This is a genomic window from Exiguobacterium sp. ZWU0009 (assembly GCF_000798935.2).
In the GTDB taxonomy this organism is placed as follows: Bacteria; Bacillota; Bacilli; order Exiguobacteriales; family Exiguobacteriaceae; genus Exiguobacterium_A; species Exiguobacterium_A acetylicum.
In genome coordinates this window covers 1365099-1422550 of record NZ_CP018057.1, presented here as the reverse complement: position 1 = coordinate 1422550, position 57452 = coordinate 1365099, and the positions used below count along the sequence as shown (strand labels likewise).

General features: G+C 45.5%; 63 protein-coding genes, 1 pseudogene and 1 other annotated feature (2 of these 65 cut by a window edge). Of the genes and pseudogenes, 23 read left to right on the top strand and 41 right to left on the bottom strand.

Translation table 11 applies throughout. From position 1 onward, the window contains the following. The 12 genes from L985_RS07310 to L985_RS07260 form a co-directional block, all read right to left on the bottom strand. Nucleotides 1-178, bottom strand: the 5' portion of a protein-coding gene (locus tag L985_RS07310; RefSeq protein WP_235609877.1) for a hypothetical protein. It extends 599 nt beyond the left edge of the window; only the first 178 of its 777 coding nucleotides appear in the window; it begins with the start codon at nt 176-178; its stop codon lies off the left edge, out of view. Continuing rightward, nucleotides 168-335: a hypothetical protein gene (locus L985_RS17030; protein WP_201247405.1), complete on the bottom strand. Its 168-nt coding sequence runs from the start codon at nt 333-335 to the stop codon at nt 168-170. Before L985_RS17030 ends, L985_RS07310 begins: the two co-directional genes overlap by 11 nt. Nucleotides 336-349: 14 nt before the next feature. Continuing rightward, a complete protein-coding gene (locus L985_RS17125) occupies nt 350-1354 on the bottom strand; it encodes a DUF2716 domain-containing protein (protein ID WP_052169500.1) in 1005 nt (334 codons plus the stop codon). Nucleotides 1355-1373: 19 nt separating this feature from the next. After that, complete coding sequence (locus tag L985_RS07300) at nt 1374-1760, bottom strand: hypothetical protein (RefSeq protein ID WP_047395720.1); 387 nt, start codon at nt 1758-1760, stop codon at nt 1374-1376. Nucleotides 1761-1848: 88 nt separating this feature from the next. Further along, entirely contained in the window at nt 1849-2331 is a 483-nt protein-coding gene (locus L985_RS07295) for a DUF2691 family protein (protein WP_047395723.1), read from the bottom strand. Between the two features lie 22 nt (nt 2332-2353). Further along, a complete protein-coding gene (locus L985_RS07290) occupies nt 2354-2716 on the bottom strand; it encodes a hypothetical protein (protein WP_148662016.1) in 363 nt (120 codons plus the stop codon). Nucleotides 2717-2759: 43 nt separating this feature from the next. Continuing rightward, nucleotides 2760-2984 carry a hypothetical protein gene (locus L985_RS07285; RefSeq protein ID WP_047395729.1) on the bottom strand — a complete coding sequence of 75 codons (225 nt, stop codon included), beginning with the start codon at nt 2982-2984 and terminating at the stop codon, nt 2760-2762. A 15-nt stretch (nt 2985-2999) separates the two neighbouring features. Further along, nucleotides 3000-3479, bottom strand: coding sequence for a hypothetical protein (locus L985_RS07280; protein WP_047395732.1), 480 nt, complete (start codon nt 3477-3479; stop codon nt 3000-3002). Nucleotides 3480-3590: 111 nt separating this feature from the next. Continuing rightward, nucleotides 3591-4178 (bottom strand): hypothetical protein, encoded by a 588-nt coding sequence (locus L985_RS07275; RefSeq protein WP_052169501.1) that lies wholly within the window; start codon nt 4176-4178, stop codon nt 3591-3593. A 46-nt stretch (nt 4179-4224) separates the two neighbouring features. Beyond that, nucleotides 4225-4809 carry a hypothetical protein gene (locus L985_RS07270; protein WP_052169502.1) on the bottom strand — a complete coding sequence of 195 codons (585 nt, stop codon included), beginning with the start codon at nt 4807-4809 and terminating at the stop codon, nt 4225-4227. A 1-nt stretch (nt 4810) separates the two neighbouring features. Further along, complete coding sequence (locus tag L985_RS07265) at nt 4811-5533, bottom strand: DUF2750 domain-containing protein (RefSeq protein WP_071908763.1); 723 nt, start codon at nt 5531-5533, stop codon at nt 4811-4813. Nucleotides 5534-5564: 31 nt separating this feature from the next. Next, nucleotides 5565-6104 (bottom strand): hypothetical protein, encoded by a 540-nt coding sequence (locus L985_RS07260; protein ID WP_047395735.1) that lies wholly within the window; start codon nt 6102-6104, stop codon nt 5565-5567. 304 nt (nt 6105-6408) lie between these two features. On the opposite strand from L985_RS07260, the gene L985_RS07255 reads away from it, so the two are divergent. The 5 genes from L985_RS07255 to L985_RS07235 all read left to right on the top strand — a co-directional run bounded on the left by L985_RS07255 (nt 6409) and on the right by L985_RS07235 (nt 14605). Next, nucleotides 6409-6648, top strand: coding sequence for a hypothetical protein (locus L985_RS07255; RefSeq protein WP_047395737.1), 240 nt, complete (start codon nt 6409-6411; stop codon nt 6646-6648). A gap of 109 nt (nt 6649-6757) precedes the next feature. Continuing rightward, entirely contained in the window at nt 6758-7144 is a 387-nt protein-coding gene (locus L985_RS07250) for a hypothetical protein (RefSeq protein ID WP_052169503.1), read from the top strand. A gap of 166 nt (nt 7145-7310) precedes the next feature. Beyond that, complete coding sequence (locus L985_RS07245) at nt 7311-9203, top strand: glycosyltransferase family 2 protein (protein WP_047395741.1); 1893 nt, start codon at nt 7311-7313, stop codon at nt 9201-9203. Nucleotides 9204-9348: 145 nt separating this feature from the next. Then, nucleotides 9349-10920 carry a glycosyltransferase gene (locus L985_RS07240; protein WP_047395744.1) on the top strand — a complete coding sequence of 524 codons (1572 nt, stop codon included), beginning with the start codon at nt 9349-9351 and terminating at the stop codon, nt 10918-10920. A gap of 163 nt (nt 10921-11083) precedes the next feature. Then, entirely contained in the window at nt 11084-14605 is a 3522-nt protein-coding gene (locus L985_RS07235) for a CDP-glycerol glycerophosphotransferase family protein (RefSeq protein ID WP_047395756.1), read from the top strand. 244 nt (nt 14606-14849) lie between these two features. Here L985_RS07235 and L985_RS07230 read toward each other — a convergent pair whose 3' ends face one another. Both L985_RS07230 and L985_RS07225 read right to left on the bottom strand, forming a co-directional pair. Beyond that, on the bottom strand, nt 14850-15866 hold the full coding sequence (locus L985_RS07230; RefSeq protein ID WP_084642218.1) for an SMI1/KNR4 family protein: 1017 nt from the start codon (nt 15864-15866) through the stop codon (nt 14850-14852). Nucleotides 15867-15905: 39 nt separating this feature from the next. Continuing rightward, nucleotides 15906-17945, bottom strand: coding sequence for an acyltransferase family protein (locus tag L985_RS07225; RefSeq protein ID WP_052169504.1), 2040 nt, complete (start codon nt 17943-17945; stop codon nt 15906-15908). A gap of 308 nt (nt 17946-18253) precedes the next feature. Between L985_RS07225 and L985_RS07220 the strand changes: the two genes are divergently transcribed. Then, the gene (locus L985_RS07220; RefSeq protein ID WP_047395765.1) at nt 18254-18535 is read left to right on the top strand and encodes a hypothetical protein; all 282 of its coding nucleotides are present in this window, start codon (nt 18254-18256) and stop codon (nt 18533-18535) included. Nucleotides 18536-18679: 144 nt separating this feature from the next. Further along, nucleotides 18680-18901, top strand: a complete 222-nt coding sequence (locus L985_RS07215; RefSeq protein ID WP_047395768.1) for a hypothetical protein — start codon at nt 18680-18682, stop codon at nt 18899-18901. Nucleotides 18902-18946: 45 nt separating this feature from the next. On the opposite strand, the gene L985_RS07210 is transcribed toward L985_RS07215, so the two are convergent. Next, nucleotides 18947-19618 (bottom strand): 5'-methylthioadenosine/S-adenosylhomocysteine nucleosidase family protein, encoded by a 672-nt coding sequence (locus L985_RS07210; protein ID WP_047395775.1) that lies wholly within the window; start codon nt 19616-19618, stop codon nt 18947-18949. Nucleotides 19619-19794: 176 nt separating this feature from the next. Between L985_RS07210 and L985_RS07205 the strand changes: the two genes are divergently transcribed. After that, nucleotides 19795-20778 carry a ketoacyl-ACP synthase III gene (locus tag L985_RS07205; protein WP_047395777.1) on the top strand — a complete coding sequence of 328 codons (984 nt, stop codon included), beginning with the start codon at nt 19795-19797 and terminating at the stop codon, nt 20776-20778. 47 nt (nt 20779-20825) lie between these two features. On the opposite strand, the gene L985_RS07200 is transcribed toward L985_RS07205, so the two are convergent. Beyond that, complete coding sequence (locus L985_RS07200; RefSeq protein ID WP_047395786.1) at nt 20826-21359, bottom strand: GNAT family N-acetyltransferase; 534 nt, start codon at nt 21357-21359, stop codon at nt 20826-20828. A gap of 45 nt (nt 21360-21404) precedes the next feature. Next, entirely contained in the window at nt 21405-22202 is a 798-nt protein-coding gene (locus tag L985_RS07195) for an ankyrin repeat domain-containing protein (protein ID WP_047395790.1), read from the bottom strand. 338 nt (nt 22203-22540) lie between these two features. On the opposite strand from L985_RS07195, the gene L985_RS07190 reads away from it, so the two are divergent. After that, nucleotides 22541-23584: a Fic family protein gene (locus tag L985_RS07190; RefSeq protein WP_029341467.1), complete on the top strand. Its 1044-nt coding sequence runs from the start codon at nt 22541-22543 to the stop codon at nt 23582-23584. A 92-nt stretch (nt 23585-23676) separates the two neighbouring features. Here the strand turns inward: L985_RS07190 and L985_RS07185 are convergent, their stop codons facing one another. From L985_RS07185 to L985_RS07170, 4 genes are all read right to left on the bottom strand, one after another. Next, a complete protein-coding gene (locus L985_RS07185) occupies nt 23677-23874 on the bottom strand; it encodes a hypothetical protein (RefSeq protein WP_047395794.1) in 198 nt (65 codons plus the stop codon). A gap of 469 nt (nt 23875-24343) precedes the next feature. Beyond that, nucleotides 24344-24547, bottom strand: coding sequence for a hypothetical protein (locus L985_RS07180; protein ID WP_047395796.1), 204 nt, complete (start codon nt 24545-24547; stop codon nt 24344-24346). Between the two features lie 103 nt (nt 24548-24650). Beyond that, a complete protein-coding gene (gene galU / locus L985_RS07175) occupies nt 24651-25517 on the bottom strand; it encodes a UTP--glucose-1-phosphate uridylyltransferase GalU (protein WP_029341464.1) in 867 nt (288 codons plus the stop codon). 34 nt (nt 25518-25551) lie between these two features. Continuing rightward, nucleotides 25552-27048: a glycosyltransferase gene (locus L985_RS07170; protein WP_047395798.1), complete on the bottom strand. Its 1497-nt coding sequence runs from the start codon at nt 27046-27048 to the stop codon at nt 25552-25554. Nucleotides 27049-27429: 381 nt separating this feature from the next. Between L985_RS07170 and L985_RS07165 the strand changes: the two genes are divergently transcribed. Beyond that, nucleotides 27430-29373: a CDP-glycerol glycerophosphotransferase family protein gene (locus L985_RS07165; RefSeq protein WP_047395801.1), complete on the top strand. Its 1944-nt coding sequence runs from the start codon at nt 27430-27432 to the stop codon at nt 29371-29373. A 45-nt stretch (nt 29374-29418) separates the two neighbouring features. Here L985_RS07165 and L985_RS07160 read toward each other — a convergent pair whose 3' ends face one another. The 6 genes from L985_RS07160 to L985_RS07135 form a co-directional block, all read right to left on the bottom strand. Continuing rightward, nucleotides 29419-30051 (bottom strand): hypothetical protein, encoded by a 633-nt coding sequence (locus L985_RS07160; RefSeq protein ID WP_047395806.1) that lies wholly within the window; start codon nt 30049-30051, stop codon nt 29419-29421. Continuing rightward, a complete protein-coding gene (locus L985_RS07155; RefSeq protein WP_052169505.1) occupies nt 30048-30653 on the bottom strand; it encodes an AAA family ATPase in 606 nt (201 codons plus the stop codon). The genes L985_RS07160 and L985_RS07155 overlap by 4 nt, the downstream gene beginning before the upstream one ends. Before the next feature lie 29 nt (nt 30654-30682). Further along, complete coding sequence (locus L985_RS07150; protein ID WP_047395808.1) at nt 30683-31462, bottom strand: phosphotransferase family protein; 780 nt, start codon at nt 31460-31462, stop codon at nt 30683-30685. Nucleotides 31463-31650: 188 nt separating this feature from the next. After that, entirely contained in the window at nt 31651-32124 is a 474-nt protein-coding gene (locus L985_RS07145) for an NUDIX hydrolase (protein ID WP_047395812.1), read from the bottom strand. Between the two features lie 20 nt (nt 32125-32144). Further along, a complete protein-coding gene (locus L985_RS07140; RefSeq protein WP_047395817.1) occupies nt 32145-32555 on the bottom strand; it encodes a hypothetical protein in 411 nt (136 codons plus the stop codon). A 30-nt stretch (nt 32556-32585) separates the two neighbouring features. Then, nucleotides 32586-33272 (bottom strand): hypothetical protein, encoded by a 687-nt coding sequence (locus tag L985_RS07135; RefSeq protein ID WP_047395819.1) that lies wholly within the window; start codon nt 33270-33272, stop codon nt 32586-32588. A gap of 132 nt (nt 33273-33404) precedes the next feature. Here L985_RS07135 and L985_RS07130 point away from each other — a divergent pair, with 132 nt between their 5' ends. Next, nucleotides 33405-34061 (top strand): carbon-nitrogen hydrolase family protein, encoded by a 657-nt coding sequence (locus L985_RS07130; RefSeq protein WP_047395821.1) that lies wholly within the window; start codon nt 33405-33407, stop codon nt 34059-34061. 58 nt (nt 34062-34119) lie between these two features. Continuing rightward, a complete protein-coding gene (locus tag L985_RS07125; RefSeq protein WP_052169506.1) occupies nt 34120-34371 on the top strand; it encodes a hypothetical protein in 252 nt (83 codons plus the stop codon). Here L985_RS07125 and L985_RS07120 read toward each other — a convergent pair. The 3 genes from L985_RS07120 to ileS are packed head-to-tail and all read right to left on the bottom strand — an operon-like array spanning nt 34350 to nt 38422. After that, entirely contained in the window at nt 34350-34826 is a 477-nt protein-coding gene (locus L985_RS07120; protein WP_047395826.1) for a GNAT family N-acetyltransferase, read from the bottom strand. The genes L985_RS07125 and L985_RS07120 overlap by 22 nt on opposite strands. A 16-nt stretch (nt 34827-34842) precedes the next feature. Beyond that, on the bottom strand, nt 34843-35328 hold the full coding sequence (locus tag L985_RS07115) for an SMI1/KNR4 family protein (protein ID WP_047395830.1): 486 nt from the start codon (nt 35326-35328) through the stop codon (nt 34843-34845). Between the two features lie 10 nt (nt 35329-35338). Beyond that, nucleotides 35339-38422 carry an isoleucine--tRNA ligase gene (ileS, locus tag L985_RS07110; protein WP_052169507.1) on the bottom strand — a complete coding sequence of 1028 codons (3084 nt, stop codon included), beginning with the start codon at nt 38420-38422 and terminating at the stop codon, nt 35339-35341. Nucleotides 38423-38478: 56 nt separating this feature from the next. Next, nucleotides 38479-38724 (bottom strand) — a binding site (T-box leader). A gap of 84 nt (nt 38725-38808) precedes the next feature. On the opposite strand from ileS, the gene L985_RS07105 reads away from it, so the two are divergent. Further along, complete coding sequence (locus L985_RS07105) at nt 38809-39360, top strand: GNAT family N-acetyltransferase (RefSeq protein ID WP_047395833.1); 552 nt, start codon at nt 38809-38811, stop codon at nt 39358-39360. A 109-nt stretch (nt 39361-39469) separates the two neighbouring features. Beyond that, entirely contained in the window at nt 39470-40384 is a 915-nt protein-coding gene (locus tag L985_RS07100) for a hypothetical protein (RefSeq protein WP_029341448.1), read from the top strand. A gap of 298 nt (nt 40385-40682) precedes the next feature. On the opposite strand, the gene L985_RS07095 is transcribed toward L985_RS07100, so the two are convergent. The 3 genes from L985_RS07095 to L985_RS07085 form a co-directional block, all read right to left on the bottom strand. Next, nucleotides 40683-41066 (bottom strand): hypothetical protein, encoded by a 384-nt coding sequence (locus L985_RS07095; protein WP_029341447.1) that lies wholly within the window; start codon nt 41064-41066, stop codon nt 40683-40685. Then, nucleotides 41059-41268, bottom strand: coding sequence for a helix-turn-helix transcriptional regulator (locus L985_RS07090; protein WP_047395841.1), 210 nt, complete (start codon nt 41266-41268; stop codon nt 41059-41061). The genes L985_RS07095 and L985_RS07090 overlap by 8 nt, the downstream gene beginning before the upstream one ends. Before the next feature lie 137 nt (nt 41269-41405). Then, nucleotides 41406-41630: a DUF2188 domain-containing protein gene (locus tag L985_RS07085; protein ID WP_029341445.1), complete on the bottom strand. Its 225-nt coding sequence runs from the start codon at nt 41628-41630 to the stop codon at nt 41406-41408. A gap of 146 nt (nt 41631-41776) precedes the next feature. Here L985_RS07085 and L985_RS07080 point away from each other — a divergent pair, with 146 nt between their 5' ends. The 3 genes from L985_RS07080 to solA all read left to right on the top strand — a co-directional run bounded on the left by L985_RS07080 (nt 41777) and on the right by solA (nt 45680). Then, nucleotides 41777-42247 (top strand): DUF2975 domain-containing protein, encoded by a 471-nt coding sequence (locus tag L985_RS07080; protein WP_029341444.1) that lies wholly within the window; start codon nt 41777-41779, stop codon nt 42245-42247. A gap of 483 nt (nt 42248-42730) precedes the next feature. Then, on the top strand, nt 42731-44476 hold the full coding sequence (locus L985_RS07075; RefSeq protein ID WP_029341443.1) for a methyl-accepting chemotaxis protein: 1746 nt from the start codon (nt 42731-42733) through the stop codon (nt 44474-44476). Between the two features lie 52 nt (nt 44477-44528). Further along, complete coding sequence (solA, locus tag L985_RS07070; protein WP_071908761.1) at nt 44529-45680, top strand: N-methyl-L-tryptophan oxidase; 1152 nt, start codon at nt 44529-44531, stop codon at nt 45678-45680. Nucleotides 45681-45742: 62 nt separating this feature from the next. Here the strand turns inward: solA and L985_RS07065 are convergent, their stop codons facing one another. Then, the gene (locus tag L985_RS07065; protein WP_235513994.1) at nt 45743-45991 is read right to left on the bottom strand and encodes a hypothetical protein; all 249 of its coding nucleotides are present in this window, start codon (nt 45989-45991) and stop codon (nt 45743-45745) included. 149 nt (nt 45992-46140) lie between these two features. Here L985_RS07065 and L985_RS07060 point away from each other — a divergent pair, with 149 nt between their 5' ends. Both L985_RS07060 and L985_RS07055 read left to right on the top strand, forming a co-directional pair. Beyond that, a complete protein-coding gene (locus L985_RS07060) occupies nt 46141-46659 on the top strand; it encodes a helix-turn-helix domain-containing protein (RefSeq protein ID WP_029341440.1) in 519 nt (172 codons plus the stop codon). A 76-nt stretch (nt 46660-46735) separates the two neighbouring features. Next, nucleotides 46736-47821, top strand: coding sequence for a hypothetical protein (locus tag L985_RS07055; protein ID WP_047395847.1), 1086 nt, complete (start codon nt 46736-46738; stop codon nt 47819-47821). Nucleotides 47822-47873: 52 nt separating this feature from the next. Here L985_RS07055 and L985_RS07050 read toward each other — a convergent pair. Continuing rightward, nucleotides 47874-48225 (bottom strand): annotated as a pseudogene (locus tag L985_RS07050) (cupin). A gap of 197 nt (nt 48226-48422) precedes the next feature. Between L985_RS07050 and L985_RS07045 the strand changes: the two are divergent. The 3 genes from L985_RS07045 to L985_RS07035 are packed head-to-tail and all read left to right on the top strand — an operon-like array spanning nt 48423 to nt 50298. Further along, nucleotides 48423-48650 carry a PLDc N-terminal domain-containing protein gene (locus L985_RS07045; RefSeq protein WP_029341438.1) on the top strand — a complete coding sequence of 76 codons (228 nt, stop codon included), beginning with the start codon at nt 48423-48425 and terminating at the stop codon, nt 48648-48650. Then, the gene (locus tag L985_RS07040; protein WP_047395849.1) at nt 48647-49531 is read left to right on the top strand and encodes an ABC transporter ATP-binding protein; all 885 of its coding nucleotides are present in this window, start codon (nt 48647-48649) and stop codon (nt 49529-49531) included. The genes L985_RS07045 and L985_RS07040 overlap by 4 nt, the downstream gene beginning before the upstream one ends. Continuing rightward, nucleotides 49528-50298 carry an ABC transporter permease subunit gene (locus tag L985_RS07035; protein WP_047395851.1) on the top strand — a complete coding sequence of 257 codons (771 nt, stop codon included), beginning with the start codon at nt 49528-49530 and terminating at the stop codon, nt 50296-50298. Before L985_RS07040 ends, L985_RS07035 begins: the two co-directional genes overlap by 4 nt. Before the next feature lie 46 nt (nt 50299-50344). On the opposite strand, the gene L985_RS07030 is transcribed toward L985_RS07035, so the two are convergent. From L985_RS07030 to nikA, 5 genes are read right to left on the bottom strand one after another with little or no spacing between them, the layout of a single operon-like run. Continuing rightward, complete coding sequence (locus tag L985_RS07030; RefSeq protein ID WP_047395853.1) at nt 50345-51142, bottom strand: ATP-binding cassette domain-containing protein; 798 nt, start codon at nt 51140-51142, stop codon at nt 50345-50347. Continuing rightward, on the bottom strand, nt 51139-51945 hold the full coding sequence (locus tag L985_RS07025; protein WP_029341434.1) for an ABC transporter ATP-binding protein: 807 nt from the start codon (nt 51943-51945) through the stop codon (nt 51139-51141). The genes L985_RS07030 and L985_RS07025 overlap by 4 nt, the downstream gene beginning before the upstream one ends. Continuing rightward, nucleotides 51942-52787: a nickel ABC transporter permease subunit NikC gene (gene nikC, locus L985_RS07020; RefSeq protein ID WP_081834696.1), complete on the bottom strand. Its 846-nt coding sequence runs from the start codon at nt 52785-52787 to the stop codon at nt 51942-51944. The genes L985_RS07025 and nikC overlap by 4 nt, the downstream gene beginning before the upstream one ends. Further along, entirely contained in the window at nt 52784-53725 is a 942-nt protein-coding gene (nikB, locus tag L985_RS07015) for a nickel ABC transporter permease (RefSeq protein ID WP_047395856.1), read from the bottom strand. The genes nikC and nikB overlap by 4 nt, the downstream gene beginning before the upstream one ends. Nucleotides 53726-53737: 12 nt before the next feature. Beyond that, complete coding sequence (gene nikA, locus L985_RS07010; RefSeq protein WP_047395859.1) at nt 53738-55348, bottom strand: nickel ABC transporter substrate-binding protein; 1611 nt, start codon at nt 55346-55348, stop codon at nt 53738-53740. A 366-nt stretch (nt 55349-55714) separates the two neighbouring features. On the opposite strand from nikA, the gene L985_RS07005 reads away from it, so the two are divergent. After that, the gene (locus tag L985_RS07005) at nt 55715-56260 is read left to right on the top strand and encodes a hypothetical protein (RefSeq protein ID WP_047395862.1); all 546 of its coding nucleotides are present in this window, start codon (nt 55715-55717) and stop codon (nt 56258-56260) included. A gap of 709 nt (nt 56261-56969) precedes the next feature. On the opposite strand, the gene L985_RS06995 is transcribed toward L985_RS07005, so the two are convergent. Then, nucleotides 56970-57452, bottom strand: partial view of a PTS ascorbate transporter subunit IIC gene (locus tag L985_RS06995; protein WP_047395867.1) — the 3' portion only. Its footprint extends 780 nt past the window's final position; the window shows 483 of its 1263 coding nt (coding positions 781-1263); the start codon falls outside the window, past its right edge; the stop codon is at nt 56970-56972.

The following is a 57452-nucleotide window of genomic DNA, read 5'->3' as shown; positions in this document are numbered from 1 at the left end:
AATCGTCGATGTGTGGATGCTGCTTGAGTGGTCGTTCCAGAAACTTTACTTCAAATGGATACGAATGCTGACTCACTTGAAGACGGACGAGTTCTTTCCAATCGTCGTGTGGTAGCAGTTCCCGGAACAGATCGATCCAGTCGTTTCGTTCAAGTAGCATTCCATTCTTATTTTTCATCTTTCATCTGACCTTCTAGTTTGCTACAGAGATAACCAACGATATGTTCATGCGTTGTCCGTTCTTCGAGATCATCATTGTCGACTAATTCATTGATTGTCTCCGAGATGACTTGCCATAATGCGGTTCCGTGATACTCGTCGTATGGTGTTCTCACTTCCTGTCCTCCTTTTATCCTCTTCGGATTTCATTCGAAAAAATCTCCGTTCTTTGAAACGCAGAGATCAGATCTTCTCCAAACAACGTGATGCTACCCTCCCACGGATGACCGAGGTATCCCCAGCGAAAATCACGAGCGATGAAAAAGGAATAATCGCCATCTGGAACTGCTGGAATCATCCAGTATCCTTCTTCATTTCGAAGAAACGGACGTCTTGGGTCAATCCAGTATCCTTGATGATTCCAATCAAGTGCCATGACGCATTCCCCTTCAACAGTCAGCTCGGTCAGAATACGCTTTAACGTTTGCTCGATTTCTTCGCGTTTCTTATAATCCACTTCGTATGTAATGAACGGACTCGGGGCATGGTATGAGGGGAAAACTGTCGTACTGGGTGCGAATTGAAATTGTTGATCAATGACGTGCCATACCTTCTCATCCTCCGCTTGCGTCATCGGAATCCAGCTCCATGGTTTACCTTCACCAATCAAATCGAACGTCGCTCCTTGAGGATATAGAACGGTGTACGTTGCTCCTTCTTGTACTGCAATTTTTGGTTCGTCTTGTACATCGCGTGCTTTCATTTCTTCAAGAATTAGTGCAATGGCTGCGTCGACATCAAGGACATGGTAAAAGATATTCGTTGTGCCGCTGCCGATATCTCCGCCTTCGCAGTAGCCGTTCCCCGTATGAAGCAAACCATCATTGATTACTTCTTCCATCATATGACGGCGCTCGAGCGCTGTTTCTGCCTGACCATCATCATAAGGAAACTGGACAACCAGTTCCGTATAATCGGTCTCGTTCAGCTCGCGATAGCCTTGACGTTCTAACGACTCGACCAGCTGCAAAATCTGTACACCTAATCGTTTGAAGCGCGAGATGCGCATTTGCTTTACGTTTTCTGCTTTCACCCACGCTCCAACGATTCCTTGATATTGAACGATGAGGCGTCCCTCTGTATAGATTGTTTGGTAGAGCGTATCCGAGCCGTTTTGTTTTGTCAGTTGGATCATATGTGGTTTCGCTCCTCCATCACAATGCGTTCAAGTCACGATCTTCTATGTAGCCTAAAAACGTATCTTGCAATGCACCATCTGTCTCTACGGTATCGATCGGATCTCCTGCTTCGTCAACTCGGACAAGTGCCAGTTTCGCTTCAAGCGCAGATCCATTTAGTCCTGCACTCCCATCGATGATACTAAATACATGGGAAACCGTATCGATAATCGTCTGTTCAATCATCTGTCTCATTCGTTTTTGATCCGCTTCGCTCGACTGTTGGTAAAACGCGATGCAGGCCGTATAGTCATTGACGTTTGGATCGACTTCTTCTTCATAGATGTCCTTATAATCTGCCATACCGTCCTGAACGACCGTCCGATGGACCGCTTGAACAAACTCTTCCATCTCTTGATTCATGATTTTTCTCTCCTTTTATCAACAGTTCGTAGTTCATGTCTCTTATCTTGAACGTTTAGCTTTTACATCTGTTCGTCTAAACAGTGTCTTATTCTGCCCATACCGACAAACGAGTCCGAGGATCATTATCATCAGTCACCCACTTGATTCCGGTATATCCACGTTTCATCGCATTCTCATAAAATGCTTCAGATACGTGCTGCTCCTTGCAATAGATATCGACGTACATGCAGTCATATACCAAAATCGCGATTTGACAATTGCTTTCCTGAAACCACTCATAACTTGTTCCTACTTCTTCAGTCTGACCACGTTGAAATGCAAACAATTCAGCAAAGATCAGGTAATTGCTAGGTCCTCTTAGCCATTTCGCTAGTTCATGTCCTGTCGTTTTCTGATCGATTGAAAACTCTTCTAAACTGTCATACAAGTCCCCATCCATGGTATGGATCGGAAAATCAAAGTTACGAAGAAACCAGTCATACGCCTTCATCTCGATCACACTTAATATGTCGAGCAAGACACGTCCCGGTTCATTCGGAATTTCAAACGATACGCCACGCAGACTCATCGAATTCCTTCTTTCTACATTGTTATAAGAAGGCTGCCGTATACAAACATTGAAGTTCCTGTTCTTCACTCGAACTTCCCCACGTGCAGACGGCGTAACCTTGTGCGGTCAGTGTCGTGACCATCTCGACGACTGGCAAACCTCCACTTTCTGTTAAGCCGATGTCGAGCACCTGATCAAGTAACTCCTGACAGTGCGACGGTCGATCATGATTCGCACAAATAATGATATACATAGCTGGAGAATCACTAATCATCTCGATAGCTGTTGTGAGCTGTTCGATACCAAATTCAGCAATCCCAACGTAGTACGGTTCTTTCCCCACTTGAACCGGTACTTCCATTCGGGAGGTGAAGCCATCGAGCGTCTCTTCTCGTTCGAGCAAACACCACAGCTTGTAGTAATCAAAGATTCTTTTGGAATGGAACTTATTTCCGACACACTACTACATAAAAGCGATAGGTACTCAACGCATGCTTTTGCTTTAGCTCATCACGGAACATCTCACTACTGATTTGTTTGAATTGGACGATGTCTTCTGGAAACAAAAGCATCTCACCGACCACACATAGACAGCGAATTGATGAACTCGCATCCGCAAGCCATGGAAAGATGCGTGTCGCATCGCTATGCTCTTCAAAATACGTTTTCATGAAGTATCTCCTTTTTCATTCCCATTGACACGTTACGCTTTGATTGGTTTCAAATCGTAGATGTACGAGTTCATTTGTTTTGAGATTAGACAGTTTTAGCGAACTTTGAGCTTCATTCGTATAAGGCAATTCGAATCTGACACCTTCGATTTTCTTCAGTAAAAAATATGCCCAGTGCCGATTGTATTCATTCTCGGACAGGACATCCCATAACGCATCCTCACAATGATTCGCCTCGTAGACACATAATTTCATGACCGTGTTCTCTGCTATCACGTGTAACCCCGCGAATACGTAAGGGTTCGGAATTCGCGATTTTTGAATGACTAAGGTATAGCCCTCTTTCAGAAGATGGTTCAGTTGTTCGCGGCTATCCGGTAGCTCCTCTTCGATGACGGAAGCCGGAAGTTCTCTGATGCGGATTGGCAATCCCACCTCATATTCAAAGGGATCTTCGAGTGCGAGTAAGTCTTCACGAGAATAGATTATTTTCATAAGATTATCTTCTTTCTCACATTCTTTTGTGCATTGAAATTCTAATCAGGATAGTCCTTTAAATGTGTCTCTTATTTCTTTGTTTCGTTTATTATGTAGCTATCTCCATCATTAAACATTAAAGTTGTTCTCGAGTTTAAGTTTGTGCTTGCTTCGAAGATATAATAAAACCATCAATCCTGTTCCAATCGACAGAATTGGAAATAGATGCGGAATATACTGCTCTTGCCGAAAACTGATATGCATTAAGAAATAATCGACGAAACAGATGACACGTAGCCACATCGGAAACTGATCTTTACTAAGAAACGCTAAGAACATCAGAGTGATACCGATACCTAATACAACAAACGGTAATATAGTGAACGGTGTCACGAACTGGAACAGACCGAGACCCAGAAGAAGATAAGCGAGCCACGACGTCCGGCGGCGAAATTTCTCACGCTCTTTCCGTCCGGGTTGCATCCCGTAAATATCATCCTGCCTGTATCCTTCAGCCTGTTTCTCAGCAATCAATTCCTTCAGTCGTCGTTTAGCTTGACGCCGAAATGTATAGCGTTCTTCAATTGAATCACTGACATCCTGATCGAGTTTCCATTGTTCGGTGACACCGTGATACATCTGGATTGTTCGACCATCCCGGTACATGAGCCAGAAATAGATGATGCCATCCACTTGTTTACTGAGCGTGACAATCATTTAATTATCATCCTTATCAATTGAATTGGTCTTCTGTAGGAGTTTTTTAAATAGAAGCATGGTTCGGCTGTTCCGCCAGAAAATCCGTTTGATTGTATCTGTTTTGGACATAAAACAACAGGAGCGTACCTGTTCCAATCGCGAAACCAGCATATAGTCCCTCTCGGTATTCAACGTTCATGACACAGCAACTGATGAAACAAACCGTGCGTAGCCAGCCCGGTAAATAGTCTTTACTGAAAACGACCATTCCCATTTGAAGTAACGCAAGCACTGCGATGATACTTGGAGAGACGAGAAAAGGCATCACTACCAGAAACAAACCGACACTAATCAGCAGAGACGCGAGTCCGATCATTCGACGCTTGAACGTCTGTCTTTTCTTGCGGTTCGGTGTCAGTCCGAATACGTCCTCGAATATGTATCCTTCTGCCTGTTTTTCCGAAATCCACGTATCCATCCGACGTTTCGCTTGATATCGGAACAAGTAGCGCTCTTCCATCGCTTGTTTCATATCGTCCTGATGAATCTCGTCCATGACACCGTGATACGTATACAATTTTCGTCCATCGCGATAGATGAGCCAAACGGCTGTCATTCCATCGACTTGTTTACGAAGCGTCCGAATCATATTAACCCTCCAAATCTGCTAGGACATCTTCTGGATCTAGCTCAAGTCCGACGAGCTCCGGTCCCCAATCCAAGCCACAATACAGTCCGTCGTCAATCATGTTCGGCAACCAGCCATTCATGAACAAATCCAGGTCTAAGCGAATCAGATGATAGTTCGACCATTCCTTCGTCTGTAACGCCTTCGCCGCTGCTTCCGTCGAAAAGAATAACAGCACGTCTGTCTCGTCTTGATTCGACGGACAATAGACCCAGCCCGACTGTTCAAATTTTGATAGACCATAGACAGTTCCCGTTTCAAGAACCGTCTCTAAGAAAAGTTCTGCTTGTTCCGCACTCTGTTCCATTTGTTGTTCCTTTTCAACGAACGCATTCAACGTCGGTGCTACTGGAAACAACTCTTGTTCTTCGTGGTCCCATAAGACGATCGTCTCTGTGTCCGGTAACTGATATCCGAGTTCGTCACCTATTCCGTCCGCCGCAATCCGCAAGAACCCTTCTGGATACTCTTCTGCATCTGTCAAATTGATACGAACAAGGTCGTCCCATGTTCGCTTGATATACTGCTCGTCCTTGATTGGATGAAATCCCCATTCGCCGATGCTGAATTTATTTTCGTGCTTGTACCTATTTCGTAATTCTTTCGGAAGCTCGAAGCCCAGTTCTGCTTCTATCTCTTGTAATTTCTCTTCTGTGACACCTGGTAAACCGATTTTAACTGTCATCTATGTGACTCCTTCTTATACATTTTTTTCTTTAATTTTTTCGGTTAAAGTTCTTGCCTGTGGGATAAAGTCCGGTCAAACGTCTTCCGTAATGAACTTTTGCCTGCCCCATTCGGATTTTCTTCAAAATAAACTGTTCCTTAAAATAATCAATGACGGGTTCAACGATATAAGACGGCTCCAAGATATGAAGGACGAATTCGATCGCTTCTGGACCATACTCATCTTCAACAAAATACCCATTGCCGATTTCAAAAAGAAATTCATTGAGGTCTTCTTCAATGCTCGAGCGATGCTCAAAGATGACGTCATACTCTGTATCCTGACAAAAGATCTCAACGACAACTTCGTGGTAATCCGCTTCTTGAACGACGGAGTATCCGTCCTTTTCTTTCTCAGCTACGAGCTCCCGAATGTAGGCATCCAGATTAAAAAAGCGCGAGAACTTTTGCTCACTCATTGGTTCTTTCAACCTCTCTCCCATGATGCCGTGAAACGTGTAGAGTGTCCGTCCATCCTTTTCAAACAGCCAAAAATGATTCTGACTGTTAATCTGTTTGATGAGTTGCATATTGTCACACAATCCTTTTATGTAATAAGTCGATGAATTTCATAATTTCTCATCAATAGTTCTTTTCTTAAAAATCAATTTCTCTTCTTCATTATAAAAGCCATAACCATTTATGGGAATTTTTATTTGTTTGTGAATAAGTATCTTTTCTCTGTACATTCGCAAAAGCAAATCTTTCATAACTTAAAATCCAATTCAGTTGATATATTCCATTTTGATTACAATTCAAAATTAACACGTTTATATGTAAGCGTTATCATTATACTGTAAACGATACTAATTCTTTGTTTAGGAGTTGAATCGAATGGATACGGTCATCAGTCATTATTCGAAATTCAAATGCCCACGTTGTCGTGAGAAATTCAAGGATGAGATTCTCATTGAAGATTTACATAGTGTATCGCACGAGGAGCGGCGCTTAGGTGTTGAAATCCAGTATGACTTCTCTTCGGAAGTCGCTTGCCCGAACTGTCACCATCAATGGCTCATCGAAGGAAACGTCTGGGAGTATCCTGAAGGCGTCATCGATGCGATTGAACTATAATGTGCCCGCCCTAAGGCACTTCCCTATTTCTCAAGTACGTTACATATGAAGCGTTGCCTTGATGTACACTATCGGTAATACAAAACGTGTACTTCGGAGGTGTTCGCATTTGAAAGTGAAACTTTTATCTTTCCTCCTTTTTTCGATCGTCTTCCTAGCGGGATGTAGCGATTACGATCAAGACGGAAATACGACAAGCGAGAAAGCAAAACAGAAATACGATGCAGCTATCAATCAAGTCATTAAATCTGAAAATCAATACTTGAAGAAACAACAGGTTGATCGACAACTAAAGCGAAATTCTGGAGAAACGGGCGTCATCGTCTATGAGGATCAAGATTTAATCGAAATCTATTACGACCAATCATCTGGAGGAGAAAGAGCCATTTATCAGAAAGACGGATCCACTTACGCGCGGAAGACGTATACGAAACAAATCAGCCGTAAAATTGATGACTCTGAAAAAAAATATCTTGAGAACATTGGAATCAAGTAATTCCAATTTTTTATGACTGCGTTTAAATGGTCGATGACTCCCTTCTTTGATTGGGTCATCGTCCTTTTTTGTATTTTCTCACCTTTCTTACGCTTGAGAGCATCCATTTTGTGGTACAGTTCAAATGGTATTTTTTAAAATATTTTGTTTAAGGTGGGAATTACTGTTGGGTAAAATTGTTTCAATCATCATTCCTGTATACAATAAAGCGACGTATCTCTCGACGTGTATTGCGTCGATTCAGGCACTCACGCTTGACCATTCAACGATGGAAGCGATTTTCGTTGATGACGGTTCGACGGATGAGTCGTTATCGATTCTCCACACGGCTGCAGAAACGATGGATTTCATTCGTATCATCGAACTCCCTGAAAATACGGGAAGTCCTGCGCAACCGCGAAACGTCGGAATCGAAGAGGCGACAGGTACATACGTCACGTTCTTAGATGCTGATGACCGTCTCGATCCGGTCGGATTCCCTCAGCTCGTCGCACAAGCCGCTTCGAACGATGCCGATATCGCATTCGGTCAAACGATCAAGCATACCGACACGTCAATTCAAAAAGTCGGGCGGTTCGCATCGTTCACGACTGCCAATCAGCTTGTTCCATATGAAATCGACAAAGTGTTTCGGGCGGTTGGACCTCCGGGGAAAATCCTGAAGCGCTCCGTCTTGATCGAGCATAACATCCGGTTCAGCCCGATGCAGTTCGGTGAAGATAAACTTTTCTTCTTCGAAGCCATCTCCAAATGTCAAACGGCTTCGATGAATCCAGCACCGGTTTATCACGTCAACCGATTCGCGATGAATGATTCGTTAGTCGGACAGACGAGCATCTTCGAGAAGACGACCTTTAATTTACAGGTGCTTGAGAAAACGCTTGAACTGGATATTCCGACAGTCGCCAAGACTCATGCCTTGAGCCGTCTGATCGAGATGGATTTCCTCTCCCGTCTGTTCAACAACAAACGGTTCCTTGAGCATCCGCAACAGCAGACCTTCTTTGATTTGTTCGGTGAAATGATCACCATCTTTGAACGACATGGTGCAGATCCAGCCGATTTCATTTTCGATGACATCTTCCAAAAGCAGTACGCTTTGCTGCAGCAACAAGATTATGACAGCTTCGTCACCTTCATCACGCTCCTCGTCCAAAAACATAAAGCCCAGCGCTATGTATCGGAGAACCGTCTTTATTATAGGATGCCGGAATCACTATACCATCTCGGACCTGTCCTTGAGCCGTTCTTTGCCACGTATGCAGGCACGCGTCTCGTTGGTGGTGTCTTCTATGAAGTCGTACAATTACTCAAAGACGACACGGCTTCGGTCGATCAAGTTCTCTTAATCGCGCCTAACGATGAAGCAACGGAAACCGCCGTTCCGTTCCATATCGAAGGGACTGAATTATTCATTCCGACGGAGGCACTCGAACGACAGTCACATCCATTCCAATTGATGCTGATCCATGACGACTATCATCCGTTCGTCGTTCGGGTGACGTTACCGAGTAGCGTCAATGGGATGCATCTGCATTACCAGCCACTTAAAGTCGAATTTCGTCCAATGGAATCCACATCACCTGTACAGAAAATCGATGCGACGAAGTATCATGTCGATGCACCGACGCAAGTCGTTGTACTCGAGAAGGCTTTCTTGTATGACGATTTGGAATTCGAGCATAAGCAGGCCCCACTTGAAGTCGGGCAATTGCTGACGATTTCCGATCTTCAGTTGACACTGGCCGGCACACCACGACTCGTCACGGTTGACGGTGCTTATGTCACGGCAAACAAAAAATATGTCCATCTTCCGCCTATGGTTGATGACGAGACGTATCTGACTGATCGTCCGACAACAGTCCGGATTTTAAAGACTTGTAAACAGTATGCTGATCGTGACTTTAAAAACGAACTACCGACGAAAAATACACCGGGTACGGTTCTTTCGATTGATAAGATCGTTCTGTCATCCAAAGGCACCCCACGCTTGAAAACGGCTCAGGATACGTACATCACAGCCAATCGTTCATTCGTTCAACCCATTCATAAAGCTTAACGGTACACCTAGGGACATCTTCATTTCATCCCTAGGTTCCTTATTATTCCAACATTGTATGCTATAGTATGGGCAAGGTTCATCAAGGAGATTCACATTTCATGACGCTCATTAAAATTGTAAGCGCTATATAAGGAGATGCCCTATGAAACGAGATTTGTTTTTTACATTGAATACGTTAGCGACCCAGCGTGGCGGTTTATCAAAAGCCGTCATTAAACGAGCGAATGCGATCATCGCGGCTGATCCGGAGCGAAACGTGACGCTCGTGACGTTAGGGATTCAACCGAATCTTGAAACGATTCGTCAAGAGATGGTCGAGGCACAGTTGCTTGATCCTCGCATCCAAGTCGTCAACGTCATCAATTTTTTAGCACGTCGCCAGGCAGACAAACGGTCCGTCGTCTCTTCGAAAGCCGAATTGATTCCACGCTGGGAAAAGCGGTATACGTTATTCCTCGACGCAAGTCGCGCCGAAAAAGATTCGTATCGGTTGTTCGACAATGGTACATACGTCCAGTACGCCCGGTTTGATACTAACGGTCAGCTTAGCTTCATCGATTATTTTTCAGAGAATCGTCATCGCCTGCGCCGCGAAGAATATCTGGATAACGGGCAGTTGGTACAGACGATCCAGTATTCGTTTACGTCGAACAAGCCGGTCTCTCGTTCCTTCTTCCACAGTGATGGAACATGTTATTTGACGATTTGGCACAAAATCAACTCAGCGGACTGGAGTCATCTGTTTTATTTCGAAGCCGGTCAGGAAAGACAGTTCAATGATCCGGCAACCTTTAATACGTTCGTCTTGAACAAACTGTTAGGTCAGCATGAGGCGGTCCTGATCTCGTCCGAATACCGGGATCGTCTTGCCAACCTACCGAAAAAGAATTTAGACGCAGTCATCTTGGACATCAAGCATCCGAATATCAAAAAAATTGCCTTCGGACACAGCAATCACTTCGTCTCCCCCTTCAACGAGACGGCAACGGTCAGCGGTGTCTGGGATACGTTATTCGGTCGCATCGACGAGTGGGATCGAGTCATCACGGCAACCCCTCGGCAACAAGCACATATGACCGATCAGTTCGGTCATCCGGAGACGTTCCATGCGATTCCACACGGTGTCGGTGCGGTGCCGGAAGCGGATTATACGGTTCTTCCTGAACCTGATCCAAATCGGTTCATCGTCGTCTCGCGCATCCAAATCAAAAAGGATGTCGCTGCCAGTATCCGTGTCATGCGAAAGATCGTCGACCAGCATCCGAATGCTTTCCTTGATTTCTATGGCTTCGGTTACAACGATCAGCTCGAAAAGGATCTCCACGCGTTGATCAAGGAACTGTCACTGACGAAACAAATCCGGTTCAACGGATTCATCACGAACATTCAAGACGCCTATCATGGTGCCATCGCGACGATCTTCACGTCACAATCCGAAGGGTTCGGGATGGCGATCCTTGAGAGCATGGGGCACGGTGTTCCGGTCATCGCCTACGATATCTGTTATGGTCCGCGTGAAATCATCGCCCACGGGACGACCGGTTATATCGTTCCACCCGGTGACACGTCAGCTTTTGCAGCAGCAGCAATCCGCTTGATGGAGCAGCCGGCTCTACGCCGTCAAATGGGAGAAGCCGCCCTGCACTCGATCAATCGGTTTTCTGATGATAACTTTACGACAAACTGGCTAACGCTTTTAAGTGAGCTCGACTAATCGGTTATTGACCTTCTCCTCTGTGAGAAGGTTTTTTCGTCTATCCACCAAAGTCCGTATTGTTTTTCAAATTTTGGGATGTTTTAGCTATTGATTGTGATAGAATGCTAATGGAAGATAACGCTTTCATAAAATATCACCTAGTAGGAGGTCCCTTGATTCCATGCTGTTTAAATCTGTTCTCCGGGTGCTCCAATTCGGGCACACTGTACTTCCGAAGAAACCAAAGAAACTTAAACGATCGGCGTTAAAAGAGTCATTACAGATTCAGTCCTCGCCGACAGACTATACGCTATCCGGTCAATTGAACGATCCGTTGCTGACGATCACGTCCTTACTCATTCGCGATCGATTGCAAGAGACGGTCCTTGAAGTGCCGAATCAACAGCACGATCATCGCTTCTCTTTCCAACTGCCGCATACGCTCGCCTCTCAGCTGAGTCAACATGCTGCACAGATGCAGGATGCGGATGTTCCGACCGTCGAAGAGGACGGTCTCGCTGAGATCGAGTCTGTCGAAGCCGATCAAGAGACTGCCTATCCAGTCGGTCGTTTTTCACTCTGGCTGACGTTTACGAAAAAAGTCGAACACCTCACACCAGAACAATTACACAAATGGGAGTCTGACGGCTTACCGAGTCATGCTACGCTCGACGCGTCCGTCTTCACCCGCCAGATTCTGCTAGGACGTTTCGTTGACACGCAGATTCCTGCGCCGCTCGTGCCATTGATGGATGAGACGTTCAACGAATTCGTCCAGCTGTATACCGATCTAAAAGGCAACCTGCGACTGTTGTTGAATAAAGAACCGCAGACGAAGCCGAAGATTCAAATCGATGCGGTCCGTAATGAGACGAAAGCGACGACGGTCATCAGCGGAAAAGCCTTTACGCGTCACGCGTTCATCAAGACGGGACGGTTGCTCCTCGTGCACCGGGAAAGTGGCAATCAAGTCCCGGTCCCAATCGATTGGTTGTACCAAAATGAAACAAGTGCGAAAAAATTCGGATTGTATCGTTATCACTACACGGCGACAATCCACTGGTCACAACTCTATCAAGCAGCGCAATTACAAGAAGGGGTTTATGACGCCTTCGTCGCACTCGACTTCTATCACCGGTCGGAACCAAAATTACACCGTCTCGGTCGCGCCCGGTACATCACGCGTCAACTGACACCGGAAGCGTTAGGGAAAGATGATACGTCGACGATGCACATCATCCCGTACTACACGGTCGGTCACCGGAATCTATCGTTTGAGATGACCGAGTTTACGAATGAAAATTACGCCTATCTGAATCATCTGATGACGTTCGCCCCGCTCTACCGGCTGTTTGCCGAGAAGAACACGTGGCTCGTCGGAGAACGTCCCTATAAAGCGCAGGACAACGGATATCACTTCTTCAAGTATATGCGCGAGACCTATCCGGAGCGACCGGTCTATTACGTCATCGATCCGACGTCGAACGAATACGCGCAAGTCGCTCCGCTCGGAAACGTCTTGCCGATCAAATCGAAGGAACACATCTATCACTCGTTGATGGCGAAGAAGGTCATCGGGACACATCATGCGGAATACTTGTATCCGCTCCGGTCCGAACCGTTCAAGCGGAAGATGCGGGCGGATCGTGTCTTCATCCAACACGGGGTTCTCGGAACGAAGAACATGAATGACCAGTACGGCAAGTTTGCCGCTGCCTTCGATACGGATCTGTTCCTCGTCAGTTCCGAGCGTGAGAAACGACTCGTCACACAAGACATGGGCTACGCTGAGCGAGAGGTCAAAATCACCGGTTTGTCTCGTTTTGATGCCCTCTTGAACGACGACGTCCCAGTCAAACGTCAGATGCTCGTCATTCCGACGTGGCGCTCGTGGCTACAGACGCCACTCCAGTTCTTCGAATCGGAATATTATCAGCAGTACCAAGCGTTCCTATCGAGTGAGCGTCTGCATGCATACGCAAAACAACATCGTCTCGAGATCGTCCTTTGCCTGCACCCGAACATGCAGCAATACTCGAGTCACTTCGAGAACTTACCGATCACGGTCATCCATCAGGGCGAACGTGATGTCCAAGGGTTGTTAAAAGAGAGCCTCTTGCTCGTCACCGACTACTCGAGTGTCGCCTTTGACTTCAGTTTCTTGAAGCGACCGGTCCATTACCTGCATTTCGACCCGAAACGCTTCATCGGTCCGCTCGGTTCGTATCTCGATCTCGAGAACGAATTACCGGGTCGGATTTCAAAGACGATCGATGACTTGTTCGAGGATCTCGATGCGACAGCACGCCGTCATTTTGAGATGGATGACGAATTCAAACGCCGCGCTGACGTCTTCCTGACGAAAACAGATACGACCTATTCCGATCAGGTCTATCAAACGATCGCGAACTATACGAAACAGACGAGTCTTTTAGAGAAGATTCAGACGAACGAAGCGGCGAACATCCTCTTTAAGATCTATCGTCGTAGCCGGTTCTACTTCCCGACGATGAAGGCAGGATATCGACTCATGCAACGCGTCTTACCTGTCGACCCGAAGCTCGTCGTCTTCGAAAGCGGTCTCGGTAAACATTACGCGGACAGCCCGCGTTACATTTACGAAGAACTGAAGAACCAAGCACTCGGCTATAAAGTCGTCTGGATCTATAACAAAAAGCTCTATCTGAGTGATCCGAATGCAAAAGTCGTCAAACGCCTGTCTCCCGCCTACTTCTATTACATGGCAACGGCGAAGTTCTGGGTCAACAATCAGAACTTCCCGCACTACATGACGCGGCGGAAAGAGACGACGTACATCCAGACGTGGCACGGCACACCGCTGAAGAAGATGTTGTTTGACTTAGATGAGATCCATGGACGGGATGAAGGCTACGTCGAACGAGTGACGAATTCGATTTCGCAATGGAGCGTCCTCTTGTCTCCGAGTCCTTACGCGACGAACATCTTTAGAAGTGCGTTCCAGTACGATGGACCTGTCGTCGAATCTGGTTATCCGCGAAATGACCTCTTCTTTACGTCGAATGATGAAGCAACGATCGAGCGGATTCGGACGCAGTTGCAACTGCCGGAAGGCAAAAAAGTCATCTTGTATGCACCGACCTTCCGCGATCATCAATCGCTTGGCAAAGGAAAGTTCTACTTCGACTATCCGTTTGATTTCGACCGGGTCGCGGAAGCGTTAGGCGATGAGTATGTCTTCTTGATTCGGACGCACGTGCTCGTCACGAAAAAGCCGAAGATTCCGGCACAGCACCGGGAACAATTCATTGACGTGACGGCCTATCCGGATATTCAGGAACTGTATTTGATCACGGATCTGCTGATCACGGACTATTCCTCTGTCTTCTTCGACTTCGCGAACATGAATCGACTGATGATGTTCTATGCGTATGACCTTGACCTCTATCGGGACACGCTACGCGGATTCTATCTCGATTACTACAACGATCTTCCGGGACCCATCTTAGAGACGGAAGAGGCTTTGCTTCACGCCTTATCGGACATTCCGCGTCTGAAGAAAATGTATCAAGCGCAACTCGATACGTTCCGTGCGACGTACGGTCCGATGGAGGACGGCTTCGCCGCTTCCCGCGTCGTCGATGCGTACTTCGGGACGAATCCACAGGTTCGCACTGAAGCACTCGAATTACGTGAGCAACCGGACGGCAGTTATTCCGTTTAATTGTTTCAATCTGTTGAATAAACGCTCCCTCTCAAAACAGACGGTTTCATTCTTTCAACCGTTTATTTTGAAGGGAGTTTTTCTGTGTTTTCGTTCAGCCCTTCTGCATGGTTCACACGTTAAGTCATGCTAAGAATAGGAAAACGGCTTGAGTCCAGTAGAATTCAGGACTCAAGCCGTTTTAATTGTGTTGCTTATTCGTTTGACGTAAAAATCGAGCATTTACGTAGTCGATCGGATGTTATCAGCTGTTGACCTCAATGGTATCTTGAATAATGTAGTAGAGAAAATCGGAGAACGATTTGAATGCATCACGATCATCATAGTCTTCTTCCGGTACGTTCACTTCTCGATACACTACTTTAGGCTCACCATTCACTACATTTTTGAAATCAAGACACGCATAAAATTCCTCAAGGTCGTCAAAATAGACAGCTACTAGATGTTTTGAAAGAGCATGCTCAAATTCTGTTGGATGATACAATTCGAGATTCGTTTTTACTAATTCATCATTGAACATCGTAAAAAACTGGTTGTCTCCAAAGATACCCCCTCCGAATTCTTTCATGAATGTCATGTAACTTTCAGGTAAGGTGACGTTTAACTCTTTTTCAATCACCTCGACTTCAGCATCCGAAATCCCTTCTCCGAACTCAGATAACTCTGGATGTGCATGGATCAACGCTTTTGCTTCGGAATACACATCCTTATGCTCCGTCTTGATCGCACTCACTTTTTCAATCGTAGTAGAAGATTCGTCCTCTGTATCCTCTAAATACGTTGACACGGCACTATCACACACTTCAAATAATCTTTCTGTGAAGGAGTCTGCATAATATGGTTCATCACTTGGGTAAAAACATACTTTTGCCTCTTGATCATTGTAGGTCAAGGCTTGTAAGTCCAGACAAATGAGCGACGAACTAAAGTCTTCCATTTGTATTCCGATTAAATGTGAAGGAACTTCACTTTGAGATTTGCTACGGAGTTCCTCGTTATATTTTTCAAGTCTAAATACAAGATCTAACTGGTTGTTTGATGGACTGATTCCCCAGATCTCTTCATCATGCGTAGCCAAATAACTGAACTGTTTTAGAAATTCTTTGTACATTGGCGGAAACGTGACCTGAAGACGATGTTCGACTTCAAGAATCTCATTTTTCGTTGACCCATTCCCCACTCTGAAAGCTTGTGGGTATTTTTCGATTAGTTTTAAGCACCGATTAAACTTTGCCTTAATATTTGCCATGGTTTCTTTCATTGCCTCCTCGTTAAGCTTCACGACACGCTTTATTTTTTATTAGTTCGTGTTAGCTGTTGTACTCGCTAATTTGTCCGCGAGCACTTCGTCGAGCTTTTTCTTGAACATCGGAGCAAAGCTTTCCGCATACGTATTCGTCATATGGCTATTGTCACGATAGATGACGACATTGCCGATGACAGGACGGTACTCACCTTTGACATGGAAGTAACGAGTCAAATCCAGCTTATGAAGCGACTGGTTCGTTTTTTCGAACTGTTTCCAGTATGCTTCATCCGTCTGATTTGGTTGTGTATTCATCTGTTTTGTCGTGTCCGCGATGCTTGTCGTCTCGAGCGCCTCGAGCACGTTGAAATCATACCGTGGATTATCCCGGAGTGCTAGACCATCGATTCCATACTCGTCCTTGACGAACTGCATCTGGTCGACCATTTGTTGATGGATGCTGTCTTTTGAAGCATCCGCTGCAGTCACGTGTGAGATGATCAAATCAACATCGGCATCCTTCAAGTAGTTCAAGACGTTCTGGTTCCAGATCCCTTTTAAGGAGTCCGGTTCATAGCCGGTCGAAAACCGTGTTCCTGACCGCGTCAGATTGAGTAAACGGATGTCCGTTCCTTTGATTGCTTCATGTAATGCACCGAACCATTGCTCCGAGTGCGAGCTCCCGACGAGCGCGATCGTTGCTTTATAATCCTTCGTCTTCCCGTATTCACCGACTTTTGCTTCCGTCTTCTGCAGCCCTTGGTTGCTTCCATCCGTATGGACGAGCGGTAAGTCATTGAAGACGTTCGCATAAGACGGGAACGGATCTTGCTTTGGTACAGTCAGTGCCTGTTCGATCGCTAAGGCACCCGGATATTTGTTTTTGCTAACAGCTTGTTTTAGCTCTTGTTCCTCCATATAAGCGAGTCCGAGTAAGGATCCAATCAACAAAACGTTGACCGTCAACAGTGCACCTAGCTTCTTGAACGCCGTCCGATTGACAGTCGAAGTCCGAATCGGTTTTTCAACCCATTCCGTCATCAAGTAGGATAGACCGATCGATGCGACGATGATCAGTGTCCCGACGAGCAGACCGGGCGTTTGTTGCACGTTGTAGCGATAAAACTCAAGTAACACCCAGTGCCAAAGGTAAATCCCAAACGCGATCCCGCCGAGTTTGACCATCGGCTTTGATCCGAGGAATCGTTTTAATCCAAATCGTGTCTCTTGCGTTCCTGATAACACGATCATCAAGGCGCACGTCATCGGCCAGAGTGCGATATAGCCAGGGAACATTTGCGAGACGTTAAACAGAACACCAGTCGTCAGCAAGCCAATCAGACCGACCCAGCCGATGATCGTCGCTATCCACTTCGGAACACGAATCGCCGATAAGTTCACACATAACAGACTACCTAAGGCAAATTCCCATACCCGCGTCGGCGTAATGAAATACGCCCACGGCTGATTGACTTTTGTCAGGTAGATCGAGTACGCGAGTGACGTGACGAATAGGAATCCCAGCAACCCATTTAAAACGGTTTTAATCGATCGAATCTGATACGTGTTCATCATCCATAAGATGAACGAGAACAAGACGAACCAAATCATATAGAACTGCCACTGGATCGATAGCGCCCAAAAATGTTCAACGGGTGACTTCATCTGGGTCGCGTCCAAGTAATCCGTACTCGAGACGGCGAGTTGCCAGTTTTGATAAAAGAACATCGAGGCGACGACTTCACGAATTGTTTTCCCGAGAATTGATGCCGGTAATAAAAATGTGCTTAGTACTAACACGACGCCTAAGATGAACAAAACGGATGGCAAGAGGCGTTTCAGCAACTTTGTCACGTACGGCAGGAATTTGAACTCCCCTGTCCGGTTGATCGTCGAGATGATCGATGTCGTGATCAAAAAACCTGAGATGACGAAGAAGACATCGACACCTCCAGAGACGCGATTGAACCAAATATGATAGATTGCGACGAGTAAGGCGGCTACCGTGCGTAGCCCTTCGATTTCTGGACGAAACCGGCTTTCGATATCAATCCGTTTCTGACCCGGTTGACCAGATGCTTTCCATTCCTGCATGCTTCTATGTCCCTCCATCTACTTCTACACTTACGAATCCTGACGATTGCAGCGCATTTCTTGTACAGTTCGGTATGTACTCACCATTTTAAGAAAACGTTTCCATTCACTATGATAGAACATATTTCAAAAAATACAATGCTACTGAACTATATTGCCACAAGAAACTTGGAAAATATGTAAAAGAAGTACACCGATGAATGATTACGTTAGAAACTGGTATAAGTAGTCGGCAAAAATCCATTGCATGACTTTTAATTGGTGTATTATAAAGTTAATTCAAAAAATGAGTTTTTGGAGTGATAATAATGGAAGATAAGGAAGAAAAAGTACCTTATTATTTAAGAAGAATCCCCTTCTTTATTATTTCTTATTTATTTGCACCTTTAGCGTACATCTTACTTTTCATCAAATGGCGTACATTAGATTCTTCCGTACGAGATGCACGACTAATTGTCGCATCACTATTTTTACTACTCTTCATCGTTGATTTTTTTCCAACTGGTATTTATCAAAACATCGTACTTGCTACCGCCATCACAGTAGGTTTATTTATTACTTTTGTTGGATTAGGTGGCGGAACAAAATAGCTCGTTAACCGTACACCCGGATTTACGAACATCGCTTTGTTCCGAATCCCATCAATCCATTTCATCTTCTATTTTATATCTCCATTTTACGTGTTCATTATTTGAAGTACTTAAATAAACTATTTACGAGAAAGGATCTTGAGGATGTGGAAGGCACTTTTATTTTCATCCGTCTGGATCGGCATCACGATTCCCCTTGTGTTAGCTATCATCTTTACGGTTTTCGAGTCATTACTTGCTTTTGATACGAGTGGTATCCTTATGTTGATCATGATGGCGATTGGTTCAATCCTTGATCTCTATGTGGCAATTCGCATTTGGACGTGGATTGAACATAAGCTGTACAAACGAAAGCATTATATGTGAAAACGCAGATTGTTCGTTCGATGATGAACGAGATATCTGCGTTTTTTATATGAATCGAACCAAATAATCAGAGAAAATTTTCGTCATGACTTTTGGTGTGTTCTCGATATAAATCCGCATCTGCTCGACGTTTGCCTCGACAGCATCTTCTTCCTTCTCTTCGGTCGGAAAATCGGAGATACCTTTGATGATGATACATTCAACTGCGTTTTTCTGACAGATGTACGCGATAGCTCCCGCTTCCGTATCGGCAATCGTCAACCCGTTATCCCGCAGTTCGATATAGTCGCGCCACATGACGACAGCGCGGTCTGCTGTTCCGATTGTTCCGAGATGAAAGTCATTGCCATACTTCGACACGTCGAGGTCGACGATGAACGAAGGTTTGATGAGGGGTTCGATCTCTTTGACCGTACAATCATATTGAACGGCACGATCTGGCACGATGATGTCGAGTACGTCGTACCTCGGATTAATCCCGGCACACGTTCCAGCAACGATGACCTTCGTCAATGAGAAGCGGAGGATCATATATTGATTCGCTCCGATGCCATTTACTTTTCGAACGCCCGTGCTGTAAAACAGAAGTGTCTTCCCATTCATCTCACGCGTGAAGTATTCACCAAATGGATAAGTGATTCTTTCTTCAGGCGAGACATCAAAATACGCGAGTGTCGCGTCAAACTCCCATGTGGTGGCGATGCTGATTCCGATCATGTCGTATTCATCCTTTCGCTAGAAACTGCTCTATTTTTTAAACTATTTGATTTAATAAAGAATCCTATCGGTTACATTGCTTGTATTTAATCGAAATCACATTTATATTAGTATCTAGTACTAATATCTAATAATAAAAATTTAAGGAAACATTTTTTTACAGGGAGGAATAATTCATGATTACATCTCGTGCCCGTATCACAGCAATAGGCTCATATGTTCCAAATCGCATCATGACAAACCACGACCTGGAGAAATTAGTAGAAACAAATGATGAATGGATACTTCAACGAACAGGGATCAAGGAACGAAGAATTGCAGACCAAAATGAATCGACAAGTGATCTTGCATATCAAGCGGCCATGAATTTGAAACAGCGCTACAATAAGGATTTTCAAGATGTCGATATGATTATTCTCTGTACGATGACGCCGGACTTTACTACACCAAGTACCGCATCTTTGGTTCAAGCAAAACTCGGTATAAAAAATGCCGGTGCAATTGACCTGAACGCCGCTTGTGCAGGATTTACATACGGATTACACTTGGCGAACGGATTAATTTCATCTGGTCTTCATAAAAAAATTCTAGTTATCGGTGCAGAAACACTTTCTAAAATTACTGACTACGCGGATCGAAACACATGCATTTTATTTGGAGACGGTAGTGGAGCTGTTCTTGTGGAACGTGATGAAGTCCAGTCTGACTTTATTTCCTTCTACGTGAACTCGGAAGGAGAAAAAGGATCGAGTCTATACTGCTCAAACCTGTCAAATCAATTGTTCGAAAATCTTATTATTCATAATAATAAAATCGTCCAAAATGGACGAGAGGTATACAAGTGGGCGGTCAGTACGGTTCCTCAAGGAATGAAATATGTAATGAATCAAGCATCTATGACTTTAGATCAAATCGATTGGTTCATTCCGCATAGCGCAAACCTTCGCATGATTCAATCAATCTGTGAAAAAAGTGGTGTTCCCTTTGATAAGACGCTATACAGTCTAGTCAATTACGGCAACACTTCCTCAGCGACCATCCCCTTATCTTTAGATAAAGGTATATCTGAGGGAAAAATCAAAGCGGGAGATATGCTTCTGTTATATGGATTCGGTGGCGGTTTGACACAAGCTGGATTACTGTTGCAATGGCATCTATGAGAAATGAAAGGAGGAAGTACAGGTGCATCGTACTTCCTCCTTTCTCATTAATTCTGAAGACGACGAACAAGAGTAGCAATATCCAGCCATTCATAGGCCTCGTCTTCCACCGTGACATTCCCGAAACGACTCAAACGGAAATCTGAATAACTGCCTCCTAGACGTTTATAAAATGCTCGTCCCGACCGATTCATTTTCATTACCCAAACCATCATTGAAAAGATATCTTCTTTTAAAAAATGCTTGGAAACAGTCAATATCAATTTTTTTCCGATACCTAAACTTTGCGCTTCTGGTAATACATAAAGAGCATATAATTCTCCTTTATGTACTTCATCAATAGTACGAATCTGACCCGCTGCAAAACCAACTATTTTTTCCTTTTCATTTAACACCACATACAGGAATGTACGTTGGGAGGAATCAGCTAAAAACTGTGTCCATTTCCGTTCAGCTTCTTGAACAGAAAGTTGTGCCAAATATGCTTCCGGAACTAACCCAATGTAAGTCGTCTTCCAAGTATCGACGTAAATCATCGATACCGCCTTCATATCATTAGATGTTGCTAAACGAATATTCAAGACCTTCACTCCTACTTGACGTACTACTTTAGCCGTTCATACAATTTACTCGCTTGCATCAATCTCTTTTTGTCGTAAAATCTCCGCAATCTGAAGATGTTCATTATCAAGTGCCGCATCACGTGCCGTTCGCCCATCTTCATTTCTGTGAAGTGGATCGGCTCCATATGAGAGCAGTAAACGGACGACGCGTTCATAGCCGTAGGCGCTCGCTAATGCAAGGACTGCCGTATCCCCATCCGCGACGTTTTCCGCTTCGATGTCAGCTCCTGCCTTTAGAAGCACTTTGACCGCTTTCGGATGATTATTCCCGACTGCGAGGTACAGCGGTGTGAATCCGTCCAGTCCGACGGCATCGACTTCTGCTCCTGCCTCCAGTAACAGTTGGACTTTTTTCGACTTGCCTTCTTGCGCTGCATAATGCAGCGGTGTCACACCTTCCCCGTCATCGGTCCGTTGATGTAACAACTCGACGTTCTGCGCTAGTTTGCGTAAGACTTTTTTATTACCGGACCGCCCCGCTACTAAATGAAGCGCTGAGAAGCCATATTCATTTAAATCAAGATGAGCGCCTCGCTTGATCAAAAGTAACGCAATGTCCGTCTTTTGATCATATAGCGCTATATGCAACGGTGACATCCCGTCTTGATTCGGCAGGTTAACATCCGCACCGTGATCGAGTAACAATTCGACGATCCGTTGGTATCCTTCCTGAATTGCCCAATGAAGTGCCGCAAACCCTTCTTCATCCAGTTCGTTCAGATCGTCACCACGTTCGATGCAGCGCATTACTTGTTTTCGTTTGCCCAAAAAAGCAGCATCTTGGATCGATCGCTTCGTCATGTCTATTCGCCCCTTACCTGTTCCGTCGTTATCTATCTTATTTTACAACAAGGGCATTGAGAAATGCGCAAAAACGACTTTGAGTATACGATGTCTTTTGTACTCAGTTCGGTTCGTCATTCATTACATTTATTTATTTTAAGGAAATCGTTAGAATTAAAAGAAAAATAATCATGATCAGAACACGTATAAACATAGTCAAATTATAATGATTTGACTATGTTTATCTATGCTTGAATGCTTTTAAATACGTTATAATAGCGATAAACATAGTCAAAAAGTGTAAAAATGAATATGTTTAATATAAAATGATCTATTTCGTGAAAGGAGTTCAACGAATGCGCGACTATACATATACCTATCTCAAAAGTCTCGCCCTGCCGATGGAGACCGTCCGTTTGATTGGACGGATCAATGAGTACAAAGGAAAGCAGGATCTCTATAAACAGCAAGCGCCTCAAATCCTCAACACCTTACGCGATGTCGCCGTCATCCAGTCGACGAAAGCCTCGAATGCGATTGAAGGAATCATCGTCACGGAGAGTCGTCTTCAAACTATCATGTCAAAGTCAGCTGATCCCGCAGATCGTTCCGAGGCAGAGATTGCTGGTTACCGGGACGTCCTCAACCTGATCCATGCCTCAGCCGAGGACATCCCGGTCAATGCGAACATTCTGTTGCAACTACACAAGGAACTCTATAAGTTTGTCCCCGTCGAAGGTGGGCGGTGGAAGAACGTCGATAACGAGATCAGCGAGACATACCCGGATGGCACGCGCCGGACGCGCTTCATTCCCGTTCCAGCATTCGAAACTCCGGCAGCGATGCAGACGTTATGTGACAGCCTACGTGAGCGTCGGCAACACGAGGACGTCGATCCGCTCATCCTGACGAGTCTGTTCGTTCTCGATTTCCTATCCATTCATCCTTTTAACGACGGGAATGGTCGGATGGCACGATTGTTGACACTCTTGCTTCTCTATCAGTATGGCTTCGAGGTCGGACGCTATATCAGTCTTGAGAAAATCGTCGAATCACGGAAGGAAGATTACTATGAGTCACTCCGTCTCTCTTCTGTTCGTTGGCACCAAAACCAACAAGATCCGTTCCCTTGGATCAATTACTTGTTGAGTACGATTCTTGCTGCCTACAAAGAACTCGAAGATCGCGTTGGATTGGTCACGACGGGTAGTCAAAACAAGAACAGTCGGATTCGTCGTTTCGTCGAAGGACGAATCACACCATTCACGAAGGCAGACGTACGGAAAGCGTGCCCCGACATCAGTGAGGCAACAATCAATCGCGTGTTGCGTGACTTACGTGACGAAGGGATCATTGCCCCATCAGGTCTTGGTCGGAGTGCAAAATGGATGAAGAAATAACCTCGAGTTGGATTGCGATATTGAAGAAAGCCCACACTATGACGCACATGTGGGCTTTCTTCTATCGTGTACTCAGCAATAGAATGAGTACTTTATTGATTTGATGTGTTTTTTTTAAGAGACTTTTTAGAAAAAATACCTTCCGTTATTAGGAAAATGACAGCAATTGCCACAGACTTTATTCCGTATTCGACCCATGTATCAGTCGACTTCGGTATTCCTTCAAAAAACATTAGAAAAATAAGAAAAAAAATTGCTGCGAAAACACTTTCTAAAATTTGATTTTTCATCTTTCTGTTTCCCCTCTCAATTCCTCATACTTTATTTTACTTTTATAGAAGCAAACTACTTCTCTTTTACTATATTTATATAATTACATTTATTTTTTACCAATTCAACTTAAAAAGGTTTATCCTATTTTTAATGAGAAGACAATTACTTTCTACGCAAGAAAAATTATGAAAAGAAATCGTTGATATCTCGTTCGATTTGGATGAATTGAGAAAAGGTATCACAAAAGCATTTTTTCGCTCAAAATCGCCTTCTAGAGAAATACAAGCAGAAGCAACAGTGCAAAGCTTACGCCTGGAAAATGATTCGAAACGAACGAAAAAGCGCAACCCTTCTCCATTAGAGAAAAATCGCACTTTGTCTTCAGTCTGAATCGACCAACTTCAGGTGATCTTTCGTGTACCTATTACTTTTCACTCGACTTATCCTGCAGGAAGCGCTCTGCCAAAAGCACGAAAACGACTGCTGTTAGGACGCCAAGCACGCCTGGTAACACCAAACGATCGGATCGCTGAAAAAGGCAGTTGGGATAAGTGCTGTCATTCCCCACTTCACACCCTTCAAAATCGCAAGCGATAGGAGTAAGATCAGGAAGATCGTTTTCTTTTCGACACCTGCGAAAAATTGTCGCTCTGCTTTTTTATCAATCTTCACACCGAGCCACGTTAACATATGTAGCACCTCTCTTCTCGTTTCTTCTACGTTTCGACTAGACAGGTTGGTTTCAGAAATCACAAAAAAACCACTCTGCATCTTGTCAGAGTGGTCCATCATGTTAAATGTCTAGTGTCTTGATGAAAGCTTTCAGTTCGTCACGCATCTCTGCATCTTTCAACGCGTATTCAATCGTCGTCTTGACGAAGCCGAGTTTCTCTCCGACATCATAGCGGTTGCCTTCGAAATCATACGCAAAGACTTGGCTATCCGCATTCAAGCGTTCAATCGCATCCGTCAATTGAATCTCACCGCCCGCCCCTTCTCCTTGATTCGCTAGATAATCAAAGATATCCGGTGTCAGTACGTAACGCCCCATGATTGCGAGGTTTGATGGTGCTGTGCCCAGAGCCGGTTTTTCGACGAATTTTTTCACGTCATACAGTCGTCCGTTTTGCGAAACAGGATCGATGATGCCGTAACGATGCGTATCTTCCGGACGGACTTCTTGTACACCGATGACCGATTTCTCCGTCTGTTCGTAGACGTCCATCAATTGTTTGATTGCCGGATCGTCCGACTCAACGATATCGTCCCCGAGTAAGACTGCGAACGGTTCGTTCCCGATGAACTGTTTCGCCGTCAAAATGGCATGACCGAGACCTTTTTGTTCTTTTTGGCGGACATAGAAGATGTTCGCGAGGTTCGTCGAGAATTGAACCTTTTCGAGTAATTCCGTCTTCCCGGAGTTCTCGAGCGTGATCTCGAGTTCTTTTTGGTTATCGAAATGATCTTCGATAGCCCGTTTGTGTTTACCCGTGACGATGATGATATCTTCGATACCGGCTTTTGCCGCTTCTTCGACGATATACTGGATCGTCGGTTTATCGAGAATTGGTAACATCTCTTTTGGCATGGCTTTTGTCGCAGGTAAGAAACGTGTTCCGAGTCCTGCTGCTGGAATAATGGCTTTCGTGATTTTCTTCATAACGTTCATCCTCTTCATCGTTCAAGTAGTAGGTTTAGTTGCTTAACTCTTCTAGTAATCGTCCATAATTCTTTACAGCCGTCTCAAGGTACAGCGATGGTTTCGTCTCGACACGTTCGAGTGGTCGTTCGACGAGTTGCACCATCGCGGCAGCAAAAGCTTCCATGTCATTGGCTGGAACAAGGTAGCCGTTCTCGCCGTGGGCGATGATTTCGCGCGGTCCGTATTTGACGTCATAAGAAATGACCGGACAGCCGACATTAATACTTTCCATGACCGTCAGTCCAAATCCTTCAAATTCACTCGTCAACAGTGATGCTCTTGATTCCCGGAACACTTCTGCCGGATTCGACGTGAAGCCGTGGATTTCGATATCGTCCTGTAAGCCAAGCTCTTCGATCAAACTCTCCATCATCGCCAGTTGCCCTTGTTCGTCCATGCCGTAGAGCACAAGCTTCGTCGCGTGACCTGACTGTTTGAAAATCGCATAACTCTTAATTAAATGATCCATCTGTTTTTGCAGACCGAATCGACCGATGAAACAGAATTGATCCTTGACCTGTTCCCGACGTTGCACCTGTTCTGGGACGATAAAGTGCGGAATGATTGAAATTTTCTCTTGCGGGATGTTATACCGCTCCAAAATGTCTTCTTTTTGATGATTCGTCAGACTGATGAAACGTGTCACTTTATCGGATTCCGAGAACATTGTCGCGTACGATCCTTTGACGGTCGAACCATCCAAGTGTGAGTTATGGATGACCATGACTCGTTTGACATCTGCTTTAATGTTGAGAATCGAACGGTCGAGTAAACGCGCATCGACGAACAAGACATCACCGTCTTTGAACAATCGATTGAAGTAATACTCAAATAAGTCCTTCTCTTTTTTAAACGCTTTGTACATTCTGCCATTTCGGTACAATTGAATCAAGATGAGCTTCGGGCGCGCCATTTCATTGTAGAACTTCTTACAATAGACATTGCCTTCCGAATCATACAGCTCTTCCATCATCTTTCCATGATGGACCGGCGAATAGATCGTCTTCCGGTGCAATTGACCGTAGACGTTGTATTCCCAGCGTTCGACTTTTTTACGGGAAGCGTTCGTCATGAAATCCTCGAATTCGACGACTTGCGTTTCAGGGTAAAATTTACGGTAGAGGACATACTCATCTTCCTCATCATAATAACGAACGGCGTCACTGCCTTTTTTCTCGACGCTTTTCAATCCTTCGATTTCACGCGCTGTTTCTTTGATGATCGGTTTGTTGCGAAAACGAGTCGTTGGAATACTTAACAGTTTGTAGTCAGACAGCCAATCGTAGATATTTTCAAATTGTACTTTCGGACCGACCTTCTCTTCCGTTCGGAACAATTCGTAGACTTCCATGTAGTTGGCATTGTAGTTCGTCGTAACGATTGTTGAACCGGCGCCAAGTTCTTGTTCCATGAGTGCGATTCGACTCAATAACGACTTCGTTCTACCACCGTGTTTTGGTGGTAATGTCGATGTTACCGTATACAGCATCTGTCATTACTCCCCTTCACCCTTCAAGATTGATCCCTGTTTTTTTTCTGTGAGTTCAACCTCTATATATAGCCGACTTTGCTTTTTCATAAACCTCTTGCGATACTAGTCGCATTTACCAATACAGTTTCTATTTATCTCCTTTTTTACGAACAAAGTCAATCGGTTTTGCATAATATCCAATCATTGTCATGATTCTGCAACCAATGTTCTGTCGAAGATACGGTAACGTCTGTCTTTTCCCAATATCATTCAGCCAGTAGACTATACTGCAGTGGTTTCCAATCAATCTACATCTTTGCAGAAATCGGAAGATATTGTATGGTAAGTGATGTAGTTTAAGAACGACTGAATCAGAGTATGAAAGGAAGCCATGCACCAATGAAAATCATCTGTCGTGATCATACGTTTTTGATCGAGAATCTTCCGCATCAAAGTCTACAGTTAGCGATCAATGAACAACTGATCCCGCTCCAAAAAATAGAGACAGCCTTTGTGCTATCGATCGATACATTGCTCGATATCTTCAAAAAAAAGAATCATCCTGTTAAATTCGTCGATGAATCCGGAACACCAATCTCGTTCAAACATCTTTCGGAGCCACTAGTCATCGCACCAAATAGCTACATTAAACAAGGGAAACATTCCTATTTCATTTTCATCGACCAAGACGATGAGCTCAGTCTGATCTATAACAAAAAACCGTCCATCATGAATTTTTATGATCAAGACGTCCTATTTGAGGGTATCACTCGTCAAGACGACGTGCTTTTATTGAAGTTTTCGTTTCACTCGAAGTATTTCGAAGTGAAACAGCCACGTTGCTTCATTAAAATCAGACATCAGGAACAAAAAATCGCCCTTCCGATCGAACGCTTTAGCGTCACACCGGTCGATGCACGACGTTTCAAAACAGAGGTCGAAGCCGTGATCGAACCAGAACTCGTTGAGCAGTTGCTCGGTGACCGGTACAACTACGACGCGTTCAATGCGAACATCTATGACCTCATGTTCGGATTTACGATTCGTGAGATGCCGATCTCCGGATTCACACCCCGGATTCGTCACTTCAAAAACCATCCGGAACTCTTGAACGATGAGCACTGGTTATCGTTAAATGAGCAACATGACGTGTTGGTCCGCCCCTATTCAACCGTGTCGGAACGCCTTGCGATGCGTCTGATCCCAGTGCCGGTCGAGACCGTCGAGTATTACGCGAACCCTCAACCGTTACTTGGACTGGATCCAAAAAAGAAGACAATCATCTGTTTTGAATATCCGGATAAAGCACAAGATAACGGGATGATTTTCTTCAAATATCTCGTCGACCAGCATCAGAAGCGCTTCAATATCTTCTACATCATCAGTCGATCGAGTCCGGATCTCAAAAATCTTGTCGGATATGAGAACCATATCGTGTTCTACAAATCACCAGAGAACATCGAGGTCGTCCAAGCAGCAGACATCCTCTGCCATACGCATTCTTCAAGTTATGCCTTACCGTTCGCTACCTATCACACGGAGGCATTGATCCAAACGAAACAAAAGCTGTTCTTGCAACACGGTGTCATCGGATCAAAAGATGTCAGTCATATTTATGGGAAAAAGATGCCGCATCCATTTACCGATTTATTCGTCGTCTCCTCGGAGCGGGAAAAACAACTCATCGCCCGCGATTACGGTTTTCATCCTGACGAAATCATCGTAACGGGTCTCGCCCGATTCGACCACTTGATCACGGAACGATCACGTTGGCTCAAGCGATACAAGAATCGGAAGAAGCTGTTGATCATGCCGACGTGGCGACCGAAACTCGATACGTATTCAGACGAACAGTTCATGGAAAGCGACTACTATCAGGAATTTCAAGCGTTGATCACGGACGAACGGTTGAAAAGCTTAGTAGTGGACAACAAAGTTGAAGTATCGTTCTACCTTCATCGAAACTTTCAAAAATTCAGCCACTTGTTCCTCTCGGACTTCGTCGATGTCATCAGTCAGGATGCGTTCACAGTCAAGGAGCTACTTGAAAATCATCATATGTTGATCACCGATTATTCAAGTGTCGGTCTCGATTTTTCCTTGATGCATAAAAAGGTCATCTACTACCGTCCATCTGTCTTAGTTGGCGAAGATAACGCCGGCGAATCGACGGATTTGTTACCAGGAGACGTCATCGAAACAAGAGACGCCTTGATGGAATCACTGCGCGAATCGAAGATGCCTAAAAAGTTCAAACGTCATCTCAGCCATATCTATGCGTTTGACGATACAAAAGCAAGTAAACGGATTTTCGAAGCGATGCAACATCATTTTCAGCTATAACAAATAAGGAGCAACGAGACGGCAGACCGTTTCATTGCTCCTTTTTCACCGACGAAATTCCAATAAGACCCCGTCGGCAATCTGTGAGGACTGTTTTAACAACTCCCGCTTGACTGGATCAATCCAGTAATACTGAATCCGCTCACCAAACGTAACTTGAACGCAAAGCGTCTCTACGTGTTCGCCTGACTCAGTCGTCAATAGTTCGTTCCGCAGAGGATGCACCTGAATCGCCACCTCACGTCCGGAAACGGCACTAAAGCCGCTAAACGAGAGCGTCGAATCGACAGCTAGTGGTAATGCTCGCAACAACAATTCGATTGAAAATAAATCAACACGTTCGGTATGAATCGACAGGACAGACTGCTCATTGCCTCGCGTAATCACGACTTCATCCGCTCGATACAACGCATGCACAGTTTGAACACCAGCTTGGTACTCGACGAATTCGAGTGGCGCATAACTTTCTGCATCTATCGTCAGGCAGATCATTCGATTACCGATTTTTTCTGATACCAATTCTTGCTCCCGTACCAAGATGGATCGATGTGCTGTTTTTTCTAACCGAATCGTTTCGTAGGTCTGTCCAATCTGAACCGATTCTCCTTGTTCTATCCAGTAGACCTGTTTTTCGTCTTGTCCCTCAATGAGGGGATACGTCATCCGTTTTACATTCATATCTCATTCTCCCTTTCTATGATTCCGGTGACAGCCAACCGATGAATCGCTGCTTGTTGGACTTGCTCTAGCGTTTTCGCTGTCGTATCAATCGGATGTACCGGAAACTGTTCATACCAGTTTTGTTCGAGTTTCCAGAGCGGTACATGTTGTGCGAAAGATTGGCGTGTTCTCGTCTGATCGGCGTCGCGCCGCTCACGTAAGAGATGATCTGGTGCTTGTAAATAAAGAATCAGGTCGGACCGGCATCTTCTTAATGCCTCTAGTTCTGTCTTTAAACGGAATTCCATATCCCAGTCATGCCCATGTACCTGTGGATAATGAAGCGTATAAAATTCAAGATCTTCTGGACCACGATCTAATATGATGTGTCCGTCAGGAAAATGGTGAAACCGTTCGAGTTCCGCTTGAATGAACAAGCGCTGATTCTCAACAAATCCGTCTTCGGTACGGATGTCTAATCCGAGCTCCTTTCGTTTTTGAACGATCGGATATGGATTTTCATAATAGACATATAACTCCGGGTAAGCGTCTTCAAGGGCATGCGCAAGCGTCGTCTTCCCGGAAGCCATTGCCCCTTGAATCGAGATGATGGTTCTCATGAATGGCGTTCCTCCTACTTGTATATACTTTAAGTATTAAAAAAATAAGAGCTGAGGTCTGGATGACTGATCAATTCTTTTAACCGACTTTGTTCAGCATCCGGTACTTGCTCAAGCGTCCTAAGAATGGCCATAAGTCGTAACCAGTCTACAAGGTTCGCTAGCTGAATTGACGAAACAGCTTGATAGCAGTCGAGGTATTCGCGACAGACGTATCGTCGTACCTCGTCCGGCACTGCTGTTTCACCTGCTATTCGTAACAAGAGCAACGTCCGCGCGACATCCGCGATCGGTGGACCTGTCGTCGCATCATGCCAATCAATGACGACGAACGTTTCATCTACTGTCACGAGGATGTTCTGAAAATGGAAGTCCCCGTGGAGCAACGCCTGCTGTTGAGGAATGTGAAGCTTCTCTAAACATCGTTCCGCCTTCAAGCGTAACTGGGGTGATAGATGACGTATTTTTTGTTTGGCGACATCGTGCCATTTAGGCGCTACACGCGAGTGATGCTGATGAATACGTTGATGTATTGTGGCGAAGGCGTTAAGAAAATCCGTTATTCGCTCAGGTTCAAACAGGTCTAATAATTCGTTGCCGTCGATCCGCTGCATCTCAATGAACGGCGAATCTTCTAATTCAACGGCATATACGTTTGGCGTCGGGATAGTCGTCCGCTCAAGTTCTTCAAGCATACGAAATTCCTGTACGATTCGCTGTGTTTCAATCGATTCGCGGAAGTATTTGCGTACTCGTTCGTCAGAGATTGTCATCACGGTTGCGGTAGAACCTTTATTTACGTTAGTCATCGCCATATTTCTCCCATCACTTATTTCGTTATGTCGTTTCTCAAATCATCCAGCCAATCCTTCTAATAAACGCATCACTTTTCCATCTTTTATCGTCTTCTTGATGCTTCAGGCTGAAACGCGTCCCAGTGCAACAAAAAATCTTGAATGAAAAGTTCATTCAAGATTCTTGTTTTTTAACTGTTGCTTCAAATGGAGACGTGATGCGCTGTCCGGTATTTTTGAACATACTCCATCAAGATCGGTCGTTCCGGTGGATTGAGGTTTTCTGGTAGCTGATCCATAGCGAAAAAACGTAATTCTGCGACTTCTGACGGATCCCGAACGATTTCTCCCGTATAGACCGTACACAGAAATGCCGAGATGACATTGTAGACCTCATCCCCATGCGGATACTTATAGTAAAACGCATCACCCGAATAGACGTTCAATAATTCGAGATGCTCCGCTTCAAGACCGGTCTCTTCCCTTAATTCTCGTTTTGCTGTCTCTACGAGCGTCTCCCCGATCTCAAGAGCTCCACCAGCGAGTCCCCAGCAATCGTTATCTTGCCGAAGTTGTAATAAGACTTCTTGTTTATCGTTGATGACGATGACACACGCCCCTGCCATGACGAGTGGTCGTGTCCCGACGAGTTTACGTAATTCTGTGATGTATCCCATGTCATTCAGTCCTTTTCCATTTAAATCACTCTCGTTCGGACACGCATCCGTTTGAGTCCCGTCAATAGAAGACACAACAAGATGATGCCCGAAACAAAGAGTACGTACGTATGAATCGTAAAGAGGGAACGGAAATCGATTACGGCAACATTCTGTTGCACCTCAATCCAACTACTTAGTATGATTCCACTGATTGCAAGTAAGATGAGTACTCCGACCTGTCGGCGTGTCAACGCGACATACGTCAAGACGCGCATGCCTTCACGGATCACGAATGGTAGGAGAACGAGGAGTGCTGCGACCGGTAAGATGACCGGGTCACCGCCTTGCTGAATCGGCATTGAGCGGGTCAAATAGCCAAACAGAAAAAAGAAACCACATACGAACAATAATAATCCGAACGCGATACTCGCATTCACCGCTTTGTTCATCTTACTTCCCTCACTTTTTAGAATAATGAATTATGAAGAAACGGTACTTTGATTCCATACGCCCGCTGCGTCAAGCCGGACTCGATGTCTGTCGTCGAGTTCCATCTCGATCGGACTGACCTTCGCCGTCTTCGGTGAGAACAACCATGTCCGACCTTCTGGGACGAGCAAGATATGCGTTCCATCCGCGACCGGTCCCAGGAAGTTGAGTGACGCACCGTTGAGCGGACGTTCCCGTCGCTCGAGAACGCCGATCTCTGCTAACTGCTCACCCACTTCAAGCACATCTTTCACCGTCAGACTCATCTCACCAATCCCGAGGATGTCGGATACATCAAACGCCAGTTCATCTTTAGATGGATTGATTTGATGCCGCGCGATCAGTTCCAAGACATTTTCATCTGGATCATAAAAATAGCAGGAATGTGAGTCCGTGAAGTCAAAATAAATCTCGTCCTGTCCGTCTTCGATCAAGAGTGGTATCCGTTCTACAAGCCACGCTTTTCCTTCTTGGAAGACGTTTTCCGGAATGTTGAACGCCATATGGTATTGCGTATCAACATCGTCCGTCTGTCGATATGTCAGCAGATCGGTACCGATCTGCATCGTAAACGACTCGTTCGTTTCTGAGACGAGCGGGAATCCGATCTGGTTTATGTAAAAAGCCTTCATCGCCTGTAGATCGCGTGTCACAAGAATGGTTTTTGAAATGTTCAAGCTGATGACCTTCCTTCATTTGCAGTAAAATTTATCAAAAAGCGATATGCTTTATTTTACCACTAATGGTAAAATCATGACGGATGGAAAGTCTGATTTTTCAGATATTTTTATGCCTGAGAGGATGTTTTGATGAAACTATTAATTGCTCAACCGAAACGCGAGACTGGGCTCGCACAATTCGAACACGAGATTGCCGCTTATCCTGAAGTCGATCTGATTGTCTACCCGGAAGGCTATTGTACGGTCACGGAACTCGAACGCGTGCAACATCTTGCCAAACAGTTCGAAACAGCCGTCGTCACGGGTTACAAGGATGAAGCGAATCTCGACCGTGCCGTCATCATCGATGCGACCGGGAAGATTCTCCTTGATCGCGCAAAAACACCAGAAGCCGGACCGCTTTATACACCTTCAACAGCAAACGACGGGTCGTTCCGCTATGGATACGTCCTCTGCCGCGAAATCTTCTTAGGAAACGATGGGCTACGCGAAGAATCCGGACTTGATCTCATCTTCAATCCGATCGGTGTCGGCATGTTTAGTGAAGAACAGTATGCCGAGTGGTCTGGTGAAGCGCGTATCATCAGTCAGGCGCAACAAGCACTCATGATCGGGACGAGTCATGCTGATGGTTCGTACCGTAACTGTGGTTTTTCAATTCCGATTGCGTTCGTCTATGACGAGACTGGTGAGCCGTTACTGTTGTCTCATAACGATACGCGGACACGTCTGTTTGATACGGTCACGCGTCACGTCGAAGTCGTCGGTACACCGTCTTTATCGTAAACAAACACACGCTTCTTCCGGTCAGAAGAAGCGTGCCATTCCTTCAGGAGGTGCTCATATGTCTCAAACAGGTCGTGCGTCGTTCTTTTGGAAACGGTACTTCTATGTTTTCTTTCCTTTGTTCATCATCGGGGTCAGTCACGAATCGTACTTGGTTGATAATCCGTTAGCTAACCTTGAGGACATCGGTGAGTTCGTCTTCTTCTTTTGTCTTTATCTGTTTAACTTTGCCGTCCTTGCCGCTCTATTGACGAATCTGTGGTGGTTCTTCCTTCCGACAAAACCCGCTCATTCCGAAACCGATTTTTGATAAGAAACGAGTGTCGACCGTTCATTGAGTGGTTGACTGACACCAGTCAATCGGTAACCCATCTTCTCATAAAAGTAACAGTTACGTGTCTCTTCGCGAATCGTCCGCAGTTCCCATATCGTTGCAGTCGGATACGCTGCTTCAACGAGCTGTAATGCGCGTTGGGCGATCCCTTTACCTTGACGGGCTGGATCTAAAAACATCGGACTGATCGCGTAGCGACTCGGTGCTTTCGCAACGACACAAATCCCGCCGACGACGACATCGTCGACGATGATTTGATGAAACGTACTACTCGGATGCGTGATCCGGTGAATGACACGATCAATCGATTCGTTCGCCGGATTCGTCGCAAAATCTTGATACCGCTCGAGCGTCTCTGAAAATGCCTCGAGTTGAAGCGTGTGAAGCTTCGGAGCGTCTGTAAGAGACGCTACCTTTAATTGAATGTCCAATGATACTCTTCCTCTCTTAACGGAACCACTCCCAAAATGGTGTGCCTTGCGCGACGATCAAGTAGTCGAGCCATCGCTCAAAGCCGAACGGCATCGTGTCTTCTTCCCATTCCTCGAAATTAAGAAATTCCCCACTCCAGATCCGATTTCCTGCCGGGCGATTCATCTCGTAGACGATCCACTCCCCGTCTGGTCCTGCGCCGATCGCTAAGAAGTTTTCAGGACATTCCCAAATCTCGCTATACGTCAGGCAATCCTCGATCGAAAAGAGTTCGAATCCATCGTTATACGATAACGTTTCGTGCTGAAACAGCTTCGCCCCGTTATGTTGACGTAAGAACGTCTGATAGTCGTCTGCCGTCCACTCAGGTAACAGCGCGAGCTGTTCGTCCGTCGCTCCTCGGTTAAAGATGAAACGTTCTCGCGCGACGTAACCTTCTTCTTTTTGAACCTCTAACAAACCGTCGACGAGTCGACCTTTTAATGCTTCTAATGCAATCATGATCTTCTCCTTAACAATATTCTTTCGTTGGTGCGAACGAGACACCGACATCGTGTCCGCCTAGCTGGACATCCCCTGCTCCTTGTAGCGGTTCAGTTCGAACGGAGGATAAGGCAAGGTGTTTAAATAACAAAGGCTCAAACGTCTCGACAATCGGTTGGAACGTCGCATCGACCGACAAGACGAGATCGATTCGTGCGTCCCGCGATAATGCTTGTGCCTTTCGTTCCGACTGGATATAGCGAACGAGCTCTCGCATCCAGCGTTCCTGCTCCAGTGCTTCCGTGATCCGCGTATCGAGCGTCACGGTGAGTCCACCACTCGTCGCAGCAGCAAAGCCCGTCTTGACGATTGGTTCAACGATGACGTCTGCTTGACGCACTTCGACTTCATCGCCTGATGCGGTCTGGTAGATCAATCTTCCTGTATCGAGCAAGTCGGAAGTCTCCTGTGCAGACAATTGTTGTAGCCATTGATGGATCGCATTCGCTTGCTGTGCGAATTTTGCTCCGGCTGCGCGGAAGTTCAGTTTTAGACGAAATCGTGTCGTCGCTTGCGTCGTCGGGACGATTTGGACGTCTTTTACATTCAGTTCCTCTTGGATGATTGCCGTATAGTCCGCCCACGAAAAGGTTTCGCTCGATTGGACGCTTAGGCTAGCAAGCGGTTGTTTGACTTTTAAGGCATGCGTATTACGAACTTGTCGTCCTAACTCGACGACAGACACGATTTGTGTCATCTCATATTCCAGATCAGGTCGGAGCATCTTTGGATCGACAACCGGATAATCCGCTACATGCACGCTCATTCCTGTTAATCGCTGATAGACATCATCAGCAAGGTACGGCGTGAACGGAGCGAGTAGTCGTGCCGTCGTCGAAAGTGCGAAGTGGAGCGTCGTGTACGCGGCTTGTTTCTCTTCCGACCAGTCAGCTTGCCAGAAACGTTCCCGAGAACGGCGGATGTACCAGTTACTGATCTCATCGACGAGTTGCGCGAGACTCCGTGCTGCTTGAGTCAATTGATAATCGTCCATCGCATCCGTCATGTCTTGCGTCGTTTGATGGACACGCGAGAGCAACCATTCGTCGAGACGCGTCCGTTTTTGCGGACGTGAGCCATCAAATCCGTCCAGTTCTGCATACGTCAGATAGAACTGGACAGCATGATCAAGCGTATCGACTAGTTTTGATTTTGCTTCTTGGACAATCCGCTCGGCAAACCGTTTCGCACTCCACGGACTGCTGTCGACGAGTAGCGCCCAGCGCAGGCTATCAGCACCATATGCTTCGATCAATGCCACCGGGTCGAGGGCATTCCCACGACTCTTCGACATCTTCTGCCCGTTCTCATCAAGGACGTGACCGAGTGCGAGGACACGCTTATAGGCAGGCTGTCCCGTGAAGAGTGTTGAGATCGCTTGCAAGCTGTAGAACCAGCCCCGCGTCTGATCGATGCCTTCGATGACGACATCGGCTGGATAGCGGTTAAGCGTCTGCGTCCGTGACGGATAATGCTGTTGCGCGAACGGCATCGCTCCGCTATCAAACCAGACATCGATTACTTCTGGTGTCCGGTGCATCACTCCCTGACACGTCGGACACAAGACCGATAACGCATCGACGTATGGTTTATGCAACTCGACGGATTCCGTCGCTGTCGTCGTCCGGTGCAACAAGTCAGCCTTGTTTTTTGGAACGAACGTCGTGTCACACGCTTCACACTCCCAGACGTTCAGTGGTGTGCCCCAGGAGCGATTACGACTGATGTTCCAGTCGACGAGTTGCTCAAGAAACTTCCCGAACCGCCCTTCCTTGACGTGGTCGGGATACCACGTCACAGACGCATTGTTCGCAAGGAGTTGTTCCTTGACGGCCGTCGTCTCGATGAACCAGTTGTCTTGTGCGTAATAGAGCAGTGGCGAGTCACATCGCCAACAATGCGGATAACTGTGCGTATAGCGTTTTTTCGCAAACAAGCGTCCCCGTTCAGCGAGCAGCTGGATGATCGCGACGTCTGACTCTTTGACGAATCGACCAACGAGTGGTGGAACGGCATCCGTGTAACACCCAGCAGCATCGACGACGTTAACGAATGACAGTCCGTTTTCCCGGACGACCCGGTAATCCTCTTCCCCATACGCTGGGGCAAGATGGACAAGTCCGGTTCCACTCGTCGCTTGGACAAAGGAAGCCCCGACGACCGTGTGACCATTCTCCGGCGTCACGAAATCAAACGGTGGTTCATAACGCAAGCCGACGAGTTCCGCACCAAGCTGTTCGGATACGACCTCGACGGATTCCGAGAACAGTTCAGCGACTAACGCTTTTGCGACAATGAATAGCTCTCCTTCAAACGATACTGTGACGTACGTCAATTCCGGATGAACCGCCACCGCGACGTTTGCCGGTAACGTCCATGGTGTCGTCGTCCACGCAAGTAGAAACGTCTGCTCCATGCCGACGATTGGGAGTTTAACCGTCGCCGATAAGTCCGTCACGTCCTGATAGCCTTGCGCGACTTCATGGGAACTGAGTGACGTCTGACAGCTCGGACAATACGGTGATACACGATGTCCCTTCGTCAACCAGCCTTTGTCATGGATCGTCCCGAGGATATGCCAGACGCTTTCGATATAATCGTCCTCCATCGTCACGTAAGGGTCATCCATGTCGACCCAGTAGCCGAGTTTTTCCGTGAAGGAACGCCACTGTGCCTCGTAGGAGAAGACACTTTCCTTACAGCGTGCGATGAATGCTTCAACACCGTAGTCTTCGATTGCTTGTTTGCCAGAGATCCCGAGTTGTTTCTCGACACCGAGTTCGACCGGTAGTCCATGCGTATCCCAGCCGGCTTTTCGCTCGACCCGAAACCCTTTCATCGTCTTATAGCGGGCGACGGTATCCTTGACGGTTCGTCCGAGCGCATGACCGACGTGGGGTAATCCGTTCGCAGTCGGAGGTCCTTCGTAGAATACGAATTCCGCTTCCGTGCGTTGCTTAATCGATCGTGCGAAGACTTGGTCTTGTTTCCACCTGTTTCGGACACGCGCTTCGCGTTGTTGTTCGGTTTCTGCTTGGTTTTGTGACGTCATCTCTTGTTCGCTCCTTTGTCGATAACTAAGAGAATACAAAAAAGTCCGCCCCCTTTGACAGGGACGGACTTCACCGCGATACCACCCATATTCCGCCGAGAATACTTGTTCTCGACAGCACTTAGTTGCACACTATCATGTGCATTCCATGTAACGGTGGACACCCGGTCACGCTTACTGAATGGTTCAGCGTGACTTCTCAGAGAGGATCTTCATGATTGATCTGGCTACCGGTTCTCAGCAATCCCGGTTTTCTGTAAGGCAGAGGGACAATCATTACTCTTTCTCGTCAACGAAATGATATGCTCTTGTTGTGGAGAATCTTACCATATGCCTTAAACACTGCACAATAACTTTTTACATTTTCTTGCAAAGGAGTTTTTTGAATGTTACATACTTTCCCAACGCTTAAAACGGATCGTCTCGTCTTACGCGAAGTGTTACCCGAAGATGCTACGAGTGTCCTAGCCTATTTATCAGACGAACACGTCGTCAAACAGATGGGACTCGCCGCCTTTCAATCAGAAGCAGACGCGCTTGAAGAGATTGACTGGTATGCCTCAATTCGTCGAGATGGAACGGGTATCCGGTTCGGGATCGCATTACAAGAAGACGATGTCATCATCGGCAGTTGCGGTTTCTTGAATCAAGCGGAACGCCATCAGCGGGCAGAACTTGGGTTTGAGTTGAGCCCTGCCTATCAGGGACAAGGCATCGCGAAGGAAGCATCGCTTGCGGTCATCGAATATGGCTTTACAGAACTTTCGCTCAACCGGATCGAAGCACTTGTCCTACCAGCAAACACCGCTTCGCAACGATTGCTTGAACGGCTCGGATTCCAGCGTGAAGGGTTGCTTCGTCAATATGAGAAAACGCGTGGACAATTCGATGATTTGTATATGTACTCGATATTGCGAGGTGATTGGTTTCAAATTTAATCTATAAAAACATTCCCTTCATTTCAAAATGATTGAAATCTAAAAAGGTGATATTGGAATATACTGTTAGGTGTAAGAAATCATTTTTGTCATTTAAGGGGGAACCATCTTGAAGAAATGGATCGCAGCAGGTCTTGTATCATCATTAGCATTCGGTGTCATGCAGACATCAATCGTTGAAGCAAGTTCAAGTTCAAAAGAAGTGGCTAAACTGAAAAAGGAAAAAGCAGCACTCCAAAAACAACTAGCCGACGAAAAGAAAAAAACAAAGAAGTCGGAAAACGCTTATAAGACGTTACAAGGACAGCACACGAGCCTCTCAAAGTCTTATAAATCACTTGATACTAAGTACAAGAATCTTCAAATCGAGAACGAAGGGAACAAAAAGAAGATCAAAGAGCTTTCGACTGGGTATCGCCTTCTCGCATCTTCAAAATCACTTGTCACAGACGGAGCAGTCGTAACTGGTAAGTACAAAAATACAGAAAGTTTGTTGATGCTTGGTAAAACGCCATACGTACCATTACAATTGTTAGCAGACCTTTCAGGATTACCTCTAATCGAGACTTCCACCGCTTATGAAGTCGGAACACCACTTTCAGGTACATCACTTTCATCGATCCATATCGCCTCTTCATCGTTTGAATCGATTGAAAAAAATCAATCCATTTTAGCGAATGGTAAACTAAATAATCAAAACGTAATCTTATCAGGGTTCTTCAATGATGAATATGCTACTTTTAGTCTTGATCGAAAATATAAAAAATTATCTGGTCAACTGTCCCTTTTGACTGAACAAGCTTTGACAAAAAGTTCGAGTGACTTGAACTATGCGAGTCCAGAAGATGAAATGACACTTGTATTCTCCGACAATAACGGAAAAGAACTCGGTCGCTATGATGTTGTATATGGCGCGGATGAAATAGACTTTGATATTGATGTCACGGGTGTGGCGAATCTTCGTGTAACTGCAGAAGGAAACAGTACAGTTACTACATTGATTTCACCTGTACTGACAAAATAATAAAAAAAATACCTAGAAGAGATTATTAGTCATCTCATCTAGGTATTTTTTTCATCATTTATGCAATTCTTTGATTCGTTTGTGGGTATAAGTTATTTCTTCTTTAAACAGATAGACATGGGATTGCCCTCAAAAAACAAGATAAATTCATAATAAGCAACACCTAGTGGAGCGAGCTCAATCGCTTTTCGTGCATGGTGCAGCAGGCACATTCCAGATAATATAGTAGGTGTACCATCGGAAGTGAAGTCAGTATCGTTGTTCGTCCATGCTTTACTCCTTTCCGTTCCAAACCGCTTCATCGATAGGAACGTGCTTTCATAAACTCAATGATTGGTAGTGTAACTAAAGCAATCGCGAACAAAACGATCAATAACAGATTCGCTGATTCATGTAAAAAGTAATCGAGACAGATGAATCCAAAAATCAGGACAATCAGAATTTTGTAGCTAACGAGCCCGCTCTCCATCGTAATCTTTTCTCCAAGTTCGTCATCAGGTACCGGACGCTCGTCCTCCGTCGTCCGCGCCCACGTAAAATACGAGAAGAACATGATCAACAGAATCGCCAATTGAACAATCGAGAAGAACGTTACGTTGTTTTCGATGATCATACTGATGACTGTAAGACTCGCAAGTATCACGAGCGTTACTAAAAATAAAACCGTTTTTTTCTTAGACATCCCATTCCTCCTGTTCTGAAATGAACAGATGATCGACTTTTGTCCGTAAGACTTTGGCGATATTAAACGCTAATTGTAAAGTCGGATCATACTTGTTGTTTTCAATCGCATTAATCGTCTGCCGACTGACATGACAACGATCAGCCAGTTCTTGTTGCGATAATTTTGCCGCTAGACGTCGCTCCTTGATGTGGTTTCTCATGTTCATTCCTCCACGACGTGTCAAATTCTTTTTACATCTCTACTGTAATGAACTTCCATCATCATGTCAAAAACTTTTGACATAAAAATCATTAAAAAGACACGCTCTCATGATCAGAACGTGTCGTATATGATTGCTCAACCTCGTGGTGGAAATGGATCATGTCCGTAGGAATCTTTTTCCCGAATCTGCCCTTCTTTGTTATGAATGACGAGCTCTGTCTTCTGACTTTTCGCAATGCGACGCCCTTCTGCAATCGCTTCTTTCTGTGTAGCGAATCGTTTGGTTGCTCGAGTCGCACCGGCAGCTTTCACTTGATAGCCACCTTTTGGATGCGGCGTGACATGTTGCTCTCGCTTCATCACGTGACCTCCATTTCCTTAATCTATTTCATCTTCATGACACTATTTTAAAGTGCGGTTGCCTCTTCACTTGAATTTTCTACTAGCCTCTCGGGAGATGCAGTATACTAAAAGAAACGTTTGTTGCCTCGAAAGGAGTTGATATCGTGAATCATTTCGTCTGGCAAGTTCGGTTTTTACGCTTTATCGTCTTCGGTATCATCTTCAGTCTGTTCGGTTTAGCTGGTCTTGGTATCCCACTTGTCTGGCATGGTATCACGAAAAACTTGTTACTCGAGCGACCTGGCTACAGTGTTCTATTGACCGCATACCTTATCTTCATCCCGACTCTTTTGATTTTATTCCATGCGCTCCGCATCCTTCGATATATGTCGATGGCTCCTCCGGCTTTTCCACTCATCACTGCTTCCATTCAATCGATGAAATTGTCTTTTTATATCGTTGCTATTTTAACGGCATGTCTCTTTCCCGTCTTTTTCTATATTGGTCAGATTGACGACGCGCCTGGTCTGATTATCATCGGAATGGGTTTGATTCTTGCTCCGTTGACAATCGGAACGCTACTTGCCTGTATCCAACAATTATTAATACGCTATGTGTTGCCTATGAAATCCTAACTTGAATGACCGAAAAACAAGTGCTCATGATTGTTTTTGTCATTCTAGCCGTTGCTTTTCCTACCTAACACTTTGTTCAATCTCGCTCCTAAGAGCGGGATTTTTTAGTTCGCGTCACATTGATGGCTATCCTGATGTCCCTGTTTCAACAGAATCTTCGATTGGCAACGTAGACATGTCATCAATCGAAATGTAGTTTTTTTTGTGCTGACCGCGTGTCTTCGTAATTCATTTTCATATACATGTCTTGCCTTGATTCGATGATCGACTTCACTTTCCATCTCAATCCCTCTTCCCTCAACTTGTATTTTTTTCTATCTAATATGTGCCCTGAATCATTCTTAATAAATCCTTTTTTAAGAAAAAACGGTTTTTCTTACGACCTTTTATAAAAAAATCCTCAAAAAGTCCTGTTTAATATGTATTTTAACGACCGATAAATGAGTTACAGATAGAAAATATGAGTTGAAAGGACGGTTGCATGTGAAAAACACAACCAAGAACCATTCCATCCGAACACGTCTTTTAGTAATGATCAGTTTGATTTTGATTGCCTTTTTTGTTTTTAGTAGTCTGGCCTTATACTTCAATACGAAACAAACTGCGGTCTCAACGCTGAAAGCGACCGCCGAAAAAGACGCGCTTCGCATCAGCAAAACATTCGACACAGTGGCTTATAGCGAATTCCTACAATCGCCTGTCGCGTCCGAGCAGTATGAAACCCTACGGAATCAACTTGATACCTTACGTAAACAAAACGGACTCTTGTATACATACACAGCACGCATCGACCAAAACAAGGTCCGTTTGCTGATTGACGGTCTCCCTAAGAAAGATGCCGCAAAGATTAATGAACCGGCGAGTGGCGCAAAAGTTACTGACATGAAGGACGTATTAAATGGTGGAACACACGCGACGGACATCATTGATGATCCTGCATATGGACAGTATATGAGTGTCTACGTTCCGTTAAAGGATGCGTCTGGTCAAATCATCGGAATTCTTGGCGTCGACATCGCTGCGAAGGAAATCGATGCCCTCACAACAGAATTATTAAAACAAAATGCACCGATTTTCATTGGACTTTTACTTCTTCTGTTAACGATCACACTCGTCTTGCTCTACATCGTACTCGGTCGAAAATTACGTCCGCTCGAGACGTTACAGAAAGTCGCTGCCTTGATTGCCGAGGGACGACTCGATCAGGCAAAACAGACGTTGACCGATTTGACGATTTCTTCGAGAGACGAAATCTATGCGCTTGCCATCTCGATTCGTGATATGAACGAGATGTTACGGACGATGATCGTTGATATCAAACAGACAGCCACTCTCGTCTCGACGACGAGTCAATCGATTGATCAAAGTACATCAGAAGTACTCGACGGGTCCGAACAAATCGCTCATACGATGTCGGAAATCGCGACCGGGACCGAAAGTCAGACGCAAGTCACGCTTTCGTTGAATGACGAGATGAATCGGTTCGCAGCATTGATCGAGACGACGAATCAGTCTGGTATTGAAATTCAAGGAACGACGGAGCAGATGGCAACACTGACACGAGTCGGACGGGATCAAATGTCCGCTTCCGTCGAACAGATGCGCCACATTCATCAGCACGTCACGCAGTCTGCTGAACAGATTGATCTACTGAAACAGCAATCATCAGATATCCAAACTCTCGTCGGCATCATCCGCGGTATTTCCGAACAGACGAATCTACTCGCCCTCAATGCCGCGATCGAAGCGGCACGCGCTGGTGAACAAGGAAAAGGATTCGCCGTCGTCGCGACCGAGGTCAAGAATCTCTCAAGCCACGTCGCTAGCAGTGTCAGTGAAATCGCAACGATTGTCACGTCGATCGAAGCCAGTGCGCAACAGATGCAACACAGCTTCAAGACGACGGTCGAAGCAACAGCAGCCGGTGAACAAATCGTCCTCGATACGGATACGACGTTCGAACGGTTGACCGATCAAGTCACGCACGTCTCGTCAGCAACACAACAGATGACGCAACAGATGGAAGACGTCTTGCAGGCAGAACGATTCATCCGTAATGCCTTGACGGAAATTGCCGCTGTCGCGGAAGAACATACAGCGAGTAATGAGGAAGTTGCCGCTGCGTCTGAACAAATGATTGCGACGATTACGACGCTGCATACACTCGTCGGTGATTTGAACGAGCGGACAGAACACTTAGAACAGGAAGCCCGTCGCTTCGAGATTTAATCTTTCATTTGTCATTTCTAGGTTCTCACTCTATACTGGTGTGAACTTACATATGAAGGAGTCGAACCAGATGTCCCATTATGATGTCATCATCGTCGGTGCCGGTTCTATGGGGATGGCAGCCGGCTACTATCTTTCACGAACCGATCAAAAAATCCTATTGTTAGATGCCCACAATCCACCGCATGATCAGGCGAGCCATCACGGGGAGACTCGGATCATTCGCCATGCCTACGGTGAAGGTGAAGCCTACGTACCACTGGCATTAGCCGCGCAACGCTTATGGTATGAGTTAGAACAGATCAGCGGCCGAAGTCTATTCCTGAACACGGGAGTCTTAAACGCTGGTCACCGTTCGTCCCGTTCGATGCAAACGATCATCAGGAGTGCAGCACAATACGATTTGCCGCTCGAGGTCCTGACGGCTGAGGAAGTTAGAACCCGCTGGTCCGGCTTAACGATGTCCAACGATTATATCTGCTGTTTTGAACCGACGTCTGGTGTATTGAAGTGCGAGGATTGTATTGAAGCGTATCGCGATCTTGCTGTCGCGAACGGCATCGACATTCGGACGAATGCGAAAGTGACGACGCTCACTGCCCACGCCACTGGCGTTGACGTGACCGTCGGATCAGACACCTATTCGGCTGACGCGTTGATCGTCGCAGCTGGTGCCTGGTCTGGTCCGTTACTGGAACAGACTGGACTCTCCTTACCGCTGCGACCGGTCCGCAAGACGTTCGCCTGGTTCGAAGCAGCGGAAGAGGTATTTAATGACGCGGTGTTCCCTGCCTTCGCTTTTGATACACCCGCCGGTTATTATTACGGTTTTCCAAGCATCGCTCAAACTGGTCTGAAAATCGGACGCCACGACGGTGGGATTCCCGTTGATCCGAATCAACCACGCCGTCCATTCGGTCAAGAGACTGGTGATCTGGCTGATTTACGACAGTTCACGAATACGTTCATGCCCTCGATCGAAACTTTAGCTCACGGCAAAACGTGTCTCTATACGATGACGCCAGATGAGGACTTCATCATCGATTTGCATCCGGACTATCCGCACATCGCGATCGCCGCCGGCTTTTCCGGTCATGGATTCAAGTTCAGCAGCTTAGTCGGAAAAGTACTCAGTGAATTGATCATGGAACGATCGACGACTGAACCGATCGGACCTTTCGCGATTAAGCGTTTTGCGAAATAAGGCATATGAAACGATAAAGACCGGCAACGAAAATTCGTTGTCGGTCTTTTGATGTGCATATATTATTTTTGCTCTGTATTCGATAAGGCTTTATGCTGCGCTTCCGTCGATTTCCACCAGCCGTTGATGAATAGGACGAGTCCGACGACTAAAGCAATGATTGGGAAGTACATCAAGTGATATTCTTCAAGTGCTTCGCCAGCAAATTCCGGTGATAATTCCACATATGCTCGGAACATCTGAACAAAGAAAAATAAGAAAAAGCTTGTAATGAGTGCATATGTACCATAGCGATAGTTTGAATCTTTCATAATAAACGCTCCTTTACCAATTAGTGTCATTATAGACTATTCCCTATTCACTTTTTATTTCCTCTTTTTTCATTATCATTTTTAAGAATGTTTCCAAAAGCATGATAAGATAGTTTTAGAAACGATTGGATGAAGGAGTGGGACACGACGTGAACTTTAACTTATTCAAAAATCATGTCCGGTTTAAGATTGCGCTCGAATTGATTGATCTCGAAGACGGCTTATCAATCATGCAACTGAATCAACGTTTAACGGATGTACCGCAGTCTACTTTGTACCGGCAAGTCAATGCGATGATGGACGATCAGTTGTTGAAGGTCGTCGCCGTCCAGCGTGTTGGAAAAGTCGAAGAGAAGATCTATGCCTTGAACACAAGCGGCTATCAAATCAGCGAAGCAGACTGGAACAGTGCAACGTACGATGAAAAAGTGAACTTCGTCTCGTTCTACTTCATGTACGTCTTGCAGCAGTACCAGACGTACTTCGAACAGACCGTTCAAACGCAAGGTCAGGACCACTCGACGTTCTCGATCGCGAAATTGCACCTGACGGATGAAACCTTCAATGATTTTCAACAGGACATGCGGGCACTGCTCGAAAAATATCATCACCTAGAGACAGAAGACCAGGCAACTGAACGGACCGTCTCACTCGTCATCTTGCCGTAAACACGCTCCGTTTCTAGAAGCGTATTTTCACCAAAATGAAACGAGACAACATTGCGAGGGAGAGAAAATAGACCCCATGAAACGGATCAAAGAAAATCTTGATGCAATTGTGCTGGATACGTTGAACGTAAAAGCAGAACAGATTCTAAAGATTGGTGAAGGAGCTTGGCACACTGTATATAAGTTAAAGAGAGTAGATGATCAAGACCTTGTGATTCGCATAAAAAAGAATGAGGCTTATGGGGAGTTGCAACAAATTGATGAACAAGAGTTAATGACAGAGTATGAGTCAACGAAAGCTTATTATCTACACGCCAATAAAAGTAATCAAAACGTTTGCCCTAACTTTTATCAGTATTTTATAGAGAAAGACTTGGTGTTTACAGTAGAAACGTTCATGGGAAACGGAACAGACCTATTGTTACTCAATCAGGATCAGACCCATTCTTACGGTACGAAATTAGGGCGAATTTTTCATCGTATACACAACCAGAAAACCTCTATTGCAGGTTTCGGGGAACTGCACTGGCAAGGGGAAACTTTACGAGGTAGCGATTCAAAAAACAGGGATGAATTATGGCAGGAAGAAAATGACCACGTCTTAACCGCCTTAAATGCTCTCATTCACTCTAGTCTTTGCTTTGATAAAGAAAAAGTCGGTAAACATATTCATGCTTTAATTGAAAATAGACGAACTCAGGTTCAAAACATCTCTCTCGTGAATCAAGATGTAACACCAGAAAATTTAATTTTAAGTGATGAACACATTGCAATCATTGACCCGTTTCCAAGATTGGACTTTGATTTGAAATATGCAGCTTACTTTGTTTTTTGTTACAATTTTTTGTTACCAGCCTTTTCAAATGCTCCACGATACATAAATCAAGCGTATAAAGAAAAAAGTTATGTTCTTAACAAAATAGCTGATGGATTCATAAGTGGATATTGCTCTAACGTGGTTGGAGACAAACTCACCATTCAAACTCGACGATTACTGGATGAGTATACATTATGGGTATTGCAAGAAGCTTATGAGCACTACGACATTCTACATCAGCCTCAACTCACTCATAAAACAACGCAACAGATGGGGAATCGAGAAATGATCACTGCTCGGTTACATTTATGCCTCGAAGAATTAGAAAAATGGTGTACTGAATAAGAATAGAGGCTGACGCATAAGTCAGCCTCTTTATGTATCGCGATTGGTTTCGTTATACGGAAACGAGAAATGATGTATCCAGTGACTCACTTTCAATCATGATCGCTGTTAAACCCGTATCCGTCTTCGTTTCGTGCCATTCTCCTTGTTTCCAAAACACGACTTCCCCACACTGAACATTTATGTAGTCATCCGTTTCCCCTCTTACAAAGCCCTCACCCTCTACAATTAATAGAAGTTGCGGCACGACAGCCTGGTGATAACCGACCACGCCATCCTTTCTCTAAATGGATGCATCCGATGTGCGTCACTTTTTCAGTTTGCATGATTCGCGACATCACAAAGTTCGAATCAAATTTCGTGATCTTCTTACCAACCTCTTTTTTGAATTGATAAATCTGCATATAAGTCTCCTTAAAATCATGATTCGTTTGATAGTTCGTCTTTCATTTAAACTATTTGATTCAAATCTCATTTGGAAAATTTTGATAAGAGAAGTTTATCATAGCTCTAACTGATTGAGAACTAACGATGATTCGTCCATGGCATTGACTTTTCTATTTTCATTATTGATAATGGTAATAGAAAAGGAGGGTTTTTCATGAACACAGATTTCTCTGCCTTATCACACATCGACTGGGAACGATTCCTGCCCCTATTATTGATTTACATCTCCATCAACCTGATTCTACTCAGCTGCGCCTGTATCGATTGGTTTAGACGGAAGGACAGGATCGCGACACCGACTACTTGGTTATTGATCATTCTCCTCGTCCAGCCGATTGGCTCGATTATCTACTTCGTCCTCGGAAGGAGGATGACAGCATGATTCAAATTTCTCATCTCCAGCTTTCACTTCAACGACGTCTTATCCTAGACGATATTTCCTTTACGATTCACGAACATGAATGTCTTGGACTGATTGGTCCGAATGGTGCCGGAAAGACGACACTCCTGAAATGTCTGAGCGGCATGATCGAGAGTGACCGTGGTTCCATCACGATGTCTTCGCGCTCCATCCGTCAACACCAGCAATCGATCGGCTACTTATCACAACAGACCGACTTTAAGCCTTGGATGACGTGCGAACAATCATTACGTTTTTTCGGTCGCTTGTCAGGTCTCGATCGCGCAACGTTAAATAAGCGGATTCCGGACGTTCTAAATGAAGTTGGACTCCACGATCAACAAGCAGAAGTCATCGAGCGTTTGTCCGGCGGTATGCGCCAACGTCTCGGGATCGCCCAAGCGATCTTACATGAACCGACATTTCTGATTCTCGACGAACCGGCTTCCGCACTTGATCCGAGTGGTCGACATGATATCAATCAGTTGATTCTCCGTCTAAAAAAACGAATGACGATCATCGTCTCGACGCACTTGTTAGAGGACGCGAAGATGTGTTGCGACCGCTTCCTCGTCATCAAACACGGAAAATTGCTAGGGCCACTCGACAATCAACGCAACGTGAATCAATACCGGATTCAAGTCGAGACGCTCCTCCCTGTTCCTTCATTTTCTTCGACCCTATTTCCACAAGTCGAGATTGATCGAATCAACCCGTGCTGCTATCAGTTCTCCGCGCAGCAGCCGCTTGTTCTCTCGCAGTTAGCGACCACTCTGATTCAACAGGGATGGTCGATTGCTTCGATTGCCTATCAACCGATCGGACTCGAGGAACGGTTTCTCGACATGGTGGCGGACGTATGAGGACGTTTTATACACTGACGCTGACCGAGTGGTTGGAGGCGTGGAAAGAATGGAAGATCGTCTGGTTACCGCTATTCTTCATTGCCCTCGGCGTGACCCAACCATTACTGTTGATGTACATGGATGTCTTGCTTGCACATGTCGGAAATGCGGACGGAATCATCGTCGATCCGAATCGTCCTACTCCACAACCGCTTGACGTTTTCAGCGCAACGATTCACGGACAGTTCAATCAGCTCGGCTTGATTGTCCTGATCATGAGCTTCATGGGACTGCTCGCATCAGACCGACAAACTGGCATGCAGGATTTCATTCTGACGCGCCCTGTCTCCCGGAATGTTTATCTGCTGTCGAAATGGTTCAGTCACGGGATGATCAGTCTATTCGGGATTTTGATTGGCGCACTCACGTCCTATTGTCTGACCGTCTATTGGTTCGGATCTCTCTCACTGATGCTTGCGCTACGCATCATCCTCGATTTTAGTCTTTGGATGTTATTCGTCGTCAGTCTGACACTACTGATCAGCACCTTATTGCAACGCGCTGTTCCGATTGGCATCCTGTCGCTCGTCGTTTCCTTACTACTAGTTGCACTACCTTCGCTAATGCCAGATGTATTATTTTTCACGCCTGGTGCGCTTCTGTCGCTTCCATCGAACACGTCGTTTTTTTCTTCGTCCCATCTAATCGGTGTCGCTTCTTGTCTCGTTTGGATTGCCCTAACACTTAGCTGGTCTGCACTTCGGTTTCGAAAAACGCCTTACTAATCCGGCTCTACAACTAAAAAGGATAACGGAGCCGTTCAGCAGTCCGTTATCCTTTGTTTGATTGTGTCTTTCGAATCGTTCGTTGCCTTGGATGCACGGCAAGCTTTGCTTGGCGCATCCGTTCAACGGCAGGATCCGTCGCAGCATCAAATGCAACTAGACTCGGATAATGCCCGACGAGGCGTCCTTGCTCTAAGATCGCGAAGCTGTCGCAAAGTTGCTCGGCAGCTTTAATGTCATGCGTGATGAAGACATATGTTAGACCGTGTAGACGTTTCAAGTCAGCTAGCAATGCGAGAATCAATCGTTTGTTGACCATGTCGAGGCTACTGACTGCTTCGTCTAAAACGATCAGACGTGGTTCAGCAGCAATCGCTCGCGCAATCGCGATTCGCTGCAGTTGCCCACCACTGAACTGCGCCGGATATTTTGTCAGATCCGTCGCCTTGAGCCCGACTTGTTCGATAAGCGTGACGAGACGCTGTTGCCGTGCTTCACCCTTTAAACGAATAAAGTTATCAAGCGGTTCGGCGATGATATCGGCAGCCGTCAGCTTCGGATTGACGGCGGCGAAGGAATCCTGAAAGACGACTTGGACGTCACCTTGAAATGGTCGTTTTGTCGCGTGGCGATCGACACCATTGAACCAAATCGTTCCGGTCGTTGGGCGTTCGAGTCCGAGCAACAATCGTCCGAGCGTACTTTTCCCGGCACCACTCGACCCGAGCAAGCCGAGACAGCGTCCCGCTTCAAGCGTCAATGAGACATCGTGTAAGACAGTCTTTGCTGGTTGAAACCGGCGTTTATAGACGTGTGAGACTTGATCGATCTGCAAGAGACTCATCCGAACGCCTCCCTTCCTAGATGCTGTGCAAGAAGTGACTGTGTATACGGATGTTGCGGTCGATCAAATAATTCAAAAACATCTGCTTGCTCAACGATCCGTCCTTGCTGCATGACGAGGACATCGTCTGCAAGTTCAGCGATCACACCGAGATCATGCGAGATGAGTAACATCGCCGTTCCGTAAGTCGCCCGCATCCGTTCGAGTAATTCAAGAACCGTCTTCTGATTGAAGACATCGAGTGCCGTCGTCGGTTCGTCGGCAATCAAGACGCTTGGGCGCAGGGCAACGGCTAAGGCGATCATGATCCGTTGCAACATACCGCCACTCAGTTCGAACGGATAAGCTTTGAGCAACCGGGCGGCATCCGTCAGATTGACTTCTTCGAGTGCCGTCATCGCTTGTTGTTTCGCTTCACGTTTTGAACAACGTGAATGGGTCTGAATCGTCTCGATCATCTGGTGCCCGATCGAATAGACCGGTGTGAAGGCACTCATCGGATTTTGCATGATGAACGCAATTTCACCGCCTCGAATCGTTCGGACGGTTCGTTCGGATAGAGACATGATTGATCTGCCATTCAGTTGGATGTCACCGGTGACGTCTGTCGTCTGCGGATTGAGCAGACGCATCAAAGCGAGACTCGTCACCGTCTTCCCACAACCACTCTCTCCGACAAGACCGAGGATCCGACCTGGTTGAATCGAGAATGATACCTCTTCAATCAGTGTCACTTGTTGTTTCGTACGGACGGTCAGACCGTCGACAGCTAAAATCGGTTCGATACGGGCACCTCCTCTCATTTCATCGTTTTCGACACACCGAGTCGTTCTGCTAACTGTTCTCCTACTAGGTTAAAGCTGATGATGACGAGCATGATCGCAAGTCCCGGATAAATCATCAATTCCGGATTCGTCCGAATGTACGATTTTCCTTCGTGAATCATTGCCCCCCACTCGGCAGTTGGTGACTGGACACCAAGCCCGAGGAACGACATCGCCGAGATATCCATGATCGCCCAGCCCATCTCAAGCGTCCCGATGACGAGCAGCGGTGGTAAGATGTTCGGCAGGATGTGCGTCCGGATGATTTTCCACGAAGACGAACCGTTGACGCGAGCAGCGGCGATGAACGCTTCTGTCTTCAACGTCATGACCATCCCGCGAAACATTCGCGCGTAGTAGACCCACTGGACGAGCATCAAGGCGATGATGACCTGCTTGAGTCCTGGACCGAAGATACCGACGAGGCCGAGGACGAGAATCAGACTCGGAAATGCCATCACACCGTCACACAGACGCATCAAGAGTTGGTCGACCCAACCGCCACGATAGCCGGCTAGTGTTCCGACAAACAGTCCGATCGCAAGTGAGGCGATGAAAATCAACACGGCGCAACCGAGTGAGATCCGCGCGCCGTAAATCAAGCGCGACAAGATGCAGCGTCCGAGCTGGTCGGTTCCGAGCGGATAGGCTGACGACGGCCCATGAAGCTTTTGCGTCAAGTCGACGAGGTTCGGATCATGCGGCGCAATCCATGGCGCAAACAAAGCAATGCCTGCCATCCCGATTAAGACGAATGCACAAAGATAAAGAAGCGGTGTATACCGCGACCGGATCATCGTTGCTGGAAGTGGAGTATTCATACCGTCCCTCCTTTTTTCGCTAGGCGTGGATCGAGCACGGCTTGAATGATGTCGACGAGCAAACTGCTACCGATGAAGACGAGGGCCGCGAGAAAGACGTAGCCTTGGATGACCGGCATATCCCGATCAAAGATTGCTTCAATGAAGTAGCGACCGAAGCCTGGCCACGAGAAGACGGTTTCGACGATAATCGTTCCCGTCAGCAACTTCCCAAGGTTCATCCCAAGACCCGTGATCATCGGTGGAATCGCCATCCGGAGAACGTGTTTCCCAAGAATCCGTCCTTCCTTTAAGCCACGTGTTCGGGCAAACAAGACGTACGGTTCATTCAATGCTTCAATCACACTGCCACGGAGCAATCGTGTATACAAGGCAATCAACGGAAAGGCGAGTGTCAATGCCGGTAAGATCAAGTGCATCACACTTCCCGTTCCGCCGACTGGGAACCAATCCAGCTGGACGGCAAAGAAGAAGATGAACAGATACCCGAGCCAAAACGACGGAATCGAGGCACCAATGAAGGCGATCCCTCGACTGAGATGGTCAAAGAAACCATTCTTCTTGATCCCAGCAAGGAACCCGAGCGGGATACTGACGACGAGTGCTAGCAGCAGACTCGTCACTGCCAGCTCGACCGTCGGTGGTAAGCGGAGCAAGACATCTTCTAGGACTGGTTTTCCAGAAAGATACGATGTTCCGAAATCGAGCTGTGCCAAGCGGATGACGGCATCGAAGTATTGTTGATAGAACGGTTGATCAAGCCCGAATTCTGCTCGTTTTGCAGCGAGCAGTTCATCCGTCGGCTGGATATGGGAAGCGGACAGATAAGCCTCTGCCGGATCAACCGGTGACAAATGAATCAATCCGGTCAAAATCAAAACAGCCAGTAACAAGATCGGGATGACGGATAATATGCGTTTGACGAGGAAGACCCCCATGTCATCCCTCCTTTACTTAATTCCGATCCGAGCAAATGGACTTTCGTCCCGGTTCGCCGGGAACTGGAAGTTTGTCACGTCCGATTGATAAATCGCCATCTTCTTCAAGTACGAGATTGGAATCAACGCACCTTGATCTTGGAGCGATGGCAGAATGTCAGCGTACATCTTCTGACGCTTCGTTTCGTCTGTCGTCTTCAAGACATCTTTGATCTCTTGCAACAGTTGTTCTTTATTCGGATAAGCCGAAATCGCTTCTTTGAAGCCGAAGCCATCTGTATCAATCAGGTTCACGAACGTATGCGGATCGTACGGTGCACCGAAGTTGCTATAGAAGTTGATATCAAATCGATTATCTTTGAAACGCTGGACTTGATCCGGTAGTTCAACGGCTTCCGTCTTCAGCTCGACACCGATTTTCGACCATTCCGATTGTAACGTCTCGGCCATCGCCTTTTGGACCTGCTCGGCCGCATCATACATCATCCCGATTTGCAGCGGTTGACCATCCTTGACGCGGACCTTCTCGCCTTTCGGCAGTTCCCAACCTGCTTCGTCAAGAAGACGATTCGCTTCCTTGACGTCATGATCCCGTTGCTTCACTTTCAGATTCGACGTGTACGGCATGTTTGGTGGCAACAGGTAGTCAGCTGGTGCTTCTAGTCCCGACGTGATCCCTTCGACGAGAGCGGCTTTATCAAACCCGTGCTGGAGCGCCTGGCGGACGCGTTCGTCAGACAGACGCTTATTTTTCGTATTCAAGACGAGAAGACGCGTCGCGACTGGTTCGGACATTTCTGTCTTGTAGGATTTATCCGTCTTCAACTGGTTGAAGGCATCGATGCTGATCGCCCCTTCACCGTAAATCAGATCAACTTGTCCTTTTTCGAGTGCTAAGACACGTGTCTCCGCATCCGGGATGATGTCGACCTTAATGTGATCGATGTTCGGTTTTGGACCCCAGTAGTTCTTATTGACCTTAAACGTCGCATACTGATCCGGTTTGTATTCGTCGAGCATCCACGGACCTGTCCCGACTTCCTTTTTGACACCCTTCGACGTATCGCCGTTTTCCGGGAATCCCGCTTCTCCGAGGAAACGGACCGGACGGACGACCGCGAGTTCCTGAATCGTCGGGTAATAGGCTTCGGATAATGTCAGGCGGAACGTCTTCGCATCAACGGCTTCCGTCTTCTCAATTTTCGTGATGAAGCCAAGCCAGCTATGTAAGGGTTTTTGTTTGAGGATCGCGTCAAAGTTCTTTTTGACGATCGCTGCGTCAAACGTCGAACCGTCTGAGAACTTGACGCCGTCACGGAGCGTGAACGTATACGTTTTTCCGTCCGGAGAGATCTTCCAAGATGAGGCTAAGTATGGCTCGAGCTTTCCACCTTCACCGTAGTGGACGAGTGGCTCATAGATCATCGACTGCGCGAACAGTTGTGATGGGTTGTAGACGTGCGGGTTCATCGTTCCGACGTCGCGTGGCCACGCGAGCGTCAATGTATCTTTATCTTTTCGTTCTCCTGTCGACTCGCCCGGATTCGAGCAGCCGATCAATAATGATGTCAAAGACAGGATCGAGACGGTAGAAATCAGTAATTTTTTACGGTTAACGTTCATGGTAGGCAGAACTCCCAACTTGTATTGATAATCATTTTCAATTGTAAGAGGATGAGAGAAAGATTGTCAATGTTTGATAAGTAAATGTTTTCTTATAGTTAACGATCTAATATACAATAATTGGTTGAATGATTATGTATATTTTTTCATTACCAATGTATTTAATCTTCATAACGTTATTTTATATTAAAAATGAATATGGAATTTAAAAATTTCTTCAAGAACATTTTAATTATATATTTTATAATCTTTGGATTAATAAGCAAAATTTATCAGTAAAAATTATCTATATTCAAGTATTGTTTTAGCTTTTTTTTACTATTATGATTTTGATTGTTACTAAAAACATTACTTTGGAGGGTTCAAATGAAAAAAAATCTAGCAGTAAAAATTACTTTATTAGGAATAGTCAGTACAGTTAGCTTAGCGAGTTTTGCCCCTAATTACGCATCCGCCTCGGAGGATTTAAAAGTCCAGGAAGAAACAAACACTTTTGCAATCAACAGCTCTATTGAAGGTTCAGACTACATTGATTTAAAAAGTATTTCTTCGCAAGCTTCTTCAACAAATGGAAGTGAACTTGATAAAATATTAGAAGCGGATAACATTTCAAATGCAGAAATGTTCAGATATGGAAAGCAGGTAAATGCAAAAGCTACAAGTGGAATGACTATCCAATGGAAAGGTGCAGTAGTAAAAAAAGTTGTAAAATACATGCTTGATCATGTTGAAATTATCCCTAGTAAAACTTTAAGAGCTGCCGTAAAAAAATATGGAAGTAAAATAAACAGTGCTATCGAAACAGTAGAAGCCTATACATGGTATGGTCTAACTAAAGCATTTATGAAAGTTGGAATTCCAGCTAAGTGGGCCGATGCAATTGCTGATTTCATTATTAAGTTTTTGTTGTAAAATTAAATTATGAAATCTCGAATCGTTTCTATCCTACCCTTATTAACGTTTACATTATTTTTAATACTTCCAGTTCTGCTCATTGATATTTTTATCATTTATTTAAACGATGAACTAACCTCAACTTTAATTTCCCTCATTCTTTTTCTAATGTTTTTTTATGTAATAAGTATGCTTATCAGTTTTTTATTTGACGGAATTTTGCAGTTGTTCAGCGAAATATTTAATAAGAGGATATCAAATTTTATTTTTGCTTTAGTGAATTTTTGGACGAGCTTAAGTATTCTTTTATGGATTGATATTTATTCAAATACCGTCACTTTATCTCTCTATACAAAAATCTTACTCGTCAGTATACACACGATAATATTCTACAGCATTAACCAATTTGGTGATCAATCCTCTTTCACATCTACAGAACCGGTGTCTGATAACGAGCAAATCAAGGAATTGGAACGGGAAGCCCAAATCGTTTTGCAGGATTATGATCCAGTTACATGCATCGAGAAGTTGAGTACTAAACACCCTGAATACTCAAAAAAAGATATCATTCAAGTTGTACGCCGAATCCACAATAGTTGAAAAGACCAAATCGTTTCTGAGAAATCAGATACGGTTTGGTCTTTTTTATTGTTTGTTATCCATGTACATAATTGATATTTTACATAATCCTTACTTTTATATCGATACTTTACATTATTAAACTCTTTTAGCTAAATAGAGAAACAATCCAACTGATTAAAATACCGACGAATGCAAAGTCAGAATCTCCGAATGTCGTTCCTTCGAATCCGAGATTGCCGAGCAGTGGTAAGAGGAAGGCAGGCAAAAAGCTAATCAGAATACCGTTTGCAAATGAGCCAAGTATCGCGCCTCGTCTTCCGCCAGTCGCATTACCGAATACGCCAGCAGCAGCACCTGTAAAGAAGTGCGGTACTAATCCAGGCACGATGATTGACAATCCCAGTAAAGGTAAGAAGAACATCGAAATCAATCCAGCTACAAAACTTGATAGAAAACCGATGATGACCGCGTTTGGTGCGAATGGGAAAACTGTTGGACAGTCTAGCGCCGGTTTGGCATTTGGAACTAGTTTATCCGCAATTCCTTTAAACGCTGGTACGATTTCAGAAATTAACATCCGAACACCGGCAAGTACGATATAGACTCCTGCTGCGAACGTAATGGCTTG

What these genes read in the sequence shown, in the direction of transcription:
- L985_RS07160 (WP_047395806.1), bottom strand. Translation starts at nt 30,051, where the DNA reads ATGAATGTAAAACGGATGACGTATCCCCTCATTGAGGGACAAGACGAA.
- L985_RS07280 (WP_047395732.1), bottom strand. Translation starts at nt 3,479, where the DNA reads ATGAAAATAATCTATTCTCGTGAAGACTTACTCGCACTCGAAGATCCC.
- nikB (WP_047395856.1), bottom strand. Translation starts at nt 53,725, where the DNA reads ATGGGGGTCTTCCTCGTCAAACGCATATTATCCGTCATCCCGATCTTG.
- nikC (WP_081834696.1), bottom strand. Translation starts at nt 52,787, where the DNA reads ATGAATACTCCACTTCCAGCAACGATGATCCGGTCGCGGTATACACCG.
- L985_RS07260 (WP_047395735.1), bottom strand. Translation starts at nt 6,104, where the DNA reads ATGCAACTCATCAAACAGATTAACAGTCAGAATCATTTTTGGCTGTTT.
- L985_RS07210 (WP_047395775.1), bottom strand. Translation starts at nt 19,618, where the DNA reads ATGATCGGAATCAGCATCGCCACCACATGGGAGTTTGACGCGACACTC.
- L985_RS07240 (WP_047395744.1), top strand. Translation starts at nt 9,349, where the DNA reads ATGAAACGAGATTTGTTTTTTACATTGAATACGTTAGCGACCCAGCGT.
- L985_RS07005 (WP_047395862.1), top strand. Translation starts at nt 55,715, where the DNA reads ATGAAAAAAAATCTAGCAGTAAAAATTACTTTATTAGGAATAGTCAGT.
- L985_RS07040 (WP_047395849.1), top strand. Translation starts at nt 48,647, where the DNA reads ATGATTCAAATTTCTCATCTCCAGCTTTCACTTCAACGACGTCTTATC.
- L985_RS07090 (WP_047395841.1), bottom strand. Translation starts at nt 41,268, where the DNA reads ATGAGAAACCACATCAAGGAGCGACGTCTAGCGGCAAAATTATCGCAA.
- L985_RS07140 (WP_047395817.1), bottom strand. Translation starts at nt 32,555, where the DNA reads ATGAACAAAGCGGTGAATGCGAGTATCGCGTTCGGATTATTATTGTTC.
- L985_RS07170 (WP_047395798.1), bottom strand. Translation starts at nt 27,048, where the DNA reads ATGCTGTATACGGTAACATCGACATTACCACCAAAACACGGTGGTAGA.
- L985_RS07055 (WP_047395847.1), top strand. Translation starts at nt 46,736, where the DNA reads ATGAAACGGATCAAAGAAAATCTTGATGCAATTGTGCTGGATACGTTG.
- L985_RS07270 (WP_052169502.1), bottom strand. Translation starts at nt 4,809, where the DNA reads ATGATTCGGACGCTTCGTAAACAAGTCGATGGAATGACAGCCGTTTGG.
- L985_RS07225 (WP_052169504.1), bottom strand. Translation starts at nt 17,945, where the DNA reads ATGCAGGAATGGAAAGCATCTGGTCAACCGGGTCAGAAACGGATTGAT.
- L985_RS07215 (WP_047395768.1), top strand. Translation starts at nt 18,680, where the DNA reads ATGTGGAAGGCACTTTTATTTTCATCCGTCTGGATCGGCATCACGATT.
- L985_RS07115 (WP_047395830.1), bottom strand. Translation starts at nt 35,328, where the DNA reads ATGATTGCATTAGAAGCATTAAAAGGTCGACTCGTCGACGGTTTGTTA.
- solA (WP_071908761.1), top strand. Translation starts at nt 44,529, where the DNA reads ATGAAGGAGTCGAACCAGATGTCCCATTATGATGTCATCATCGTCGGT.
- L985_RS07155 (WP_052169505.1), bottom strand. Translation starts at nt 30,653, where the DNA reads ATGAGAACCATCATCTCGATTCAAGGGGCAATGGCTTCCGGGAAGACG.
- L985_RS07085 (WP_029341445.1), bottom strand. Translation starts at nt 41,630, where the DNA reads ATGAAGCGAGAGCAACATGTCACGCCGCATCCAAAAGGTGGCTATCAA.
- L985_RS07220 (WP_047395765.1), top strand. Translation starts at nt 18,254, where the DNA reads ATGGAAGATAAGGAAGAAAAAGTACCTTATTATTTAAGAAGAATCCCC.
- L985_RS07195 (WP_047395790.1), bottom strand. Translation starts at nt 22,202, where the DNA reads ATGACGAAGCGATCGATCCAAGATGCTGCTTTTTTGGGCAAACGAAAA.
- L985_RS07300 (WP_047395720.1), bottom strand. Translation starts at nt 1,760, where the DNA reads ATGAATCAAGAGATGGAAGAGTTTGTTCAAGCGGTCCATCGGACGGTC.
- L985_RS07205 (WP_047395777.1), top strand. Translation starts at nt 19,795, where the DNA reads ATGATTACATCTCGTGCCCGTATCACAGCAATAGGCTCATATGTTCCA.
- ileS (WP_052169507.1), bottom strand. Translation starts at nt 38,422, where the DNA reads ATGACGTCACAAAACCAAGCAGAAACCGAACAACAACGCGAAGCGCGT.
- L985_RS07255 (WP_047395737.1), top strand. Translation starts at nt 6,409, where the DNA reads ATGGATACGGTCATCAGTCATTATTCGAAATTCAAATGCCCACGTTGT.
- L985_RS07065 (WP_235513994.1), bottom strand. Translation starts at nt 45,991, where the DNA reads ATGAAAGATTCAAACTATCGCTATGGTACATATGCACTCATTACAAGC.
- L985_RS07025 (WP_029341434.1), bottom strand. Translation starts at nt 51,945, where the DNA reads ATGAGAGGAGGTGCCCGTATCGAACCGATTTTAGCTGTCGACGGTCTG.
- L985_RS07265 (WP_071908763.1), bottom strand. Translation starts at nt 5,533, where the DNA reads ATGACAGTTAAAATCGGTTTACCAGGTGTCACAGAAGAGAAATTACAA.
- L985_RS07130 (WP_047395821.1), top strand. Translation starts at nt 33,405, where the DNA reads ATGAAACTATTAATTGCTCAACCGAAACGCGAGACTGGGCTCGCACAA.
- L985_RS17125 (WP_052169500.1), bottom strand. Translation starts at nt 1,354, where the DNA reads ATGATCCAACTGACAAAACAAAACGGCTCGGATACGCTCTACCAAACA.
- L985_RS07235 (WP_047395756.1), top strand. Translation starts at nt 11,084, where the DNA reads ATGCTGTTTAAATCTGTTCTCCGGGTGCTCCAATTCGGGCACACTGTA.
- L985_RS07295 (WP_047395723.1), bottom strand. Translation starts at nt 2,331, where the DNA reads ATGAGTCTGCGTGGCGTATCGTTTGAAATTCCGAATGAACCGGGACGT.
- L985_RS07095 (WP_029341447.1), bottom strand. Translation starts at nt 41,066, where the DNA reads ATGTCTAAGAAAAAAACGGTTTTATTTTTAGTAACGCTCGTGATACTT.
- L985_RS07150 (WP_047395808.1), bottom strand. Translation starts at nt 31,462, where the DNA reads ATGACTAACGTAAATAAAGGTTCTACCGCAACCGTGATGACAATCTCT.
- L985_RS07285 (WP_047395729.1), bottom strand. Translation starts at nt 2,984, where the DNA reads ATGAAAACGTATTTTGAAGAGCATAGCGATGCGACACGCATCTTTCCA.
- L985_RS07125 (WP_052169506.1), top strand. Translation starts at nt 34,120, where the DNA reads ATGTCTCAAACAGGTCGTGCGTCGTTCTTTTGGAAACGGTACTTCTAT.
- galU (WP_029341464.1), bottom strand. Translation starts at nt 25,517, where the DNA reads ATGAAGAAAATCACGAAAGCCATTATTCCAGCAGCAGGACTCGGAACA.
- L985_RS07230 (WP_084642218.1), bottom strand. Translation starts at nt 15,866, where the DNA reads ATGAAAGAAACCATGGCAAATATTAAGGCAAAGTTTAATCGGTGCTTA.
- L985_RS07045 (WP_029341438.1), top strand. Translation starts at nt 48,423, where the DNA reads ATGAACACAGATTTCTCTGCCTTATCACACATCGACTGGGAACGATTC.
- L985_RS07165 (WP_047395801.1), top strand. Translation starts at nt 27,430, where the DNA reads ATGAAAATCATCTGTCGTGATCATACGTTTTTGATCGAGAATCTTCCG.
- L985_RS07030 (WP_047395853.1), bottom strand. Translation starts at nt 51,142, where the DNA reads ATGAGTCTCTTGCAGATCGATCAAGTCTCACACGTCTATAAACGCCGG.
- L985_RS07185 (WP_047395794.1), bottom strand. Translation starts at nt 23,874, where the DNA reads ATGAAAAATCAAATTTTAGAAAGTGTTTTCGCAGCAATTTTTTTTCTT.
- L985_RS07190 (WP_029341467.1), top strand. Translation starts at nt 22,541, where the DNA reads ATGCGCGACTATACATATACCTATCTCAAAAGTCTCGCCCTGCCGATG.
- L985_RS07145 (WP_047395812.1), bottom strand. Translation starts at nt 32,124, where the DNA reads ATGGGATACATCACAGAATTACGTAAACTCGTCGGGACACGACCACTC.
- L985_RS07105 (WP_047395833.1), top strand. Translation starts at nt 38,809, where the DNA reads ATGTTACATACTTTCCCAACGCTTAAAACGGATCGTCTCGTCTTACGC.
- L985_RS07275 (WP_052169501.1), bottom strand. Translation starts at nt 4,178, where the DNA reads ATGATTGTCACGCTCAGTAAACAAGTGGATGGCATCATCTATTTCTGG.
- L985_RS07035 (WP_047395851.1), top strand. Translation starts at nt 49,528, where the DNA reads ATGAGGACGTTTTATACACTGACGCTGACCGAGTGGTTGGAGGCGTGG.
- L985_RS07180 (WP_047395796.1), bottom strand. Translation starts at nt 24,547, where the DNA reads ATGTTAACGTGGCTCGGTGTGAAGATTGATAAAAAAGCAGAGCGACAA.
- nikA (WP_047395859.1), bottom strand. Translation starts at nt 55,348, where the DNA reads ATGAACGTTAACCGTAAAAAATTACTGATTTCTACCGTCTCGATCCTG.